General features: G+C 69.9%; 54 protein-coding genes (1 of these 54 running past the window's edge). 31 read left to right on the forward strand and 23 right to left on the reverse strand.

Going from position 1 to position 56104, the window contains the following annotated elements; translation table 11 throughout:
- On the reverse strand, nucleotides 1–369 hold the 5' portion of the coding sequence (locus MBA17_RS35470) for a TetR family transcriptional regulator (protein ID WP_238501813.1). 210 nt of this gene lie to the left of the window's left edge; the window shows 369 of its 579 coding nt (coding positions 1–369); it begins with the start codon at nucleotides 367–369; the stop codon falls past the left edge of the window.
- 80 nt (nucleotides 370–449) lie between these two features.
- On the opposite strand from MBA17_RS35470, the gene MBA17_RS35475 reads away from it, so the two are divergent.
- The 3 genes from MBA17_RS35475 to MBA17_RS35485 are packed head-to-tail and all read left to right on the forward strand — an operon-like array spanning nucleotide 450 to nucleotide 2048.
- A complete protein-coding gene (locus MBA17_RS35475; RefSeq protein ID WP_238501814.1) occupies nucleotides 450–608 on the forward strand; it encodes a hypothetical protein in 159 nt (52 codons plus the stop codon).
- 13 nt (nucleotides 609–621) lie between these two features.
- A complete protein-coding gene (locus MBA17_RS35480; RefSeq protein WP_238501815.1) occupies nucleotides 622–1851 on the forward strand; it encodes a cytochrome P450 in 1230 nt (409 codons plus the stop codon).
- Nucleotides 1848–2048 (forward strand): ferredoxin, encoded by a 201-nt coding sequence (locus tag MBA17_RS35485; protein WP_238501816.1) that lies wholly within the window; start codon nucleotides 1848–1850, stop codon nucleotides 2046–2048. Before MBA17_RS35480 ends, MBA17_RS35485 begins: the two co-directional genes overlap by 4 nt.
- 258 nt (nucleotides 2049–2306) lie before the next feature.
- On the opposite strand, the gene MBA17_RS35490 is transcribed toward MBA17_RS35485, so the two are convergent.
- Together MBA17_RS35490 and MBA17_RS35495 are read right to left on the reverse strand one after the other, a co-directional pair.
- Entirely contained in the window at nucleotides 2307–3155 is an 849-nt protein-coding gene (locus MBA17_RS35490) for a hypothetical protein (RefSeq protein ID WP_238501817.1), read from the reverse strand.
- A 299-nt stretch (nucleotides 3156–3454) separates the two neighbouring features.
- Entirely contained in the window at nucleotides 3455–4804 is a 1350-nt protein-coding gene (locus tag MBA17_RS35495; RefSeq protein ID WP_238501818.1) for an MBL fold metallo-hydrolase, read from the reverse strand.
- Between the two features lie 170 nt (nucleotides 4805–4974).
- Here MBA17_RS35495 and MBA17_RS35500 point away from each other — a divergent pair, with 170 nt between their 5' ends.
- Genes MBA17_RS35500 through MBA17_RS35515 form a run of 4 tightly spaced genes read left to right on the forward strand, consistent with a single transcriptional unit; the run spans nucleotide 4975 to nucleotide 9928 of the window.
- Complete coding sequence (locus MBA17_RS35500; RefSeq protein ID WP_238501819.1) at nucleotides 4975–5484, forward strand: (2Fe-2S)-binding protein; 510 nt, start codon at nucleotides 4975–4977, stop codon at nucleotides 5482–5484.
- Nucleotides 5481–6458: an FAD binding domain-containing protein gene (locus MBA17_RS35505; protein ID WP_238501820.1), complete on the forward strand. Its 978-nt coding sequence runs from the start codon at nucleotides 5481–5483 to the stop codon at nucleotides 6456–6458. Before MBA17_RS35500 ends, MBA17_RS35505 begins: the two co-directional genes overlap by 4 nt.
- Nucleotides 6455–8509, forward strand: coding sequence for a xanthine dehydrogenase family protein molybdopterin-binding subunit (locus MBA17_RS35510; RefSeq protein ID WP_238501821.1), 2055 nt, complete (start codon nucleotides 6455–6457; stop codon nucleotides 8507–8509). The genes MBA17_RS35505 and MBA17_RS35510 overlap by 4 nt, the downstream gene beginning before the upstream one ends.
- 6 nt (nucleotides 8510–8515) lie before the next feature.
- Nucleotides 8516–9928, forward strand: a complete 1413-nt coding sequence (locus MBA17_RS35515) for an MFS transporter (protein ID WP_238501822.1) — start codon at nucleotides 8516–8518, stop codon at nucleotides 9926–9928.
- A gap of 30 nt (nucleotides 9929–9958) precedes the next feature.
- On the opposite strand, the gene MBA17_RS35520 is transcribed toward MBA17_RS35515, so the two are convergent.
- Nucleotides 9959–10702, reverse strand: coding sequence for an ABC transporter permease (locus MBA17_RS35520; RefSeq protein ID WP_238501823.1), 744 nt, complete (start codon nucleotides 10700–10702; stop codon nucleotides 9959–9961).
- 369 nt (nucleotides 10703–11071) lie between these two features.
- On the opposite strand from MBA17_RS35520, the gene MBA17_RS35525 reads away from it, so the two are divergent.
- Nucleotides 11072–12163 carry a PP2C family protein-serine/threonine phosphatase gene (locus MBA17_RS35525; RefSeq protein ID WP_238501998.1) on the forward strand — a complete coding sequence of 364 codons (1092 nt, stop codon included), beginning with the start codon at nucleotides 11072–11074 and terminating at the stop codon, nucleotides 12161–12163.
- 271 nt (nucleotides 12164–12434) lie between these two features.
- On the opposite strand, the gene MBA17_RS35530 is transcribed toward MBA17_RS35525, so the two are convergent.
- The 4 genes from MBA17_RS35530 to fdh form a co-directional block, all read right to left on the reverse strand.
- Nucleotides 12435–14246 carry a SelB domain-containing protein gene (locus MBA17_RS35530; RefSeq protein WP_238501824.1) on the reverse strand — a complete coding sequence of 604 codons (1812 nt, stop codon included), beginning with the start codon at nucleotides 14244–14246 and terminating at the stop codon, nucleotides 12435–12437.
- Between the two features lie 331 nt (nucleotides 14247–14577).
- Complete coding sequence (gene nrfD / locus MBA17_RS35535; protein WP_238501825.1) at nucleotides 14578–15729, reverse strand: NrfD/PsrC family molybdoenzyme membrane anchor subunit; 1152 nt, start codon at nucleotides 15727–15729, stop codon at nucleotides 14578–14580.
- On the reverse strand, nucleotides 15726–16505 hold the full coding sequence (locus MBA17_RS35540) for a 4Fe-4S dicluster domain-containing protein (RefSeq protein WP_238501999.1): 780 nt from the start codon (nucleotides 16503–16505) through the stop codon (nucleotides 15726–15728). The genes nrfD and MBA17_RS35540 overlap by 4 nt, the downstream gene beginning before the upstream one ends.
- A 4-nt stretch (nucleotides 16506–16509) precedes the next feature.
- The gene (gene fdh / locus MBA17_RS35545) at nucleotides 16510–19740 is read right to left on the reverse strand and encodes a formate dehydrogenase (protein ID WP_274386462.1); all 3231 of its coding nucleotides are present in this window, start codon (nucleotides 19738–19740) and stop codon (nucleotides 16510–16512) included.
- 69 nt (nucleotides 19741–19809) lie between these two features.
- Here fdh and MBA17_RS35550 point away from each other — a divergent pair, with 69 nt between their 5' ends.
- Entirely contained in the window at nucleotides 19810–20640 is an 831-nt protein-coding gene (locus MBA17_RS35550) for a PhzF family phenazine biosynthesis protein (RefSeq protein ID WP_238501827.1), read from the forward strand.
- A gap of 57 nt (nucleotides 20641–20697) precedes the next feature.
- Here the strand turns inward: MBA17_RS35550 and MBA17_RS35555 are convergent, their stop codons facing one another.
- Nucleotides 20698–20952 carry a hypothetical protein gene (locus MBA17_RS35555; protein ID WP_238501828.1) on the reverse strand — a complete coding sequence of 85 codons (255 nt, stop codon included), beginning with the start codon at nucleotides 20950–20952 and terminating at the stop codon, nucleotides 20698–20700.
- 79 nt (nucleotides 20953–21031) lie between these two features.
- Nucleotides 21032–21715 carry a pentapeptide repeat-containing protein gene (locus tag MBA17_RS35560; protein ID WP_238501829.1) on the reverse strand — a complete coding sequence of 228 codons (684 nt, stop codon included), beginning with the start codon at nucleotides 21713–21715 and terminating at the stop codon, nucleotides 21032–21034.
- A gap of 193 nt (nucleotides 21716–21908) precedes the next feature.
- On the opposite strand from MBA17_RS35560, the gene MBA17_RS50680 reads away from it, so the two are divergent.
- From MBA17_RS50680 to MBA17_RS35575, 3 genes are all read left to right on the forward strand, one after another.
- The gene (locus tag MBA17_RS50680) at nucleotides 21909–22670 is read left to right on the forward strand and encodes a fasciclin domain-containing protein (protein ID WP_238501830.1); all 762 of its coding nucleotides are present in this window, start codon (nucleotides 21909–21911) and stop codon (nucleotides 22668–22670) included.
- Nucleotides 22671–23015: 345 nt separating this feature from the next.
- Entirely contained in the window at nucleotides 23016–23438 is a 423-nt protein-coding gene (locus MBA17_RS35570; protein ID WP_238501831.1) for a phage holin family protein, read from the forward strand.
- On the forward strand, nucleotides 23435–23884 hold the full coding sequence (locus tag MBA17_RS35575) for a DUF3618 domain-containing protein (protein WP_238501832.1): 450 nt from the start codon (nucleotides 23435–23437) through the stop codon (nucleotides 23882–23884). The genes MBA17_RS35570 and MBA17_RS35575 overlap by 4 nt, the downstream gene beginning before the upstream one ends.
- A 30-nt stretch (nucleotides 23885–23914) precedes the next feature.
- Here MBA17_RS35575 and MBA17_RS35580 read toward each other — a convergent pair whose 3' ends face one another.
- On the reverse strand, nucleotides 23915–25090 hold the full coding sequence (locus tag MBA17_RS35580; protein ID WP_238501833.1) for an MFS transporter: 1176 nt from the start codon (nucleotides 25088–25090) through the stop codon (nucleotides 23915–23917).
- Nucleotides 25091–25144: 54 nt separating this feature from the next.
- On the opposite strand from MBA17_RS35580, the gene MBA17_RS35585 reads away from it, so the two are divergent.
- From MBA17_RS35585 to MBA17_RS35625, 9 genes are all read left to right on the forward strand, one after another.
- Nucleotides 25145–25927, forward strand: a complete 783-nt coding sequence (locus MBA17_RS35585) for an AraC family transcriptional regulator (protein WP_238501834.1) — start codon at nucleotides 25145–25147, stop codon at nucleotides 25925–25927.
- A gap of 175 nt (nucleotides 25928–26102) precedes the next feature.
- Complete coding sequence (locus tag MBA17_RS35590) at nucleotides 26103–26381, forward strand: hypothetical protein (RefSeq protein ID WP_238501835.1); 279 nt, start codon at nucleotides 26103–26105, stop codon at nucleotides 26379–26381.
- 60 nt (nucleotides 26382–26441) lie between these two features.
- A complete protein-coding gene (locus tag MBA17_RS35595; protein WP_238501836.1) occupies nucleotides 26442–27770 on the forward strand; it encodes an NAD(P)/FAD-dependent oxidoreductase in 1329 nt (442 codons plus the stop codon).
- 164 nt (nucleotides 27771–27934) lie between these two features.
- On the forward strand, nucleotides 27935–28639 hold the full coding sequence (locus tag MBA17_RS35600) for a GntR family transcriptional regulator (protein ID WP_238501837.1): 705 nt from the start codon (nucleotides 27935–27937) through the stop codon (nucleotides 28637–28639).
- A 127-nt stretch (nucleotides 28640–28766) separates the two neighbouring features.
- Nucleotides 28767–29501: a sugar isomerase domain-containing protein gene (locus tag MBA17_RS35605; protein ID WP_238501838.1), complete on the forward strand. Its 735-nt coding sequence runs from the start codon at nucleotides 28767–28769 to the stop codon at nucleotides 29499–29501.
- A gap of 135 nt (nucleotides 29502–29636) precedes the next feature.
- Nucleotides 29637–30413 carry a beta-phosphoglucomutase family hydrolase gene (locus MBA17_RS35610; RefSeq protein WP_238501839.1) on the forward strand — a complete coding sequence of 259 codons (777 nt, stop codon included), beginning with the start codon at nucleotides 29637–29639 and terminating at the stop codon, nucleotides 30411–30413.
- Entirely contained in the window at nucleotides 30410–32788 is a 2379-nt protein-coding gene (locus tag MBA17_RS35615; protein ID WP_238501840.1) for a glycoside hydrolase family 65 protein, read from the forward strand. Before MBA17_RS35610 ends, MBA17_RS35615 begins: the two co-directional genes overlap by 4 nt.
- Nucleotides 32789–32800: 12 nt before the next feature.
- The gene (locus MBA17_RS35620; protein ID WP_238501841.1) at nucleotides 32801–33163 is read left to right on the forward strand and encodes a VOC family protein; all 363 of its coding nucleotides are present in this window, start codon (nucleotides 32801–32803) and stop codon (nucleotides 33161–33163) included.
- A gap of 77 nt (nucleotides 33164–33240) precedes the next feature.
- Nucleotides 33241–34581 (forward strand): APC family permease, encoded by a 1341-nt coding sequence (locus tag MBA17_RS35625; protein WP_238501842.1) that lies wholly within the window; start codon nucleotides 33241–33243, stop codon nucleotides 34579–34581.
- On the opposite strand, the gene MBA17_RS35630 is transcribed toward MBA17_RS35625, so the two are convergent.
- The 6 genes from MBA17_RS35630 to MBA17_RS35655 form a co-directional block, all read right to left on the reverse strand.
- On the reverse strand, nucleotides 34541–36823 hold the full coding sequence (locus tag MBA17_RS35630; RefSeq protein WP_238501843.1) for a terpene synthase family protein: 2283 nt from the start codon (nucleotides 36821–36823) through the stop codon (nucleotides 34541–34543). The genes MBA17_RS35625 and MBA17_RS35630 overlap by 41 nt on opposite strands.
- A 168-nt stretch (nucleotides 36824–36991) precedes the next feature.
- Nucleotides 36992–37885 (reverse strand): siderophore-interacting protein, encoded by an 894-nt coding sequence (locus tag MBA17_RS35635; protein WP_238501844.1) that lies wholly within the window; start codon nucleotides 37883–37885, stop codon nucleotides 36992–36994.
- Nucleotides 37882–38091, reverse strand: coding sequence for an MbtH family protein (locus MBA17_RS35640; RefSeq protein WP_238501846.1), 210 nt, complete (start codon nucleotides 38089–38091; stop codon nucleotides 37882–37884). Before MBA17_RS35640 ends, MBA17_RS35635 begins: the two co-directional genes overlap by 4 nt.
- Nucleotides 38088–39362: a lysine N(6)-hydroxylase/L-ornithine N(5)-oxygenase family protein gene (locus tag MBA17_RS35645; protein WP_238501848.1), complete on the reverse strand. Its 1275-nt coding sequence runs from the start codon at nucleotides 39360–39362 to the stop codon at nucleotides 38088–38090. Before MBA17_RS35645 ends, MBA17_RS35640 begins: the two co-directional genes overlap by 4 nt.
- Before the next feature lie 209 nt (nucleotides 39363–39571).
- Nucleotides 39572–39730: a hypothetical protein gene (locus MBA17_RS35650; RefSeq protein ID WP_238501850.1), complete on the reverse strand. Its 159-nt coding sequence runs from the start codon at nucleotides 39728–39730 to the stop codon at nucleotides 39572–39574.
- Between the two features lie 605 nt (nucleotides 39731–40335).
- Entirely contained in the window at nucleotides 40336–40887 is a 552-nt protein-coding gene (locus tag MBA17_RS35655; RefSeq protein WP_238501852.1) for a TetR/AcrR family transcriptional regulator, read from the reverse strand.
- Nucleotides 40888–41011: 124 nt separating this feature from the next.
- Here MBA17_RS35655 and MBA17_RS35660 point away from each other — a divergent pair, with 124 nt between their 5' ends.
- On the forward strand, nucleotides 41012–41887 hold the full coding sequence (locus MBA17_RS35660) for a cupin domain-containing protein (RefSeq protein WP_238501853.1): 876 nt from the start codon (nucleotides 41012–41014) through the stop codon (nucleotides 41885–41887).
- 258 nt (nucleotides 41888–42145) lie between these two features.
- On the opposite strand, the gene MBA17_RS35665 is transcribed toward MBA17_RS35660, so the two are convergent.
- The 3 genes from MBA17_RS35665 to MBA17_RS35675 all read right to left on the reverse strand — a co-directional run bounded on the left by MBA17_RS35665 (nucleotide 42146) and on the right by MBA17_RS35675 (nucleotide 43957).
- Nucleotides 42146–42724 carry a TetR/AcrR family transcriptional regulator gene (locus MBA17_RS35665; RefSeq protein WP_238501854.1) on the reverse strand — a complete coding sequence of 193 codons (579 nt, stop codon included), beginning with the start codon at nucleotides 42722–42724 and terminating at the stop codon, nucleotides 42146–42148.
- Between the two features lie 238 nt (nucleotides 42725–42962).
- A complete protein-coding gene (locus MBA17_RS35670; protein WP_238501855.1) occupies nucleotides 42963–43346 on the reverse strand; it encodes a VOC family protein in 384 nt (127 codons plus the stop codon).
- Nucleotides 43347–43735: 389 nt separating this feature from the next.
- Nucleotides 43736–43957 (reverse strand): integrase core domain-containing protein, encoded by a 222-nt coding sequence (locus MBA17_RS35675; RefSeq protein WP_238501856.1) that lies wholly within the window; start codon nucleotides 43955–43957, stop codon nucleotides 43736–43738.
- 114 nt (nucleotides 43958–44071) lie between these two features.
- On the opposite strand from MBA17_RS35675, the gene MBA17_RS35680 reads away from it, so the two are divergent.
- Complete coding sequence (locus tag MBA17_RS35680) at nucleotides 44072–44692, forward strand: SMI1/KNR4 family protein (RefSeq protein ID WP_238501857.1); 621 nt, start codon at nucleotides 44072–44074, stop codon at nucleotides 44690–44692.
- A gap of 994 nt (nucleotides 44693–45686) precedes the next feature.
- The gene (locus MBA17_RS35685; RefSeq protein WP_238501858.1) at nucleotides 45687–46058 is read left to right on the forward strand and encodes a hypothetical protein; all 372 of its coding nucleotides are present in this window, start codon (nucleotides 45687–45689) and stop codon (nucleotides 46056–46058) included.
- A 780-nt stretch (nucleotides 46059–46838) separates the two neighbouring features.
- Here MBA17_RS35685 and MBA17_RS35690 read toward each other — a convergent pair.
- The gene (locus tag MBA17_RS35690) at nucleotides 46839–50177 is read right to left on the reverse strand and encodes an NACHT domain-containing protein (RefSeq protein WP_238501859.1); all 3339 of its coding nucleotides are present in this window, start codon (nucleotides 50175–50177) and stop codon (nucleotides 46839–46841) included.
- 357 nt (nucleotides 50178–50534) lie between these two features.
- On the opposite strand from MBA17_RS35690, the gene MBA17_RS35695 reads away from it, so the two are divergent.
- The 6 genes from MBA17_RS35695 to MBA17_RS35720 all read left to right on the forward strand — a co-directional run bounded on the left by MBA17_RS35695 (nucleotide 50535) and on the right by MBA17_RS35720 (nucleotide 54063).
- Nucleotides 50535–51008, forward strand: coding sequence for a hypothetical protein (locus MBA17_RS35695; RefSeq protein WP_238501860.1), 474 nt, complete (start codon nucleotides 50535–50537; stop codon nucleotides 51006–51008).
- A 194-nt stretch (nucleotides 51009–51202) separates the two neighbouring features.
- Nucleotides 51203–51397: a hypothetical protein gene (locus MBA17_RS35700; protein ID WP_238501861.1), complete on the forward strand. Its 195-nt coding sequence runs from the start codon at nucleotides 51203–51205 to the stop codon at nucleotides 51395–51397.
- A gap of 48 nt (nucleotides 51398–51445) precedes the next feature.
- The gene (locus tag MBA17_RS35705; RefSeq protein ID WP_238501862.1) at nucleotides 51446–51841 is read left to right on the forward strand and encodes an ArsR/SmtB family transcription factor; all 396 of its coding nucleotides are present in this window, start codon (nucleotides 51446–51448) and stop codon (nucleotides 51839–51841) included.
- Entirely contained in the window at nucleotides 51774–52256 is a 483-nt protein-coding gene (locus MBA17_RS35710) for an SRPBCC domain-containing protein (RefSeq protein ID WP_238501863.1), read from the forward strand. The genes MBA17_RS35705 and MBA17_RS35710 overlap by 68 nt, the downstream gene beginning before the upstream one ends.
- Nucleotides 52243–52815: a TIGR03086 family metal-binding protein gene (locus MBA17_RS35715; RefSeq protein ID WP_238501864.1), complete on the forward strand. Its 573-nt coding sequence runs from the start codon at nucleotides 52243–52245 to the stop codon at nucleotides 52813–52815. Before MBA17_RS35710 ends, MBA17_RS35715 begins: the two co-directional genes overlap by 14 nt.
- Before the next feature lie 450 nt (nucleotides 52816–53265).
- Complete coding sequence (locus MBA17_RS35720) at nucleotides 53266–54063, forward strand: IS5 family transposase (protein WP_238501866.1); 798 nt, start codon at nucleotides 53266–53268, stop codon at nucleotides 54061–54063.
- A 54-nt stretch (nucleotides 54064–54117) separates the two neighbouring features.
- Here the strand turns inward: MBA17_RS35720 and MBA17_RS35725 are convergent, their stop codons facing one another.
- Nucleotides 54118–54897 (reverse strand): alpha/beta fold hydrolase, encoded by a 780-nt coding sequence (locus MBA17_RS35725; RefSeq protein WP_238501868.1) that lies wholly within the window; start codon nucleotides 54895–54897, stop codon nucleotides 54118–54120.
- Nucleotides 54898–55015: 118 nt separating this feature from the next.
- On the opposite strand from MBA17_RS35725, the gene MBA17_RS35730 reads away from it, so the two are divergent.
- On the forward strand, nucleotides 55016–55597 hold the full coding sequence (locus MBA17_RS35730; RefSeq protein ID WP_238501870.1) for a TetR/AcrR family transcriptional regulator: 582 nt from the start codon (nucleotides 55016–55018) through the stop codon (nucleotides 55595–55597).
- A gap of 82 nt (nucleotides 55598–55679) precedes the next feature.
- Here MBA17_RS35730 and MBA17_RS35735 read toward each other — a convergent pair whose 3' ends face one another.
- Nucleotides 55680–55832 (reverse strand): tripartite tricarboxylate transporter permease, encoded by a 153-nt coding sequence (locus MBA17_RS35735; protein WP_274386463.1) that lies wholly within the window; start codon nucleotides 55830–55832, stop codon nucleotides 55680–55682.
- Between the last annotated feature and the right edge of the window lie 272 nt (nucleotides 55833–56104).

Below are 56104 nucleotides of genomic sequence, written 5' to 3' on the forward strand. Positions count from 1 at the left end.
GCGCAGGTTGGCGGCAAGCAGTTCAGGGACGGTCGTTGCGAACACCTCCCGTGCGTACCCCGCAGCGATCTCGTCGGCGGTCAGGGAGGCGAACGCCGTACGGAATGCGCCGCGCAGGACGGCGACCGGTTCTCCCGGTGGCTGGACGTGGAGCGCTTCGATGAGCGGGGGGGAGTGATCGAGGGTGACCAGGTCCTCCTTCGTCGGAAAGTAGCGGAAGAAGGTGGCGGGGGAGATCTCGGCGGCCTCGGCTATCTGGTCGATGGTGGTGGCGTTGTAGCCGCGTTCGCGGAAGAGCCTGAACGCTTCGCGCAGGATCGTCTCCCTGGTCTTGGCCTTCTTACGTTCGCGTAGTCCACCGGTCGCCATGTCCTTATTCTACTAGACCACCAAATGATGGTGTACTCTCATAAAAGAGCCAACTGTCATAATCCTGGAACGGGAGAGCCATGCCAGTTCGCGGCACCCGCAGGTGGTGGGCACTGGGGGTCCTCGCTGTCGGCCTGCCGGCCACCATGCACTCCCACGCCGACGCCGCCGTGCTCGCAGCCTCGGCGAACTTCGAACGAGCCATGCTCTGGGCCCACCTGCGGCCCACCGACCTTTGAAGGAGCTGTCTCCATGCGCGATCAGAACCTCGAAACCCCCACGACCCTGCCCATCCGGCGCGATCCCGCCTGCCCGTTCGACCCGCCCCCGGAGCTGACGCGGCTGGGTGAATCCCAGCCGCTGACCCGACTCGCTTTCCCCGACGGCCACGTCGGCTGGCTGGTCACCGGCTACGACGCCGCCCGCGCCGTACTGTCCGACCCCCGCTTCACCGCCCGACCCGAACTCAAGCACTCGCCGCTCCCCCGGCCCAACGTCCGCCCCGGCGGCCACGACAAGCCACCCGCGCCAGGGTGGTTCGCCGGCATGGACCGGCCCGAGCACACCCGATACCGTCGGCTGCTCACCGGCCAGTTCACCGTCCGCAGGATGAAGGCCCTCGAACCGCACATCGCTCGAATCACCGCCGATCAGCTGGACGCCATGGCCGCGGCCGGCCCACCGGCCGACCTCGTGCAGGCGTTCGCGCTGCCCATCCCCTCCCTGGTGATCTGTGAGCTGCTCGGCGTCCCCTATGGCGACCACGCGTTCTTCGAGGAGCAGACGACCGTGGTAGTCAACATGGACAGCACAGAGGCGCAGGCGATGACCGCCACGGGCAACCTGTCCGGCTACCTGAACGATCTAGTACGGCAGAAGCGGGCCAGGCCCACCGACGACCTGCTGAGCAGCCTGATCACCGAGAGCGACCTGACCGACGAGGAACTCACCAACATCGCCCTTCTGCTGCTGGTGGCCGGACATGAGACCACCGCGAACATGCTCGCCCTGGGTGCTTTCGCCCTCCTGCAACATCCTCACCAGCTCGCCGCCTTCCGCGCCGACACCGCACTGACCGAAACCGCGGTCGAGGAGCTGATGCGCTACCTGACCATCGTCCACCTGGCCACACCCAACCGCGCCGCGTCGGCGGACGTCGAGGTCGGCGGTCAGATCATCCGCAAGGGCGAGACGGTGGTCATGGGGTTGCCCGCCGTCAACCGCGACCCCGGGCAGTTCGCGGATCCCGACGCGCTGCGCCTGGACCGTACCGACGCCAGACATCACCTGGCCTTCGGACACGGCGTGCACCAGTGTCTGGGCCAGCAGCTCGCCCGGATCGAGATGCGCATCGCCTATCGCGCCCTGTTCGACCGCTTCCCCACCCTGTGCCTCGCGGTGCCGGCCGCCGAGATCCCCATGCGCGAGGCCTCCTTCGTCTACGGTGTGTGGCAGCTCCCGGTCACCTGGGAGCAGGCATGAGAGTGATCGTCGATGAGGACCGCTGCGTGGCCAGTGGCCAGTGCGTCATGACCGCAGCGGACGTCTTCGATCAGCGCGAAGAGGATGGAATCGTCGTCCTCCTCGACCCCAAGCCACACCGCGGCCTGCACGACGAGGTCCACAACGCCGTCATGCTCTGCCCCGCCGGAGCCATCCGCGTCCAGGAGGAATCGTGACGGCGCCGACAGCAGCGACGGCGTGTCATGCTCCATCGCCCGGTCCAACGGAAACTGCGCTAGCTCCTTCAGCGACTCCCCCACCGGTCGGCACCGGCTTCCAATCCAGATACTTCAGCACCAGGTTCGTCGGATTCTCCGCAGTCGCTACGTGGACCCCGCTCGCAGCCGCACGTCCAGCACGACCTCGGGGTGGGGCAGGGTGGCCGGGCGCGAGGAGACCGCGCAATGGGGAGGCAGAGCCAGGTGCAGTCCTGGTCAATCGCGTGTGTCGGCGAGTCCGGCAGAGATGATCTGGATCGATCGGACCTGGTTTCTACCTGACAGGGTTCTGATTTCTTCCAGCTCTGCGGAGGCGATGAATCCGTACATCTTGCCGTTCTTCGCACGACTTCGGAGATCGACCAGGTCGAGCCCCAGTTTGGCGAGAAGCGGAGCATCGTCGTCGCGAAGAGCGGCAACCCAGAGTTGGAACCCCTCGGAAGCGCGCAGAAGCTCATCCGGCGGGCAGGGAAGGTTTCTGTCTCGGCAGAAATGCGTGTCCCAGGAGACCGGCCCGCCGGCTCTGCCCCGTTCGGTGAAGATGGCGACGTCGATGCCGTTGGGCAGCCAGAGGTCCACCGCATTTTCGGTCATCGGCTCGGAAAGCCAGACGACGAGGAGCGCGCGTAGCTGGTGCTGGGGATCGCTGAGGCTGAGGAAAGCGCGATCGTCGGGCAACAAGGGACTCGATACGGGCTCGCGAATGGCTCCCGTGAGTCTCCACGGCCTGAGAAGCGGTTGAGTCACTTCACCGGACGATAGAAGCTCGATGTTCTCCCGTCGCGTCGCCTCCGGTCCGCGAATAAGGGGGTAGGCGGGCCGGGGATCCAGCAGGACGGGGACGCTCACGTCCTGGAGACTCTGGTGCGCCTCGGAGGCGTCATCGATCCGTATGCGGTAGTCGGGATGGGATGCGGCCAGGCCGTTGGCCAAGACGAAGGCGGCTCGTTCGCTGGAGACGCCGGCCTGCGGGGATCGCATCCAGCCCACGCCCAGCGCGAGGACCGTTGTGACCACCAGGGCAATGGCTAAGGGCAGGCGGTGACGGCGCCCGACGGATAACATGGCTGTCTCCATTCCGAATGGTCGACGGGGGTGCCGGCCATCAAGATGACCGGCGCCCAGCCGCATGCTAGTTGTCGTTCGTCGGTGGCATAGGGGCTTGATCGACATTGGTGGCTCTGGTCGGGCAACGGCTGGGCGGTCGCGGAGCCGGGCGACATCGCCGACGGACCCGAGGCGCGGCCGGTCGGCGGGCTCGCCCGGCACCCAGGTGGTGACGATCCAGGGGCGCGCGAACAGCGCGGCGGGCTCGCCGAGGCGTTGTGGTGCGCCCGCCGCTTCAAGCCATGCTCAGGACACGCTCAGGCCAAGGGCACGCCTGCCGGGGCCGCCGCGTCGAAGATGTCGTCGATCAGCACGGCCGTACGGCCCGCGCGGGTGAGCAGCGAGGCTGCGGCGGCGGCACGGTAACCGCTGCCGCAGTGCGTCCACACCACCCCGGGCGGCACGTCCGCGAGGCGGTGGGGCAGCTCGGGCAGCGGGATGTGCACCGCGCCCGCGATGTGCGACGTCTTCCACTCGTTGCGCAGCCGCACGTCCAGCACGACCTCGGGGTGGGGCAGGGTGGCCGGGGGTGCGGCCAGGTCGGCGAACGTCGCGACGGGCAGGGCGGCGTCCCCCGCGAGGCCGGTGGCGAAGGCCGCGATCCGGTCGACACCGATCCGCGCCAGCTCGCGCCGGGCCTCGGCGATCTGGCCGGGCTGCTCGCCGATCAGCGTCAGCGGCGCGCCCCACTCCATCAGCCAGCCGAGCCAGGTGGCCATCGGACCGTCGAGGCCGAGGCTGATCGTGCCCGCCAGATGGGAGTCGGCGTAGGCCCTGCGGTCGCGCAGATCCACCACCCACTCCCCCGAGGCCAGACGGCGGCGTACCTCCTCGGGGTCGGCCGGGTCGGCCAGGTGCAGGTCGAGCGGCTCGGGCCCGGCCAGGTTGATCGCCCCCAGCCGGGCGTAGTAGGCCGGGTAGGCGTCCAGGCCGGCGAGGACCACGTCGACGAACTCCTCCGCCGCCAGCCGCAGCACCGGGTTGATCAGCCGCTCCCTGGCCAGGGTCGACTCGTCGCCGCCCGAGGTCGGGGAGGCGGCGCAGAAGCTGCCGAACCCGTGGGTCGGCCACACCCGCGTGCCGCCGGGCAGCGCGTCGACGAGCTTGCGCACCGACGCGTACTGCATCCTGGCGAGGTCGCGCGCGTGCTGCTCGCCGAGCAGGTCGGTACGGCCGGTCGTGCCGAACAGCAGGGACCCGCCGGTGAACACGCCCTCCACCCCGCCGCCGCGCTCCAGCACGTACGACAGATGGTGGAAGGTGTGTCCGGGCGTGGCGACCACCCGGAGCGACCTGGCCGGGCCGATCTCCAGCACGTCGCCGTCGGCGAGCGGGAGATGGTCGAAGGGCGCCTTGTCGGCGGCGGGCACGCCGTACACCGCGCCGGTCAGCCGGGACAGTTCCAGCCCGCCGGAGACATAGTCGTTGTGCATGTGGGTCTCCACCACATGCGTGATCCGCGAGCCCAGCCGACCGGCCATTGCGATGATCCGGTCGATGTCGCGTTGCGGGTCGACCACGAGCGCCGCCTCGCCGTCGGTGGCGAGGTAACCCCGGTCCCCGAGCCGTGAGGTCTCGATGACCTCGATCTCCCCGTGAGCAGCCATGCAATCATGCTCACACAGCCGACGGGGACGGCTCCGGGCGGGTTCCGCCTTACGCGTGACGCGGGTCACGACCCCGGCCGAGCCGCGCAGCCGTACATCGGCCCAGGTCGCGGTGGGATCGTTTGCCGCCGCTTGAGCATGGGTGCGAAGCGGTCGGGTAACGATGGCGCATGGAGGCCATCGAGATTGTGCTGACCGTCAACGGCGACGAGCGGCGTCTGGCCGTCGACACCCGCGCCTCGCTCCTGGACGTGCTGCGGGAACGACTCGGCCTGACCGGCGCCAAGAAGGGCTGCGACCACGGGCAGTGCGGGGCGTGCACGGTGCTCCTCGACGGCCGCCGGGTGAACTCCTGCCTGGCGCTGGCCGTGGCGCACCAGGGGGCCGAGGTCATCACGGTGGAGGGCCTCGCCGACGGGGACGACCTGCATCCCGTGCAGCGGGCCTTCATCGAGGAGGACGGCTTCCAGTGCGGCTACTGCACGCCGGGCCAGCTGTGCTCGGCGGTGGGCATGCTCGACGAGCTGAAACAGGGCTGGCCGAGCGCCGTGACCGGCGATGACGACGACCTCGGGGACGAGCCGTCGGATGACGAGATCCGGGAGCGGATGAACGGCAACCTGTGCCGCTGCGGAGCGTACGCCGGCATCCTCGCGGCGATCAAGGAGGCGTCGCGATGAGGCCGTTCGTCTACCGGCGCGCCACGGACGCCCAGGGCGCGGTGGCGACCTTCGAGGCGGCGCCGCACGCCATGTACCTGGGCGGCGGCACCAACCTGGTGGACCTGATGCGGCTGGGCGTGGCCAGCCCCGACCTGCTGGTGGACGTCACCGGCCTGCCGTACGACCAGGTGGAGGAGACGCCGGGCGGCGGCCTGCGGATCGGCGCGGCGGTGCGCAACAGCGACCTGGCGGCCGACGCGGCGGTACGGCGGAGCTATCCGGTGCTGTCGCAGGCGCTGCTCGCCGGGGCGTCCGGCCAGCTGCGCAACCTGGCCACCGTGGGCGGCAACCTGCTGCAACGCACCCGCTGCCCGTACTTCCAGGACGTGTCCAAACCGTGCAACAAGCGCGACCCCGGCTCCGGGTGCCCGGCGCGCGAGGGCGAGCACCACAACCTGGCGATCTTCGGGCACTCCGCCTCCTGCGTGGCCACCCACCCCTCCGACATGGCGGTGGCGATGGCGGCGCTCGGCGCGGTCGTGCACGTCGAGGGGCCCGGCGGGCCGAGGCGGATCGGCATGCCCGGACTGCACCGGCTGCCCGGCGACACCCCCGAACGGGACACGGTGCTGGAGCCGGGCGAGCTGATCGTCGCCGTGGAACTGCCCGCGTTGCCGTACGCCGCCCGTTCCCGGTACCGCAAGGTGCGCGAGCGGGCGTCGTTCGCGTTCGCGGTGGTCGCCGTGGCCGCCGCGCTCGACGTCGCCGACGGCGTGGTGCGCGACTGCCGGGTGGCGCTCGGCGGGGTCGCCCACGTGCCGTGGCGGGCGGAACTGCTGGAGACGACACTGCGCGGCGCGCCCGCCACCCGGGAGAGTTTCGTCGTGGCGGCCGAGGCGGAGTTCGCCCAGGCACGCCCGCTCCGGGACAACGCCTACAAGGTGCCGCTGGCCCGCAATGTGATCGTCGGCGTGCTGGAGGAGCTGCTGTGAACCGGGTCGAGGGCGTCGCGAAGGTCACCGGGCAGGCCAGATACGCCTACGAGTATCCGGTGGAGGGCGTCTGCCACGCGGTGGCCGTGCAGGCGGACATCCCACGCGGCGAGATCATCAGGGTGGACGCGCGCGAGGCGCTGGCCCTGCCCGGGGTGCTCGCCGTGCTGTCCTGCGAGGGCGCGCCCGAACTCGCCGACACCTCCGACTACGAACTGGCCCTGTTCCAGAGCCGTACGGTGGCCTACCGGGGGCAGATCGTGGCGGCGGTGGTGGCCGAGACGCTGGAGATCGCCCGGCAGGCGCAGCGCCTGATCAAGGTCACCTACCGGCCCGGCGAGTTCGACGTGCGGCTCACCGGCACCCATCCCGGCCTCTACCGGCCGGACAAGGTCAACCCGGCGTACCCGACCGACACCGGGCAGGGCGACGTCGAGGCGGCGATGGCCGCCGCGGACTCCAGCGTGGACGTGACCTACACGACCCCCGCGCTGCACAACAACCCGATGGAGCCACACGCGACCCTCGCGCTGTGGGAGGACGGCGACCTCACCCTGTACGACTCCATCCAGGGCGTCTCGACCGGCCGTGACAGCGTCGCCAAGGTCTTCGGGCTGCCGCCCGAGCAGGTCCGCGTCCACGCGCCACACGTGGGCGGCGGCTTCGGCGCCAAGGGCTCGCCCCGCCCGAACGCCATCCTCGCCGCGATGTGCGCGCGGGCGATCCGGCGGCCGGTCAAGCTGGCCGTCACCCGCCAGCAGATGTTCTCCTTCACCGGCTACCGCACCCCCACCATCCAGCGGGTCCGGCTCGCCGCCGACGCCGGAGGACTGCTCACCGCCGTCGCCCACGACGTCGTGGAGCAGACCTCGCGGGTCACGGAGTTCGCCGAGCAGACCGCGATCGCCACCCGCATCATGTACGGCGCGCCCAACCGGGGCACCTCTCACCGGCTGGCCAGGCTCGACGTGCCCACCCCCTCGTGGATGCGGGCCCCGGGCGAGTGCCCGGGGATGTACGCGCTGGAGTCCGCGATGGACGAGCTGGCCATCGAGTGCGGGCTCGACCCGATCGAGCTGCGGATCCGCAACGACCCCGCGACCGCGCCGGAGAGCGGCAAGCCGTTCAGCTCCCGCAACCTCGTCGCCTGCCTGCGCGCGGGCGCCGAGCGGTTCGGCTGGGACGGGCGCGACCCCCGGCCGGGGATCCGGCGCGAGGGACGCTGGCTCGTCGGCACCGGCGTCGCCGCGTCCACCTATCCGGTGTACCGCAGCCCCTGCCGGGCGACGGCACGGGTCGGCCCCGACGGCCGGTACACGGTCGCGGTCGCCGCGACCGACATCGGCACGGGCGCGCGCACCACGCTCACGCTGATCGCCGCGGCGGCGCTCGGCGTCCCGGTGGAGCGGGTGACCGCGGAGATCGGCGACAGCGCCCTGCCGCCCGCCCCGGTGGCGGGCGGTTCGATGGGCACCGGCTCGTGGGGCTCGGCCGTGGTGCTGGCCTGCCGGGCCCTCCGCCGCGCACTCGACGAACACGCCGGAGCCGTACCCGACACCGGCATCGAGGCGTACGGCGACACGGCCGAGGAGCTCGCAGGGCAGCAGGACTTCGCCCGGCACGCCTTCGGCGCCCAGTTCGCCGAGGTCAGGGTCGACACCGGCACCGGAGAGGTCCGGGTGTCCAGGCTGCTCGGCGTCTTCGCCGCGGGCCGGATCATCAACCCCAAGACCGCGCGGTCGCAGTTCATCGGCGGCATGACGATGGGGCTGGGCATGGCGCTGATGGAGGAGAGCGTCATGGACCACGAGTTCGGCGACTACCTCAACCATGACTTCGCCCAGTACCACGTGCCCACCATCGCCGACATCCGTGACATCGACGCGGTGTGGATCGAGGAGGACGACGCGCACCTCAACCCGATGGGCTCCAAGGGGATCGGCGAGATCGGCATCGTGGGCACCGCCGCCGCGATCGGCAACGCCGTCCACCATGCCACCGGCAGGCGGGTCCGCGACCTGCCGATCCGGATCGACCGCCTGGTCGGCTGACCCGCCGTGGACTCGGCCGCCGCCCCGGTCCGGCACGGCGATCCACGCCGGTGGAAGGCGCTGGTGGTGTGCCTGGTCGCGGCGTTCATGACGCTGCTCGACGTGAGCATCGTCAACGTCGCCCTGCCGTCGATCCGCGCAGGGCTGGACGCCTCGGAGGGCGAGCTGCAGTGGATCGTGTCGGGCTACGCGCTGCTGTTCGGGCTGGTCCTGGTGCCCGCCGGGCGGGTGGGCGACGCGAGGTCCCGCCGTACGCTGTTCATGGCAGGGCTCGTGTTGTTCGTGGCGGCGAGCGCCATGGCCGGTCTCGCCCAGAGCATCTGGCTGCTGATCCTGGCCAGGTTCGTCCAGGGAGCGGCGGGCGGTGTGATCAACCCGCAGATCGCCGGGCTGATCCAGCAGTTGTTCAGGGGCGCCGAGCGCGGCAAGGCGTTCGGCCTGCTGGGCGCCACGATCGGGCTGGCCACCGCTGCCGGGCCGATCCTCGGCGGCGTGCTCATCCAGCTGGGCGGCCCGGAGGAGGGCTGGCGGTGGGTGTTCTACGTCAACATCCCCGTCGGGCTGCTGGCCGTGTTCCTCGCCAGGCGGCTGCTCCCCGCCGGAGGCGGCGGCCGTCAGGAGAGCCTGGACCCGGTCGGCGTCGTCCTCCTCGGCACGGGTGTGATCGCGCTGCTGCTGCCCTTCGCGCAGGAACGGCAGTGGGAGGGACCGGCCAAGTGGCTGCTGCTGCCGTTCGCCGCCGCCACGCTGACCCTCTTCGTGGTGTGGGAGCTGAGGCACGGCAGGCACGCCGCTCCCCTGGTCGACCTGTCCCTCTTCCGCAGGCGCTCGTACACGCTGGGCGCCGGGCTCATCCTGCTGTACTTCGCGGGCTTCACCGCGATCTTCTTCATCTACACCCTCTTCCTGCAGAGCGGCCTCGGCTACAGCCCGCTGCAGGCCGGGCTGGCGATCACGCCGTTCGCCCTCGGGTCCGGCGCCGCCGCCATGGCGGGCGGCCGGGTCGTCCACCGCTACGGCCGCGCCCTGGTCACCGCCGGGCTGGTGCTGGTCCTCGCCGGCCTGCTCGCGACCCTCCTGTCCGTACGGCTCGCGGCCGGACACCAGGTGGCCCTCTTCACGACCCTCCCGCTGCTCCTCACCGGGGTCGGCAGCGGCCTGGTGATCTCACCGAACCAGACGATCACCCTCTCGGAGGTACCGCCCTCGGGCGGCGGCAGCGCGGCGGGCATGCTGCAGACCGGGCAGCGGATGGGCACCGCCGTGGGCATCGCCGCGGTCAGCTCGCTGTTCTTCGCCACCGTGGCCGAGACCTCCGGCGACTGGGCCCTGGCCTTCGAGCACGGGCTGCTCCTGGTGGGCGCGTTCGTCCTGGCGGCGCTCGCCCTGGCCGTGTTCGACCTGAGTTCCAGCCGCTGACCCGCGGCGGCCGCCCGGAGCGGACGCCGGTCAGCCGTGGAACCGGCCGCGGGCGACGAGTTCGGTCGTCACGACCACCGCGACGGCCTCGGCCGCGAGCAGGGCGACCAGCACGACGAGCTGCACCACACCGGCCTGGATCGGAGTCGCCCCGCCGAGCAGCATGCCCACGAACGCGCCGGGCAGCGTGACCAGGCCGACCGTCCTCGTCTGGTCCAGGCCGGGCACCAGCGCCTGGGCCGCCGCCGGGCGGCAGATCTCCATGGCCGCGTCGCGGGCGCCGAACCCCAGCGACAGTGCGGCCTCCACCTCTCCTCTGCGCTGGGCCAGCTCGTCCACCGCGCGCCGGCCCGCCAGCGCGGAGACCGTGAGGCAGCCGCCGAGCAGGATGCCGGTGATCGGGATGATCACGATCCCCTTCATGGCCACCGTTCCCGTGGCCGTCAGCAGCGCGAGGACCGGGAACGCGCCGGCCGCGATCGGCAGCGCCGCCCACCACGCCGCGCGCCCCCTGGTGATCCGCCGCCCGGCGGTGACGCTCGCCACGCCGTACATGAGCAGCAGGAACGCCGCCACGGCCGGGGGGCGGCCGATCACCCACGCGATCGCCAGCGAGACCACGCCGAGCTGGAGCGCGGCGCGCAGACAGGCCGTCAGGACGGCCCGCGCGTGCCCGAGGCGGCCCAGCCAGGCGACGGCGGCGCCCCCCACGGCGAGCAGGGCCAGAACGACGCCGAGAACCGGAGTGATCGAGATCATGGTCGAGGAGGTCACGGTCAAGATTCTGGGGCCCTGCGACGTCTCCGCCCGGCGCACCGCCGATGTCGTGCGGGACTTCCTGCGGCCGGCGGCCCCTGAGCGCCGGCCTGCGACGTCTCCGCTCGCCCTCCGCCGATGTCGTGCTCCCGGCAGGGCTCGCGCCGGCCGAGCCTCCCCGGACGCGGCGGACGGTCTGCTCCAGAACGGACCTCGCAGGTCGGCGGAATCCCATGGTCGGCGATTCCGCGGGCAAGGCGGGGCCTGCTTGGCGAAACCATGGGACGGGTGCGGCAGGGGGTTGGGGCGAAGTACGGGTAAGCAGCAAGGGTGCGACCGGGCCGGCCTGAGCAGCGCCGCCTGTGGCGGCCACGCCATGGGCTGGTGATGATTCCGCTCGCACTGATCCTGCTGATCATGGGCATCGACTACTTCGCGCCGAGTGAGATCCACCTCGGTCCGCTGCTGGTCGCCGCGCCGGCGATCACCGCCTCGTTCGCCGGGCCACGCCTGGCGGGGGCGATCGGGCTGCTGGCCGTGGCGGGGCAGTTCGTGCTCGGCTGGCACGACGGCACGCTGGGCACCTCGAACGTCCGGGTGCAGGTGATCGCGCTGGCCACGGTCACCGTCCTGGTCATGGGCTACGCCTACCTGAGGCAGCGGGACCGGTGGAAGCTGGGACAGATCCAGACGGTGGCGGAGGCGGCGCAGCGGGTCGTGCTGCGGCCCCTGCCCGAGCGGATCGGGCCGCTGCGCATCGCCACCGAATATCTGGCCGCGGAGGCGGAGGCGCAGATCGGCGGCGATCTCTACGGTGCCGTGCACACCCGGGGGAGCACCAAGCTGATCGTCGGCGACGTGCGCGGCAAGGGTCTTGAAGCGATCTCCGACGCCGGTCTGCTGCTCGGCGCGTTCCGTGAGGCCGCCCACCGGCAGACCATCCTGCCCCTGCTGGTGACGGACCTGGAACGGAGCCTCGCCTCCGACCGCAGGGACTTCCATCAGGCGGACGCCATCGAGCGCTTCATCACCGCCGCGATTCTCGAGGTCCCTGACGACGACTGGGCGCTCCATCTGGTCAACTGCGGGCACCCGGCGCCCCTGCTGCTCCGCGACGGTCAGGTCACGGCCCTCAACGTCGTCCAGCCGGCTCCCCCGATCGGCCTGGGCGATCTCGCCGGCACCCGGTACACCGTGCACACCTTCCCCTTCGAGGCGGGCGACGTCCTGCTCCTCTACACCGACGGCGTCCTCGAGGCCCGTGACGGCTCCGGCGCCTTCTATCCGCTGGCCGAGCGCCTCCCCCGATGGGCGGACCACGGACCGGCGGCCCTCTGCCGGTCCCTCCGCAAGGACCTCCTCGCCTACGCCGGCGGGCACCTCGGCGACGACGCGGCCATGATCGCGATCGAGCGCCTGCGCGTGGGCCCGCTCCCGGATGCCACCAAGGCGAGCAGGACCGGCCGCGCCCGGGAGTGAGTGAACGATCCCGGCCTGCGAAGACCCGCGGCATGCGGCACCGAACGACACACACCCACCGGACCCCTACCGAACCGGGCTCCCCCGGCAGCGCCATGACGGCGGTAGGACCCGCGTCCGAACAACTCGCCCGGCATCCCGCCCACGAACGACACGGACCCACATGGACCGGTTCCCCCCGGCAGCGCCAAGGCGGCGATAGGACCCGCATCCCGAACAACTCGCCCGGCACCGCCGCCCACGAACGACACGGGACCCAGGCGAACCGGGGTCAGCCGGAAGCGCGGTGGCGGCGATGGGAGTCGTCCGTCCGTTCGGTCACGCCCTGGCGGTCCAGGTGCTCCAGCAGGGGGACTGCGACCCGGCGGCTGGTGTTCAGCGCCTGCCTGGCCTGGCTGACCGTGAACGGCTGCGGGAGACGGGCGATAAGCTCGCCGGCCCGCGCGTCGGCTCCGGGCAGCAGGACGATCCCGTCGGCCACCCGGAGCAGCGCCCCGGCGCGGACCGCCGCCGCCACCTCCCGGGGCCCCAGCCCCAGCTCGGCCAGCCGTCCGGCCTCCGGCGCCGCGAAGGGGCGGTCCGACAGCTCCGCGACCAGCCGCCGGACCGCCCGGAGCACCGGTGCGGGGAGTACGGCCGGGCCGGGGACGATCCGCCCGTCCGCGACGGTGAGCGGCGACCGCACCAGTGCCGTGACCAGCCGCCGCTCCGGCAGGCCGAGCCGGTGCCGCGCGGCCTCGACCGGCAGGCCGGGCTCCAACGGGTGCTCCGCCGCGTGCCGACGCACCTCCTCCGGCAGCCGCCGGCCCAGCTCCGCCCAGTAGGCGGGATCGGCGTGCCAGTCGCCGAACACCGCGTCGCCGCCGGGCGGGCACCCCATGGCCAGCAGTTCTCCGCTCCGCAGCAGCCGGTGCACCCGCAGCAGGAACGCCGCGTCCGGGGACGCGACCGCCAGCTCGGCCGCCCGTTCCCGGGCCGCCCCTCGCCGGCGCAACACCGGCGGCCGCACGTCCAGCACCACCGCCGCGCCGAGCACCCACCGCCCGCCGGCCATCTCGTGCCCCGAACCGGACTCGGCACGGTCGTGGCCGTGGGGGTGACCGTGGGGATGGGCGGGGACGCGGCCGGGATCGCGCAGGAGCAGGAGGTCGCCCACGTGGAGCGGCAACGGCGTGGCCAGGCGCAGGCGCAGGTGCCGCCCGTCCAGCGGGCGTACGTCGCAGGCCACGGCGGCGGACCCGAGGTAGGCGGTCACCCGTGGCGGCGGGTCGCCACCGGCGGCGAGCCGTACGTCGAGGTGGCCCGTGTACGTCCAGCCGCCCGGCGTGACCAGGGCGCTTCCCCGGTCGGGCGGAGCCTGGCCGCGGAGGTTGAGCGCGACCCGTGCCACACCGGTCACCGAGGTCACCGGCTCGCCCAGGCATTCGAGTGCCCGGACCCGGACCGGACCGTCCGGCGACAGCAGCTCGTCGCCGACCGCGATCGTGCCGGCGGGCAGCGTGCCGGTCACCACGGTGCCGCTGCCCCGCACGGTGAACCTCCGGTCGGCCCACAGCCGGACGGGAGCCGCGGGATCGGGCACGGGCAGGGCGGCCACCAGCCGGTCCAGCGCCCGCCTCAGCTCACCGAGCCCCTGACCGGTCCGCCCGCTCACCACCGTCGTCTCGGCCCCGGCCAGACCGCTCGCGACCATCCGGTCCCGCGCCGCCTCGGCCGCCGGGCGTGGATCGGCGAGGTCGGCGCGGGTCACCACGAGCAGCGCGTGCCGTACGCCGAGGGCCGCGAGGGCCAGCAGGTGCTCCTCCGACTGCGGCATCCAGCCCTCGTCGGCGGCCACCACGAACATCACGGCGGGCACCGGGCCGACCCCGGCCAGCATGGTGCGCAGGAACCGTTCGTGTCCCGGCACGTCGACGAACGCCAGCCGTTCCCCCGACGGGAGGACCGTCCAGGCGTAGCCGAGCTCGATGGTCAGGCCGCGCCGCCGCTCCTCGGCCAGCCGGTCGGGCTCCATCCCGGTGAGCGCCCGCACCAGCGTCGACTTCCCGTGGTCGACGTGTCCCGCCGTGGCGACGACGTGCATCAGCGGCCGCCCCGGGGCATCGTCCCGGCGCGGCGCGGCGGCTTCTCCGGCTCACTCACCCGGCCCCCGGTCGCCCTCACGCGGGGAACGTAACACGCGGCCCGCGGCCCGGCACCGTAACCGGCCGCATGTCGCACCGGCGCACACCCAGGGACCGGCCGCCCCGGACGCACACCGTCTATTCGGCGGACTCCGGGGACGCACGCCACCTGTTCAGCAGACTCCAGGGACGCACGCCACCTGTTCACAGACTCCAGAATGCGCGCCACCTGTTCGGCGGGCTACCAGGGACGCGCGACACCGTACGCGCACCAGGTGTGCGGTGCGTCGGCTACGGCGTTTCCTCGGGTTCCTCCGCGAGCCGCCGCTGGGGCACGACCGTGTACTTGGGGTCCGCGGCCGAGGCCCGCCCGGCCGCCAGGACGCCGAAGCGGGTGCACAGGGCGCCCGCGGTGAGGGCGAGGCCGGACATGGCGGCCAGCGGCCGGCTGCGCCCGGCCACCGCGGCGAGCAGGCCGCCTCCCACCGTCAGGGCACGGGCGGCCCGGAGCAGCCGGCCCGCCCTGCCTTCGCCGTACGGCTCGCCGACCAGCCCGAGGCGGCGTTCCAGGACCGCGCCCGCGACCGTCTCGACGGCGGCCCCGAGGACGGCGGTGGCACGGGCCGGTCCCGCCTGCGCGGCGGGAGTGCCCAGCATGCCCGCCGCGCCCGCGCTGGCCAGCGCGCTCCCGGCGAAGAGGAACGGCAGCTCGCGGTGGGCCGCGTGCCAGGCGGGCACGGCCGTGTCGGCGAGCAGCACCGCGGTGTACGTGGCCATCAGCGGCCCCGTCAGCGCGCTGACGACGACCGCGGCGTCACCGGCGACGGGCAGCCCGGCCACGAGAGCGCCCACGGCGCCTTCCCCGGAAAGCGCACCATGGAACCCACCGGACCACCGGGACCCGCGAGCGGGCCGGAAGGCAGGCGGCGTGACGGCGGCCCGGATGGCGAATGCAGGCGGCGTGACGGCGACCCGGGTGGCGAATCCGGAGGTGGACCGCCGCGAGACGGCGGACCTGGAGGCGGCGGACCTGGAGGCGGAGCGGGCGGCGACGGAGCCCAGGGCGCCGGTGATCGTGGGGGCGAGGGCGAGGGAGGTGAGGGCGCTGTGCGCGGCGAGGGTCCAGGAGCCCATGCTCATCGGCGAGGTGGGTTTGAACACGCGCAGCATGTTGAAGAACCGTTCGGGCCTGCCGAGTTCGGCGACCAGGCAACCGGCGCCCGCGACGGCGCCGAGGACGGCGGTGACCCTGGCGGTGCGCCCGAGGCGGTCGTGCCCGGAGAGCAGGGCGGCGGCGGCCATCGTGGACGCGGCCCCGGACAGCCCGCCGAGGTACAGGTAGACGGGCATGTGAGGTTCGTGCCAGATCGGGGCCTTGATCACAGGCTGGCCGTAGTAGGAGCGGAACTCCGCCTCCGGCACCATCGCCTGCTCGCGCGTCATCCCCGCCTCCGGGACGGCACGCCGAAGCAGAGGGCCAGGGCCCCGGCCAGGGTGAGGGCCGCGCCACCGGCCCAGCGCCACATCTGAGGGAGGTCGCGGGTGGTGACGACGGGGGCGGGCGGCAGGCCGTACACCTCCGGGTCGTCGAGGAGCAGGAAGAACGCGCCGGCGCCCCCCACGCCGTCGTCGGGGCTCTCGCCGTACAGGCGGGCCTCGGGCCGGCCGGCCTCGTGCAGGGCCGTGACCCGCTCCTCGGCGCGGGCCCGCAGTTCGTCGAGCGGCCCGAACTGGATGGAGTCCGTGGGGCACGCCTTGGCGCAGGCGGGTTCGAGGCCGCCGAGCTGGCGGTCGTAGCACATGGTGCACTTCCAGGCGCGGCCGTCGCGTTCCCTGCGGTCGATGACGCCGTAGGGACAGGCCGGCACGCAGTAGCCGCAGCCGTTGCAGATATCCGCCTGGACCACCACGGTGCCGAACTCGGTGCGGAAGAGCGCTCCCGTCGGGCACACGTCCAGGCAGGCGGCGTGCGTGCAGTGCTTGCACACGTCGGAGGACATCAGCCAGCGGTCGATGCCCTCGCCGCCGTCACCGCCGGCCGGGGCCCGCTGCTCGATGAAGGCCACGTGCCGCCAGGTGTCCGCGCCGAGGCTCCCGGTGTTGTCGTAGGAGGTGGCCCGGAAGACGAATCCGTCGTCGGGGACGTCGTTCCACTCCTTGCAGGCCACCTCGCACGCCTTGCACCCGATGCAGATGCTCGTGTCGGTGAAGAACCCCATCCGCTCAGCCACGGCGATACTCCTCCATCAGGTCCAGCAGCGCGGTCCCCCGGGGACACCTGCCGGGCCGTACGTCACACGTCACCGCTTTGCCCTCCTGGATGTAGACGTTCGGGTCGAGGACCACGGGCATCAGGTCGTTGACGACGCCGCCGGTGACCAGTCCGCCGCCGCCCCAGCCCCAGTGGTACGGCAGGCCGACCTGGTGGACGGTCCGCCCCTGGACGCGCAGCGGGCGGACCCGCTCGGTGACCATCACCCGGGCCTCGACGGCGGAACGGCTGGTCACGATCGTCGCCCAGCCCCCGTGGTCCAGCCCCAGCTCGGCGGCGAGCAGGGGCGACACCTCGCAGAACAGCTCGGGCTGCAGCTCCGCGAGGTACGCCAGGGGGCGGCTCATCCCGCCCGCCGTGTGGTGCTCGGTCAGCCGGTAGGTGGTGAGGATGTGCGGGAACCGGGGCGACATCGGCGGGTTGTAGGGCAGTTCCGGGCGGTCGTAGATCCGGCGTGCGGGGTTGGCCTGCGTGCCGTACAGCGTGTTGGGCACCGGCGACTCGTGCGACTCGTAGTGCGTGGGGAGCGGCCCGTCGGCCAGGCCGGCGGGGGCGAACAGCCAGCCCTTGCCGTCTACCTGCATGATGAACGGGTCGGTGCCCGCCAGCGCGGCCTCGGCGAGCGCCCCCTCCGGGGGCCGGTAGCCAGGCGGTTTGCCCGCTTCGAAGTCCGGCACGTCGTGCCCGGTCCACTCGCGCCGCTCCGCGTCCCACCACACGTACGCCTTGCGCTCGCTCCAGGCGCGGCCCTCGGGGTCGGCGGAGGCGCGGTTGTAGAGGATCCGCCGGTTGGCGGGCCACGCCCAGCCCCACTCCGGCGCGACCGGGCTCTGCTCGTGCCCCGGCCTGCGCCGCGCCGCCTGGTTGGTCTCGTCCGCGTAGACGCCGCAGTAGATCCAGCAGCCGCACCGGGTGGACCCGTCGGGCTGGAGCTGCACGTAGCCCGACAGCGTGCGCCCGTCGGGGCCGGTGCCGTTGATCTCCCGCAGTACGGCCTGCGCGGACGGGTCCCGGTACTCGCCCTCCTCGGGATAGTCCCAGGTCAGCTCGCGGACCGGCCGGTCGATCTCGTCGTCTTCGAGCCGCTGCCTGATCCGCTTGCCGAGGTGGTAGTAGAACCACAGGTCGCTGCGGCAGTCGCCGGGCGGGTCGAGGGCCTTCTCCCGCCACTGGAGCAGCCGCTGGGTGTTGGTGAAGGTGCCGTCCTTCTCCACGTGGCTCGCGGCGGGCAGGAAGAACACCTCGGTCGCGATGTCCTCGGTGCGCAGCTCACCCGTCTCCAGCTCCGGGCAGTCCTGCCAGAAGGTGGCTGTCTCCACCAGCGTCAGGTCGCGCACCACCAGCCAGTCGAGGTTGGCCAGTCCGAGGCGTTGCGCCTTGCCGCCCGCCGACCCGACCGCCGGGTTCTCCCCCACCACGAAGTAGCCCTTCACGGTGCCGTCGATCTGGCCGAGCACCGTGGTGTAGTGGCCGTGGTCGCCGGTGATCCGTGGCAGGTAGTCGAAGCAGAAGTCGTTCGCCTCGGTGGCCGCGTCGCCCCACCACGCCTTCAGCAGACTCACCACGTAGGAGCGTTTCCTGCCCCAGAAGCCGGTGTCGCCGCCCGCGTGTGTCAGATACTCCGCCAGGTCCTCGTGCTCGTGCGCGTGGGGCATCGGCAGGTAGCCGGGCAGCAGGTTGAACAGCGTCGGGATGTCGCTGGAGCCCTGGATGCTGGCGTGGCCGCGCAGCGCCAGGATGCCACCGCCCGGACGCCCGATGTTGCCGAGCAGCAGTTGCAGGATCGCGGCGGTGCGGATGTACTGCGCGCCCACCGTGTGCTGCGTCCAGCCGACGGAGTACACCCAGGCGGTGGTCCGCTCCCTGCCGGAGTTGGCGGTGATCGTCCCGGCCAGCTCGGCGAAGTCCTCCTCGGAGATGCCGCACAGGTCCGCCACCACCTCGGGGGTGTAGCGGGCGAAGTGCCGTTTGAGTATCTGGTAGACGCAGCGGGGATGGCGGAGTTCCGGGTCCGCCGGGGGGCGCGCGGTCGCCGCCGCGCCGCCCGAGCCGTACTGCTCGGCCCCGGCCGCCTCCGCGTGGCGGCGTCCGCCCTCCAGTTGCTCGCCGCGCAGTCCGGCCGCCGGCTCCTCACCGGTCCCCTCGTAGGACCAGCTCGACGGGTCGTAGGTGCGCGTCTCCTCGTCGAAGCCGGAGAACAGGCCGTCGAGGTCCTCGGTGTCGGCGAACCGGCCGGAGATGATCGACGAGGCGTTGGTGTAGGCCAGCACGTACTCGCGGAAGTCCAGCTCGTTGCGGAGCACATGGTTGATCAGCGCGCCGAGCAGGACGATGTCGCTGCCCGCGCGGATCGGCAGGTGCCGGTCGGCGAGCGCGCTGGTCCGGGTGAAGCGCGGATCGACGTGGAACACCTTCGCCCCGCGCGCCTGGGCCTCCACCACCCACTGGAACCCCACCGGATGGCACTCGGCCATGTTGGAGCCCTGGATGACGATGCAGTCGGCGCGGGCCAGATCCTGCTGGAAGGTAGTCGCGCCGCCGCGCCCGAAGCTGGTCCCCAGACCGGGGATGGTGGAGGAGTGTCAAATACGCGCCTGGTTCTCCACCTGCACCGCGCCCAGAGCGGTGTAGAGCTTCTTCATCAGGTAGTTCTCTTCGTTGTCGAGCGTCGCCCCGCCGAGGCCGGCGATGCCCATGGTGCGCCGGACGATCTTGCCGTCGCACTCCTGCTGCCACGTCTCCCGCCGGGTCCGCAGCACCCGGTCGGCGATCATGTCCATCGCGGTCTCGAGGTCGAGCCGCTGCCACTCGGCGCCACCGGGCGGCCGGTAGAGGACCTGTTTCTGTCTGCCGGGATGGGTGACGAGCTGCTTGCTCGCCGACCCCTTGGGACAGAGCCTGCCGCGCGAGACGGGTGAGTCGGGGTCGCCCTCGATCTGGGTGACGGCCCCGTCCTTGACGTACACGAGCTGGCCGCAGCCGACGGCGCAGTAGGGGCAGACCGAGCGGGCGACGCCGTCGGCCTCCTCGACCCGTGGCCTGAGCGCGTCCGTGCGCGCGGAACGGGCCGCGTCGCCCCTGCCGTCGTCTCCCCTGAGCTGCCGGAACACCGGCCAGCGGGAGATCCAGCCCACACCTGTCACATTGCGGATACTGCCCGTATTCGTCCGGTTCAACCGCATAGGAACGGGAGCCGGGCGGGGGGCCTCCCCGACGTCCGGCGGGCGGCTCTCCGTGGCATACTCGGCGCCATGAAGCGCCCGTTCTGCCAGGTCGACGTCTTCACCGGAACGCCGTACCGGGGAAACCCGCTCGCCGTCGTGCTCGACGGGGAGGGGCTCGGCACCGAGGAGATGCAGCGGTTCGCGAACTGGACGAACCTCTCCGAGACCACCTTCCTGCTGCCGCCGAGCGTGCCCGACGCCGACTACCGGGTACGGATCTTCACGCCCGCCTCCGAGCTGCCCTTCGCGGGGCATCCGACGCTGGGCACCTGCCACGCCTGGCTCGCGGCCGGAGGGACGCCCGCCGGGGGCGATGTGATCGTGCAGGAGTGCGGGGCGGGTCTGGTGCCGGTGCGCAGGACGGGCGACGGGCTCGCGTTCGCCGCGCCTCCGCTGATCCGGTCGGGGGCGGTCGAGGAGTCGCTGGTCGAGCACATCGCCTCGGCGTTGGGCGTGGACCGCGCCGAGATCGTGGACGCCGAGTGGGCCGACAACGGTCCCGGCTGGGTGGCGGTCCTGCTGGCGAACGCCGACGCGGTGCTGGCGCTGCGGCCGGGGCTGGTCGATCTAGACGTGGGCGTCGCCGGCCCGTACCCGGCGGGCTCGCCGTACGCGTTCGAGGTCAGGGCGTTCTTCCCCAAGGACGGCGCGACGGCGGAGGACCCGGTGACCGGGAGCCTGAACGCCTCGCTGGCGCAGTGGCTGCTGCGCACCGACCGGGCGAGCGCGCCGTACGTGGCGAGCCAGGGGACCGCGCTGGGACGCGCGGGCCGGGTGCACGTCTCGGCGGATCCCGGCGGCACGGTCTGGATCGGCGGCGAGACGGTCACCTGTGTGACCGGTCAGGTCGAGCTCTGACCGGTCACGGGCACTTCCATCGCCGTGGCGCGTGGGTGTCGGCCAGGACCGCCACCCTCACGCCGCCGCTTGAGATTCCTGCTCGTCGTCGGCCGGGGGCCGGGGGGCCGGATGCTCGACGAGCGCGAGGATCCGGCTGGACATGAAGCGGGCGGTCCTGACGGGCGTTCCGCTGCGCGTGACCTCGGTAACCTCGACCACTCCCCGGCCGATCGTCACCTCGACGCGCCTGCCCGCCCGAGTCGCCGTGACCTCGTAGGTGCGGGTGGTGTCGTGGGCATCGACGACGATCTCTACTCTGTCGCCTTTCATGGCCCTCCTCACCCTGAGGAATACCCATTGACGACCTTGGTGTAACGCGATTCGCCCGGGTGGAGCCCTGTGTAGGCGATCAGTCCTCGATGGTGATGCCCATGGCCGCCGCGAGGGCGTAAACAAGCCCCTGGGCGTCCTGGCTCTTGATGGTCACGCCCCGGAGGCTGGTCACGCTGGCGATGCCCAGCAGCACGCAGTCGGCGAAGCGGGCGCCGTCCATCTTGGCGTTGGAGAACTGGGCGCCCGATAGGTCGCAGCGCTCGAACCTGACCCCTCGCAGGTCGGCGTTCTGGAAGTTGGCCTCGGTGAGGTTGCAGTCGCGGAAGACGACGTCCTTGAAGTCGGAGAACCTGAACCCCGTCAGGTCGGCCCGGCAGGAGTCGAACGTGACGTCGCGGAATCCGCACTCCGACCAGGCCATGCCGGTCAACCGGCTCGACGACACCCGGCTCCGGTGCATCGTGGACGACCTGGCCGCCATGTTCGACATATCGCAGCGTTCCAGCTCGGCTCCGGTGAAGCCCGCCCGGCGCAGCGTCGTCCCGGTGAAGCTCGTGTCGACGAACCGGCAGCCCTCGAAGTCGGGACCGTCGGCCCGGCGGTTCGACAGGTCGGCGCTCCTGAACTCCAGCGACCGGTAGGAGCCGTCGTCGTCGAGATCGTGCTCGGGGAACGTCGCGGGGGCGAGCGTGGCAGCCAGTTTCGGCGCGATCGGCTCCTTCTGTCGCTGCGGCCGGGACGGCGAGGTGCGGGAAGGCATGGGGGCGAGCCTAGCGCCGAAGCGCCTCTTCCAAATCCACCCGACCACGCGTCCACTGCAGGGCATACATATAGCCAAAGATGCACATCTGGGGGGATTTGTGTATTTCTTTCGGGAATATCGCTAAGCGGATGGATCGCACGAGTGCCCGCCGCCCGAACAGGACGGCGGGCACCGGTCAAGGAGAATCAACGTGAAGAAGAGCAGGACAGCACTTCTCGCCTCGAGCCTCGCCGCGCTGGCCCTGGCTCCGCTCTCCCCCCTCGCCCAGGCATCCGCCGCAGATCTGTCTCCGCCGACAGGCGTCACCACGCCCACGCCCCCGGAGGACATGACCACACCCGGCGGGACGGACGCGCCCGCCGAGACACCGACCGACGAGATGTCGCCGACCGAGTCGCCCACCGATGAGATGTCCCCCACCGAATCCCCCACCGACGGGACGGCCACGCCGACCGGTTCGCCGACGGACGGCACGGGCGCGGTGCCGTTCGGTCCGGGCTGCGGCGGCCTGCCCGCCACGGGCAAGGGCAGCCTGGAGAGCATGGCCAAGCTCCCGGCCGCCGCCGCGGTGGCCGACAATCCCGAGCTGTCCACCCTGTCCAAGGCGCTCACGGCGGCAGGGCTGAACGAGAAGCTCGACAAGGCCACGGACGTCACGCTGTTCGCGCCCACCGACGAAGCCTTCTCGCAGGTCCCGAAGGAGGACCTCGACAAGCTGATGGCCGACAAGGAACAGCTCACCAAGGCCCTCTCCTACCACGTGGTGGAGAAGAAGGTGACCAAGGCCGACCTCTCCGACGCGACCTTGAAGACCATGGAAGGCGCCGACCTCACCGTCAAGGGTTCCGGGGATGAGTTCACCGTCAACGACGAAGCAAAGATCACCTGCGGTGAGATCCCCACGGCGAACGGCACCGTCTACATCGTCGACAAGGTCCTCATGCCCGAGTGACCGGCCGCCGGGCCACCTCGTACGAGAGATCTCGCCACACCTGCGTCCACGGGCGGAGGTGGGCGAGATCCTCGTGTTCCGGACCGCCCGGCTCCGGGCGGTCCTTGAACAGGGTGGCGGCGCAGTGCGGCACTTCGTTCCCGCTCGTAGGTGACCTTCCCCGGCATCGGCGGCTCGTTCGCGGTGCCGGTGGCCGATGCGGGTCCTGAGCTCCCGACCTCCGCCGGTCCGCCCGTGCGCGACTGACAGCGGCGGCGTGGCCGGGGTGCGGAGGGCCGTTGTTTAGCCCCTGAGCAGGGGGAAAGGGAAATCTCGAGGTTTCGCCGGAAGGCAAGGAGCCGAACGATGACTGCGGTGCAGCCACCCAGGGTCCCGGTAGACGGGGCCGAGCGAGGGGTCAGGGAGCTGGTCACTCAAGCGTCCCAGCAGGTCTCCGACCTGGTCCGTCAGGAGCTGCGGCTGGCCGTGGCCGAACTGAGGGACAAGGGCAGACACGCGGGGATGGGCGCGGGACTGGTCGGCGGCGCGGGACTGATCGCCCTGTACGGCGCCGGTGCCCTGCTGGCCGCCGTGATCGCGGCGTTGGCGCTGGTGCTGCCGGTGTGGGCGTCCGCGCTCATCGTCGGAGTTGTGCTGCTCGTCGTGGCGGCCGTACTCGGGCTGGCGGGCCGCAAGCAGGTGACCCAGGTCGGGCCGCCCATCCCGAAGCAGGCGCTGGGCAGCGCCAGGCGGGACGTCACCGAGATCAGAGAAAGGGCACGCCGTTGAACTCACATCGGGCACGCGTCACGACGGACCACCGCGAGGATCCCGAGGCGCTCCGCGAGCAGATCGCGCACACCCGCGAGGAACTGGGCGCCACGGTGGCGGCCCTGGCGGCCAAGGCCGACGTGAAGGCCCGCGCCAGGCTCAAGGCCGACCAGATGCGGGAAGACCTGTCCAACCGGGCCCGGCTCGGATTGCGCGGCACCCGCCGCCGGGCGGACGTCACCGGCACCCGGGCACGGCGGGTCACCACCAAGATCAGGAGCGTGCCGGCGCCGGCCCGCTGGGGAACCCTGGTCGCGGTCGCGGTCGCCGCCGTCCTCGCCGCCACGGCCGTACGGCGGCGCGACGAGCTGGACCGCCGGCTTCGGCGCCTTCGGGCCCGGAGGCGATGGCCGCGGAACACCGGCGCCCGGAGGCGCCTGGCGGCCTGGCCCTGGGACTGCTGACCGGCGAGGCGGGGCCGGCGGCACGACCGGTCATCCCCGCTCCACCACCGCCATCGCGTCGGCCCACTCCGGCACCGCCGGCTCGGGGAGCGCACGGCTGAGCAGCCAGGCCAGGACGGGGACCGCGATCAGCGGGATGAGGGCGGTCCGCAGGGAGGTGGCGTCCGCCACGGCGCCGAGCAGGGGCGCGGCGAGGCCGCCGACGCTGACGGTGAGGCCGAGCGTGACCCCGCCGGCGGTGCCGACGCGGGTGGGCAGATAGTCCTGGCCGAGCGTGACCTGCAGCGAGAACGGGACATAGAGCGCGGCCGAGGCCAGGGCCGCGAACACGTAGAAGGAGGGGCCGGGAACCAGGACGACGCCCGCGACGGCAGGCACCGCCGCGGCATACGCCCAGCGTACGCAGCGAACCCGCCCCCAGCGCGCGGCGAGCCGGCCGCCCAGAACCGTGCCACCCGCGCCGCCGGCGAACAGCACGAACAAGGCCGCCGCACCCGCTGACTCGCCGCCGCCGGTTCGCTGCTGGGCATAGAGGGCGATGAACGAGCTCAGCCCGACGAACACGATGGAGCGGCACACGACGACCAGCGACAGCCGTACGAAGGCGGCGAGGTCGTCGGCGCCCCGCGCGGCGGCCGTCGGCGCGGGGACCGGGCTGGGCGACCTGCGTGCCCGGAGGAAGAACACGTACAGCAGGGAGCCCAGCACGGCGGGGACGACCAACACCGGGGACGCGTTCAGACCGCCGGCGGCGATGACGGGGGTGACCACGAGCGGCGCGACGGCGAAGCCCACGTTGCCGCCGAGCGAGAACCAGCTCATCGCGGTGTGGCTGCCCCCGCCGGCGGCACGTGCGACCCGGGCCGACTCCGGGTGATAGGCGGCGACGCCCACCCCGGACAGCGCGACGGCGGCCAACGTCAGCGGGTAGGAGTCGCTCACCCCGCTCACCGCGATCCCGACTCCGGCCACGACCGTGCTCACCGGCAGCAGCCACGGCATGGCCCACCGGTCGGTGAGCATGCCGAAGAGCGGCTGGACCAGCGACGACAGCAGGGAGGCGGCGAGGATGATCCCCGACGCCGCGGCGTAACCGTAGGCCCGTTCGGCCACCAGGAACGGCACCAGGGCAGGCACCGCGCCCTGGTAGACGTCCACGCAGGCGTGGCCCAGGGACAGCAGGATGATGGGCTTTTTCGTTGACACGATTCAATCGTCGTCAACGTCACCCGTTGCCCGCTTCCACTATATTGCCACTCTATGCCGATTTCCCGCCATCAGCCCCGTGCGCCCACGCGGGCCCAGCCGCTGCCCGCCGGCGCGAGCATCGACGACCACCGGCACGACGACCACCAGATCGTGTACGCGGCCCGCGGCGTGCTCGCCGTCACCACGGACGCGGGCACCTGGGTGGCTCCGGCGACGCGCGCCATCTGGATCCCCGCCGGGACGGTGCACCGGCATCACGCGCACGGCGAGATCGACCTGCACCTGGTGGGCCTCCCCACCGACCAGAACCCGCTGGGCCTGAACGCCCCCACGGTGCTGATCATCGTCCCGCTGCTGCGCGAACTGATCCTCGCCTACACCCGCGCACCACACGACGAGACCCCCGAACGCGGCCGCCTGCGAGCCGTACTGCTCGACCAGCTCCGGCTCTCTCCGCAACAGCCGATACACCTCCCGGCCCCCGCCGATCCCCGGCTGGCGGTCGTGTGCGCGATCCTGCGCCGCGACCCCGCCGACGACCGCACGCTCGCCGCCCTGGGCGCCGAGGCCGGCGTGAGCGAACGCACCCTGACCCGCCTGTTCGGCTCCGACCTGGGCATGACCTTCCCCCAGTGGCGGACGCAGCTGCGGCTCTACCACGCCCTGTGCCTCCTCGCGGAAGGCGCCGCGGTGACCGTCGTGGCCCACCGCTGCGGGTGGTCCTCGACCAGCGCGTTCATCGACGTCTTCCGCCGCGCCTTCGGCCACACCCCCGGCGCCCACCGCGCCACGATCCTGACGACCGGTGACGGCGGCCACGGTCACTCCAGCTGAGGCCCGGCCAGGCCAGGTGACGAGCCGGTCCCCTGCGGCGCGGGCCCTGCCCGTCGAGCCGACGCACCGGCCGACGCGGGCACGGAAACCGGGCACGGAAGCGGCCGCCGGCGCCGGGCCGTTGCGCCGGGGCGAGCGTGGGTAGGGGGAGGGAGGAGCGAAGGAGGGGATGAGGATGTCCGACCACGCAGCGGTCGAGGAGATGCAGCGGGTGCTGGACGAGGTGTTCCGCGATCACGACCGGGTGACCCGCCGGGAGGTCTACTCGTGCGCGTCGGCGCACACGCTCCTGCCCGCCGACATGCTGACCCACCTGAACGAGCTGCCCCTGGGCCCCTACGACCGGGCCCAGATGGTGGAGGCCATCAACGGGGTCATCCGGAGCCGCGGCGAAGAGGAGCGGCTCGGCCTGCTGGACAGCGTTCCCCCTGCCGAGGATCGTCCCGGCGGCTGAGCCGGGCAGCCGAGTAGTCACATCCGGCGGCGGACGCCGCCTGGCAGAGAGGGGATCGCCGTGGGCGCGGCTCGCCGGCAACGGATCATCATCGTCGGGGCAGGCTTCGCCGGCTTCCAGGCCGCGCGCAGCCTCACGCGCATCGCCAATGGCGCGGCCGAGGTCGTGGTCATCAGCCCGACCGACTACTTCCTCTACCTTCCGCTGTTGCCCGAGGTGGCCGCGGGGATCCTCGACCCGCGCCGGGTCGCGGTGCCGCTGGCGGACCACGGCAGCGCGCGGCACGTGCTGGGCGAGGTGGACAAGGTCGACGTCGCCTCCCGGCGGGTGACCTACACGAATCCGGAGGGCGGCCGGGCGCACATGGGCTACGACCGGCTGGTGATCGCCGTGGGCAGCGTCAACAAGCTCCTGCCCGTGCCGGGGGTCGCCGAGCACGCGCACGGTTTCCGCAGCATCGGCGAAGCCCTCTACCTCCGCGACCACCTGCTGCGGCAGCTGGAGCTGGCCGACGCCACGAACGACCCCGCCGAGCGGGCGGCCAGACTCTCGTTCGTGGTGGTCGGCGCCGGGTACACGGGCACCGAGGTCGCCGCGCAGGGCCAGCTGTTCACGAAGGACGCGGCGCGCCGCCGTCCCGGGCTCCGGTCGCAGCCGATCAGGTGGCTGCTGGCCGACCTCGCTCCCCGCGTGCTGCCGGAGCTGGACGAACGGCTGGCCCGTGAGGCGCATCGCGTGCTCGCCGAACGGGGCGTCGAGGTGCGGACCGAGACGACGGTCGAGGTGGCCACCAAGGAGGGCGTCAAACTCTCCAACGGGGAGTTCGTGCCCACCCGGTCGCTGATCTGGTGCGTCGGCGTGCGCCCCGATCCACTGATCGACGGGCTCGACCTGCCGACTATCAAGGGCCGCCTGGTCGTGGACGAGTACCTCAGGGTGCCCGGGCATCCGGAGATCTTCGGCTGCGGAGACGCCGCCGCCGTACCCGACCTGACCCGTCCGGGGCAGCTGACCCCGATGACCGCGCAGCACGCCCACCGGCAGGGCCGGGTCGCCGCCAACAATGTGGCCGCGTCGTACGGCAAGCGCCGGCTCGTGCCGTACAAGCATCATGATCTGGGGTTCGTCGTCGATCTCGGCGGGGCGAAGGCGGCGGCCAACCCGCTGGGCGTTCCGTTGACGGGAGTCACCGCCAAGGCGGTCACCCGTGGCTACCATCTGCTGGCGACGCCGGCCAACCGGTTGCGGATCGCGGCCGACTGGCTGCTCGACGCGGTGCTGCCCCGCCAGATCGTGCAGCTCGGGCTCGTCCGCGCCTCAGCCGTGCCGCTGGCGGAGGAGACGCCCGAACAGCCGGACGCGGACCTGAGGGCGACCCAGCGGGGATAGCCCCGGTCCTCACCTGAGGCCGGGAGAACGCGTGATCTCGCGCTGTCATGACCGGCCTGCCGAGCAAAGTGGTATTGACCAATTCGAGATCGCGGCCCTATTTTGGATCGCGACGGTGCCGGCGGGACAGGGGGTGAGCGGTGCGAGCCGCGGATGGACCGCCCGTGCGGACCAAGCGCAAGACGGTGCGCCGCGAGCTCCAGGCGATGCTCGCCCACCTGGACGTCGGCGACGTGCTGCCACCCGAGCGGCGGCTGGCCGAGGAGTTCGGCGTTTCCCGGCCTACCCTCCGAGCTGCGATCGAGCAGCTCGTGGCCGAGGGAAGGCTGGACCGGCGGCAGGGCAGCGGCACCTACGTGACCAAACCGAAGATCGCGGTGCCACTGACCATGAGCTCGTTCACGGAGGACATGATCCGCCGGGGTATGCGGCCCGACAGCCGGTCGCTGTCCTTCGGACGCGGACCCGCCGGTGCGAGGATCGGAGAGCGGCTGTCCGTGTCCCCGCTGCAAGAGGTATTTACCATTCGTCGGCTACGGCTGGCCGACGGCTCTCCGATGGCGATCGAGACGATGTACGTGCCGCAGGATCTGCTGCCCGGCCTGCGCCGCGACGACCTCGAAGGGCGGTCGTTCTACGAGTTGCTGCGCGAGCACGGCATCGTGATCGCCTCCGGCGCCGAGACCATCGAACCGACCGTCACCACCACGGAGGAGGCCGGGCACCTGCAGGTTCCGGTGCACGCCCCGGCCTTCCTGTTCAAACGGCTCTCCCGCAGCGAGGACGGCAGAGCCGTGGAGTACGTCCGATCCCTCTATCGCGGCGATCGCTACCGCATCGAGCTGGATCTCCGGCCGGCGCCGCAGTGATCTCCGACCGATCGCGCGACGTCACGGGCACCGCTCCCTGACCGCAGCTGCGGACTCAGACCTCATGAACCCCACCGTCACCACCGGCTGCGACGGCGGACCAGACAACGACGAAAGGACTGGCCAGATGCCCGAGATCACCGGCAAGCGGCACGCGGATCGGGTGCGCGCGCTCTTGGACGAATTCGACGACCACTCCGCCACCGCGATCCGTGCGGCCGCCGCACTCCTGCTGAAGTCCATCGACGCGGGCGGCATCGTCCACGTGGCGGGTGCCGGCCATTCGCTGGCGATGGTCTGCGAGACCTTCTACCGCGCCGGCGGGCTGGCTCCGGTGCGCCCGCTGTGGGATCTCTCCGTGCTGCCACTGGCCGGGGCGTTGACCAGTACCGCCGCCGAGCGGCGACCCGGCCTGGGCCGCACGGTCTTCCAGAAGGCGGAACTCCGCTCCACCGACGTGGTGGTGGTCTTCTCCACCAGCGGCTGCAACCCCTATCCGGTGGAGATCGCCCAGGAGGCCATGGCGTCCGGCGTGCCGGTCATCGCGGTGACCTCCTCGGCCGCGGCGGCGGCTGCGGCGGCGCGCGCCGGCACCAAACTCGCCGAGCACGCCTCGATAGTCATCGACACCATGATCCCGGCGGGTGACGTCACCTACCCGCCGGAGGCGCCGCACACCGCCGCGCTGTCCACCGTCCTGGCCTCCTATGTCTGGTCGCACCTGCTGGCGGAGCTGGACGACCTCGCCCGGGCGCAGGGCAGCGAGCTGCCGCTGTGGGTGAGCGCGAACGTGCCCGGCGGCGACGAGACCAACGAAGGGCTGCTCGAACGCTACCGCGAACGGATCCCCGAGCTGGCTTGAGACGGCAGCCGCACCCCCGCTCGGTCACCTCTCCGTCACGGGGCGTATCGTCGATGACGGGCAGCCATGTCGGCGCTGCCGGGCACGTGGCGGGGGTGGGGCCCCGCTCGCGACGTCTGGGGAGGCTCTGCCGCGATGACCAGTGGCCGTGAACCGACCGGCTCCCGGCTCGTCCCGGGCGACGCCGGGCTGGGGCTTCCCGCGGGCGCACGGGCCTGCCTGTTCGACCTCGACGGGGTGATCACCCAGACGGCGACGCTGCACGCCGCCGCCTGGCAGGAGATGTTCGACGACTACCTTCGCGGACGGGGCGAGCGGCCGTTCGATCCGGTGGCCGACTACGACGCCTACGTGGACGGCAGGCCCAGAGCCGAGGGCACCCGCTGTTTCCTCGCCTCCCGTGGCATCGTGTTGCCGGAGGGCGGGCCCGGTGATCCGCCGGACGCCGAGACGGTGCGCGGGCTGAGCGACCGCAAGAACGAGATCGTGCTGGGCATGATCCGCCGGCACGGCGTGCGGGTGTACGACGGGTCGATCCGCTACATCCGGGCCGTGCGGGACGCCGGAGTGCGCCGGGCGGTGGTCTCCTCCAGTGCGAACTGCAAGGAGGTGCTCGCGGGGGCCGGCATCGAGGACCTGTTCGAGGAGCGCGTCGACGGCCTCACCGCGGCGCGGGATCACCTGGCCGGGAAGCCCGCGCCGGACATGTTCCTCGCCGCCGCCCGCCTTCTCGGGGTGAGCGCGGCGGAGTCCGTGGTGTTCGAGGACGCCCTCGCCGGAGTCGCGGCGGGCCGGGCCGGCGGGTTCGGCCTGGTGATCGGGGTCGACCGGGCGTCACAGGCCGACGCGTTGCTGGCGCACGGCGCCGACGTGGTGGTGCGGGATCTGGCCGAACTGCTGGATCACCCGTGATCGGCCACCCGGCGTTCTTCTGCGAGCCGTGGCGGCTGCGGGTCAGCGGCGTCGACATGGACCTGCTCGCGCAGACGGAGTCGGTGTTCGCGCTGTCCAACGGGAATCTCGGCTGGCGGGGCAACCTCGACGAGGGGGAGCCGCACGGCCTGCCCGGCTCCTACCTCAACGGGGTCTACGAACTGCGCCCGCTCCCCTACGCGGAGGCCGGGTACGGCTACCCGGAGTCCGGCCAGACGGTGATCAACGTGACCAACGGCAAGCTGATCCGCCTCCTCGTCGACGACGAGCCGTTCGACATCCGATACGGCGAGCTGCGCTCACACGAGCAGTCGCTCGACTTCCGCGCCGGGGTGCTGCGCCGCGACGTCGAGTGGGTCTCCCCCGCCGGCTGCCCGGTGCGGATCTCCTCGACCCGGCTGGTCTCCTTCACCCAGCGCTCCATCGCGGCGATCTGCTACGAGGTCGAGCCGCTGAACGGCTCGACGCGGGTGGTGGTGCAGTCCGAACTCGTGGCGAACGAGCAGCTTCCACCGCCCGGCGGCGACCCCAGGGTCACCGCGGTGCTCCAGGCCCCGCTGGTCGAGCGGGAGAACTGGGCGAAGGACACCCGCGCCGGGCTGGTGCACGCCACACGGCACAGCGGCCTGTGCGTCGCCACGGTGATGGACCATCTCGTCGGCGGGCCGCCGGGGACCAAGGTGCGGTCGGAGAGCTCTCCCCACCTCGGGCGGGTGACGGTGACCGCGCCGATCGAGGCGGGAGGCAGGCTGCGGCTGGTCAAGTTCGTGGCGTACGGCTGGTCGGCGTCGCGTTCGCTGCCCGCCGTACGGGATCAGTCGGACGCGGCGCTCGCCGGGGCGGTGCAGTCCGGGTGGGAAGGGCTCGCCGCGGAGCAGCGGTCCTACCTCGACGCGTTCTGGGGGCACGCCGACGTGCAGGTCGACGGGGATGCCGAGATCCAGCAGGCGGTGCGGTTCTCGCTGTTCCACGTGTTGCAGGCCGGGGCGCGGGCGGAGGGGCGGGCGATCCCCGCCAAAGGGCTGACCGGGCCCGGTTACGACGGGCACTGCTTCTGGGACGCCGAGTCGTACGTGCTGCCCGTGCTCACCAACATCGCGCCCGGCGCGACGGCCAACGCGTTGCGCTGGCGGCACTCCACGCTGCCGATGGCCACCGAACGGGCGGCCCAGCTCGGGTTCCGCGGGGCGACGTTCCCGTGGCGGACGATCCGCGGCGAGGAGTGCTCCAGTTACTGGCCGGCGGGCACGGCCGCGTTCCACGTCAACGCGGACATCGCCGACGCGGTCGCGCACTACGTCGACATGAGCGGGGACGAGGCGTTCGAGCGTACGGCCGGCCTGGAACTGCTGGCGCAGACCGCCCGGCTGTGGCGGTCGCTGGGCCGGCACGACACCCGAGGCCGGTTCCACATCGACGGGGTCACCGGGCCCGACGAGTACAGCGCCATCGGCGACGACAACGTCTACACCAACCTGATGGCCCAGCGAAACCTGGTCGCCGCAGCCGACGCGGCCGGCCGGCATCCCGCCGCCGCGCGCGAGCTGGGCATCGACCGGGAGGAGATGGCGGCCTGGCGCGACACGGCGGCGGCGATGTACATCCCGTATGACGACGTGCTGGGCGTCCACCCGCAGGCGGAGGGGTTCACCGGGCACCAGGTCTGGGACTTCGCCGCCACCGCCCCCGAGCGGTATCCCCTGTTGCTCCACTTCCCCTACTTCGACCTGTACCGCAAGCAGGTGGTCAAGCAGGCGGACCTCGTGCTGGCCATGTACCTGCGCGGCGACGCGTTCACCGCCGAGCAGAAGGCCCGCAACTTCGCCTTCTACGAACGGCTCACCGTCCGCGACTCCTCGTTGTCCGCCAGCGCCCAGTCGGTGATCGCCGCCGAGGTCGGGCACCTGCAACTGGCCTACGACTACCTCGCCGAGGCCGCCCTGATGGATCTGGAGGACCTGGAGCGCAACACCCGCGACGGGCTGCACATCGCGGCACTCGCCGGAAGCTGGATCGCCCTGCTCGCCGGTCTGGCCGGGATGCGGACCCGGAACGGCATCCTGTCCTTCGCCCCGCGGCTTCCCGCCGGGCTGACCCGGCTCGCCTTCACGATCGTCCGGCGGCGGCAGCGGCTGGCGGTCAACGTGGCGGTGGACACGGTCGACTACACCCTGCTCGACGGCGACCCGCTGCCGATCCTCCACCACGGTGACCCGGTCACCGTCCCCGTCGGCGATCCGGTCACCCGCCCGATCCCGCCGGCGGTCGCGACCACACCGCCGCCCACGCAGCCTCCGGGCCGGGTGCCGGCCAGGAGGCATCCCACCCCGGTAGGCGACGCCTCCCGTCTCTGAGATGCTGCGTGCATGTATGTCGGCCTGCACCACATGCAGCTGGCCATGCCTCCCGGCGAGGAGGCCGCGGCTCGGGGTTTCTTCGCGGGTGTCCTCGGCATGCGGGAGATCGACAAGCCGGCCGCGCTCGCCACCCGGGGTGGCGCCTGGTTCCGCGCCGGGGGCCTGGAACTCCACCTGGGGGTTCAGGACGACTTCCGGCCCGCGACGAAGGGCCATCCCGGCATCCTCGTGGACGACCTCGACGCCGTCGTCTCGCGTCTCGCGGCCGCCGGGCAGCAGGTGCGCTGGGACACCGGCTTCCCGGGGTTCCGGCGGGTCTACGCCCACGACCCGTTCGGCAACCGCCTGGAGTTCCTGCAGGCCCTGAGCTGACCCGCGGATCATTACAGACCGGGCACGAGATTCCCGCGCTCCGTGTCAAGGCCGACGGCGTGGGAACGGAAGCACACATGACACCCCCCACTCCACAGGCGGAGCAGGTCTCCCTCAAAAGGGCGATCGGCCCGAAACTCCTCATCCTCTTCATCGTCGGCGACATCCTCGGCACGGGCGTCTACGCGCTCACCGGCAAGGTCGCGGGCAAGGTGGGCGGTGCGCTGTGGCTGCCGTTCCTGATCGGGTTCGTCATCGCCATGCTGACGGCCATGTCCTACGTCGAGCTGGTGACGAAGTATCCGCGGGCCGCCGGCGCCGCCCTCTACACCCAGCGGGCGTTCCGCGTGCCGTTCCTGACGTTCATGGTGGCGTTCACGGTCATGTGCTCCGGGCTGACCTCGGCCAGCGCGGCGGCCCGCGCCATCGGCGGCGACTACCTGGAGCAGTTCGTCACCCTGCCCAGCGTCGTCGTCGGCGTGATCTTCATCATCGGGGTGGCCCTGCTGAACTACCGGGGCGTCTCCGAGTCGGTGAAGACCAACATCGTCTTCACCATCATCGAGCTCGCCGGGCTCCTGGTGATCGTCGTCATCGGCGTCTACGCCGTCACCCAGGGCGCCGGGGACCCGTCCCGGCTGACCGAGATCCGCACCGACCAGTCGGGCGGCCTGCTGCTCGCCCTGATGGGCAGCACGGCCCTGGCCTTCTTCGCGTTCGTCGGCTTCGAGGACTCGGTCAACATGGCCGAGGAGACCAAGGATCCCTCCCGCAACTTCCCCCGGGCGATCTTCCTCGGCGTGGCGATCACCAGCGCGGTCTACATCCTGGTCGCCCTCACCTCCTCTCTGCTGGTCGACTACCGGATTCTGGAGCAGTCGTCGGGGCCGCTGCTGGAGGTGGTCAAGGCGGGCGGGCTCAACTTCCCGCCGCAGCTCTTCGCCGCGATCGCCATCTTCGCGGTGGCGAACTCCGCCCTGATCAACATGATGATGGCCTCCCGGCTGGTGTACGGCCTGGCCAACGAGCGGGTGGTGCCGCGCGGCCTGGGCTGGGTCGATCCGCGCCGCCGTACGCCGGTGATCGGCATCATCTTCACCACCGCCCTGGCCATCGCGCTGATCTCGACCGGTGAGATCAGCGGGCTCGGTGACACGACCGCCTTCCTGTTGCTGTGCGTCTTCACGGTGGTGAACGTCGCCGTGCTGGTGCTGCGCAAGGACACCGTGGAGCACGCGCACTACCGGGCGCCGACGATCCTGCCGGTGCTCGGCGCGGTGCTGGCCTTCGTGCTGGCCAGCCCGCTGACCGGCAGGCCCGCCGAGGTCTACATCAGGGCGGGCCTGCTGCTCGCGCTCGGCCTCTTCCTGTGGGTGATCAACTGGGCGGTGCTCCGCCGCCAGGAACGCGCCCACTGACCGGCCAGCCGCCGAACGACCGTGTTCCTGCCCCGGTGCGGACGCGCGCCGCCGAGGTGCCCAGCCCCGTGGGCGGGAACACGATTCCCGGGGCCGCCGCCCGCCTGTCCGCCCGGAGCGCGGCCTCGGTGTAGCGGACGCATCTGCGGTGCCATTCGAGGATGCCGGACATCCACTCCTTGAGGTCGTCGGCCTGCCGGGTGAGGATCACGCGGATCGGCTCCGCGAGCGCCAGATCCTCGAACATCGCGGGCAGGTCGTTGGCGACGATGTGCTCGAACTGCCGCATCCGCGCGGTCATCAGGTCGTTCACGATGTCACGGGCCTGCCAGCGGTCGACGTCGAGGAACTTCTCGACGACCAGGACGATGTTGTGGATCTCGCCCTCGTACTCGATCTCCTTCTGGTAGGAGAACAGGTCGTTGAGGAAGCAGGCGTAGTCCTGCGCGGCGGTCTCGAGCTCACGCATGACCCTCGTCTGATGGATCTCCGGCGGGATCTCCTCGAAGTGCGCGAGTTTCGCCAGGTCGATCGTCAGGTCGGAGCCGAAGGTCTTGCGGCGCATCTCGACGTAGTCGATCGGGTCGGGGATGCGGTGCTGGATGTCGTTGAACAGCTCCCACAGCCAGCTCTCCGTCATGTCCTCCACCGCGGTGCGGAACTGCCTGCGGGCGGACGGCGTCATCGGCCCGGCGGTCCGCCGCCACAGGTCGTCGAGGCCGCGCTCCACCGGGTTGGTCGGCTCCGGCACGGGCTCGCCGTCCAGGGGCATGAACATGGACAGCCGCTCGTTGCAGAGCTTCGCCGCCGCGAGGTCGCGGGCCCTGCCGAACACCAGGGGGAAGTAGTCGTCGCCGTAGGTGCCCCAGGCCAGCCAGTCGGCGGACAGGTCGAGTTCCTCGGCGGTGGCGTCGGCGTGGATCATCGCGGCGCAGTGGGCCAGGTCGTAGCCGAGGAAGCGGCGCTCGTCCCACACCCCGCCGGTCTCCACCCCGGGGACCGAGTCGAACAGGCCCATCCGCCGCGCCCAGCCGACCGCGTTACGGCGTGCGGCGTCGAGGTGCGGGCTGGTCCTGATCGGGAAGGGCATGTAGATGTCAGGCAGCGGCAGGTGCCCGACCGGCTTGAACAGCGTGTGGGAGAACTGCCTGGCCCTGCGCCCGTGGCCCAGCCGCGCCGGAATCGCGGTGGCCGTGCCCAGCCCGGTCGGGCCCCCCAGCACACCGGGAGGGCCGGCGACGGCGCCCTCGTTCATGTAGCGGCTGGATCGCGCGTGCCACTCGTGCCCGCCGGACTGCCAGTCCTGGAGGCCCTTGGCGTAGGCGGCCACCGCGACCTGCTCGGACGGGGACGCGGCCTGGTCGGCCAGCAGGCCGGGGATCTCGGTCAGCGCGGTGCTCTCGAACTGCTGCAACCTGGAGGTCAGCAGGTCGTTGACCAGGTCGGCGGCCTCCTGGGTGGAGCAGTCGAAGAACCGCTCGAAGACCAGCACGGCGTTGGAGTTCTCCCCCTCCTCCTGGACCTCGCGCTGGTAGGAGAAGAGGTCGTTGCGCAGGTGCACGGCGTCGGAGAAGGTGTCGGACAGCACCTTCAGCGGCCGGGTGGCCGCCAGCCGGTCGGGGAGCTCGGCGCCCGCCGCGCACTCCACCAGGTTGGCCGACCAGGGGGCGCCGCCGACCCGCCGGCGCATCTGCACGTATTCGATCGGGTTGGCGATCCTGCCCCGGTCGATGTTGTCGAGTTCCCACATCGACTCCACCATCAGATTGCGGGTGCTGATGGTGAAACGCCGCCGCCATCCCTCCGACATCGCCGGGACGGTTCGCTCCCACAGGTCCGCCAGCCCGGCCTCCGCCTCGTTCTCCGGCTGCGGCGACGTCTCGCCGGGCGCGGTCATGAACAGTTCGAGACGATCGATGTACGCCTTCGCGGCGGGCAGGTCGCGGGAGTATTTGAACAGCTCCAGGAACTGGTCGTCGAAGAAGAAGACCCAGACGTACCAGTCGGTGATCAGATCCAGCATGGGACCGTCGCAGTCGGGATGGGTGTACGCGCACATCAGCGCGTAATCCATCCGGTCAAGCTCGGCTTCGTCCCAGATCACGCCACCGCCGGGCTTGGGCGCGTCGAGCATGCCCATCCGGCGCGCCCAGGCCATGCTGTGTGCGCGGGAACGCTCCAGATTCGGATTGATCCTGGCGGGATATGGCATGTAGAAGTCGGGCAGCTCAAAAGGTCGCATGACCACCTGCCTACCCATCATGGCCAGAAAGTAAAGCACGATCAAAGGAATTAAATTATCGGCCCATTTTTATCAGAAAAACTCCTTGAATAAGCTCGCAAATCAATTCATGAGGACCCTCGGAGAGCAATAGTCGCATTTATCCGTATAGAGTGCCCTCCGGGCCTTCTAGCACTCGGCGCGACCCTGCCGCCAGTAGCCCTTGAACGCCACCGACCGCCGGTCCATCCCGCGTTCGGCGACCAAATGGCGGCGCAGCGTCCTGATCGTGGCCGCCTCGCCCGCCAGCCACGCGTACAGCGACCTGCTGGACGGCGCGTCCGGCACCTCCCACAACTCCTCCGCGTCGACGTCGACGTCCTCGAAGTCCCCCGCCGCCACGGCGGCGGGGAGCAGCCGTTCGGCGGCGGTCCTGACGGCGGGGACCAGCCGGGTCCCGTGCTCCGCGCCCGCGCGGGGCAGCCATCTGACGGCCAGCCCGGCCGGCGCGGCCACGGGAAGGACGTCGTCCTCGTGCGGCACCTCCAGCAACGCCTCCCCCGAGCAGCGGGCGGGCAGGCGTTCCAGGATGGCGGTGATCGCGGGCACGGCGGTCTCGTCGCCGGCGAGCAGCACGGTCTCCGTCTCCTCCGGCAGGTGGAACTCCTTCCCGCCGTGCCGCCCCTCGTGCCGGGCGTCGGGACCGAGCAGGGCGGCCACGTCGCCCGGCCGTACGGTGCGGGACCAGCGGGCGACCGGGCCCGCGTCGCCGTGCGGGTCGTGCAGCACGATGTCGACGTCCACCTCGCGCTGGTGCGGGCGGACCGCCCGCACGGTGTAGGTGCGCAGAGGGTTGCGCAGCTCGTCGGGCAGGCTCCGCCAGCGCGGGTACCAGTCGGGCCCGGTCGGCAGGTGTGCCAGCCCGTGCTCGGGCAGCGGCAGGATCAGCTTGATCCGCTGGTCGAAGCCGTTGTCGGCGAAGAGGTCGAGGTCGTCGCCGGTGAAGGTGACCCGCAGGAACGAGGGGGTGAGCCGCCTGAGCCCGCCCACCTTGACGAAGAAGAAGCGGTAGGGCTCGGTCATCGTACGGCCCGCCCGGCCAGACCGCGCGGCCGCAGATCCGTCCAGTGCGCCGTGACGTAGTCCAGGCAGGCGGCGCGCCCGGCCGGCCCGAACGCGATGATCCAGCCGGCGGGGACCGCGGCGAACTCCGGCCACAGCGAGTGCTGGCCCTCGTCGTTGACCAGGACGAGGAAGATGGCGTCGGAATCGTCGAACGGGTTGGTCATGGCTGCGCTCCCTCTGGCACCCGGGCGGAACGCCGGGCGATCGACTGGACGATCTCTCCGGTACGGACGGCGGTCATGGACAGCAGCGACGAGGCGATCCCGTGCGTGTCCTCGGTGGCTCCCTGGAGGTAGACCCCCCAGGTCTGCTCGGGCTCGGTGGCGATCCGGTAGTCGCGTTCCACCAGCGGCCCGCCCCCCACCCGGGTACGGCACAGCTCGCGCACCTCGCCGAGCAGGTCGAACGGGTCGCGCTCGCGGTAGCCGGTCGCGAAGACGGCCGCGTCGGCCTCGATCGTGCTCACCTCCCCCGTGGGCAGGAAGCGCACCTGGGCGCGCACGGCGTCCTCGTCGGCCCGCACGTCGAGCAGGCGGGACGCGTTCAGGATGCGCAGCCGTTCGACGCCCGCGACCTTCTCGGCGTAGGAGCGCCGGTAGAGCTCGTCGATGAGTTCGAGGTCCACCACCGAGTAGTTGGTGGCGCGGGAGTAGGCGAACAGCATCCGTTTCACCTCCTCGGGAGCGGCGAAGTAGTGGTCGACCGCCTGGGGGTCGAAGATCCGGTTGGCGAAGGAGCTGTCGTCGGCCGGCGCGTAGCCGTACCTGGTGAAGACCGCGCAGACCTCCGCGGCGGGGTAGGTCCGGTGCAGGTGCTCGACGGCCTCGGCGGCGCTCTGCCCCGCGCCGACGACCACGAACCGGCCGGGCCTTTCGTCGCCGAAGGCATCGAGCCTGCCGAGCAGTTCCTCGGTGTGCCAGATCCGCTCACCCTGCCGCACGCCGTCGGGCAGCACCGGGTCCAGACCGGCCGCGATCACGATGTTGCGGGTCAGGCAGGTGTGCAGCTCGTCGCCGCGCCGTACGACGATCTCCAGGGTGTCCCGGTCGGCCGGCCGTACCGCGACGACCTCCGAGCTGTAGGTCACCAGGCCGGCGAAGGCGGCGGCGACCCATTCCAGGTAGTCGTGGAACTCCAGGCGGCTGGGGAACATGGTCTTGTGATTGATGAAGTCGATCAGCCTGTCCTTGTCCTGGAGGTAGCACAGGAAGGAGTACGGGCTGGTGGGGTTGCGCAGGGTCACCAGGTCCTTGAGGAAGTGCACCTGCATGGTCGCGCCGTCGATGAGCATGTTGCGGTGCCACCCGAACCTCGGCTGCTTCTCGAAGAAGACCGCGTTCACGGTGGAGCCGTACTCCTCCTCCAGCGCCACCGCGAGGGCGAGGTTGGAGGGGCCGAAGCCGATGCCCACGACGTCATAGACCGGGGTCGCCATGTTCGCCTCTCTGTTGGTAGATCCGCGGCCTGGCGGCGGCGGGGTATGCGGGTCATGCCGCCTTCGCGGCCTTCACGATCTGCGGCACGACCTGGTCGATCACGTACGGCACGGCCGGCGGTGTCGGCGTGCGCAGCGGCCGGAACGCCTTGAGGCCCAGCCGCATGGCGAGCAGCGAGTGGCCGCCCAGGTCGAAGAAGAAGTCGACGTCAGGGGCCCACCTCGTCCACGCCCAAGGCCTCGGCCTCGGCCTCGGCGAAGCTGCGGCGGAGCGCCGCTTCCCGGTCGCCGGCCCGTCTGGGGGCCGTCGCCGTCGCCGCTCCGGTGACCGTCCGCGCCGTCAGGGCGACGGGCAGGGCTGCGGGCATCCGCGTCCCGGGATCGGCCGTGACGGCTCGCCTCGGCCATCATCCGCCGCATCAGTTCACGTCGCCGTGCGTCCGTCTGCTCCTGCACGCTCAACTCTTCCGTTGTCGCCTCGGCCCGGGGCAGCCAGCCCGGATCATGACTTAGGTTAGCCTTGCCTATTAATTCCGCACAAGGTTAGCCTTACCTAAATTGATCGACTTTCGCGGTCTTGTAAAGGAGACGGGTCCCCTTGCCGCTCGGTGTCCGCCGGATGAAGCCCGCACGGACGAGGTCCGTACCGAGGTGGTGGGACATCGGCCGGGCCGGCAAGCGCACCCGCCGGCCTCGCCTGACCTCCTACGGCGATGTCGAACTGTGCGCCTGCCGCTGCCGACTCGTCACGACGGTCAGCGTCCAGACCTGGCGCGCCCCGTCGAGCCGCCCGACTCCCGGGACGCATGACCTACCGGCAGATCACCCTGAACGTTGAGACCGACCTCGCGCCTCGGCTCCTTCTGAAGACGATCACGCCGTTCGCCCTCGGGTCCGGCGCCGCCGCCTTGGCGGGCGACCGGGTCGTGACTCGGCCCGGAAGCCTGGCACAGCGAACCTCGATCTGGACGGCTCAGCCAGGCCGCATCCCCGCCAGGGCGATTTCGATGAACCGGCGCCAGTCGCCGATCGCATTGCGGCTGAGGATCGCCACGGCACCGACGATCATGTAGAGGTCCCTCACCGTGATGCCCGGAGCGAGCGTTCCCGTGTCCTGCCCATGGCGTACCAGGGCGGCACCCACGGCGAGGAGTTCGGCTTCCGCCTTTCCACGGGGTGCCGTAGACCCGAGTGTCGCCTCGATGGCCCCGGTGAGTCCTCGCCCCTGCTCGTGGATCTCGGCGACATGGGTCAGGAAGCGCGTCAGCGCGAGGTGGGCATCCGGTTCGGGCAGGCAACGGTCTCTGGCGAAGTCCAGGATCTCCGCGAACCGTCGTCCGGCGATGGCCTCGATCAGGGCCTGCCGGGTGGGGAAGTGACGGTAGAGGGTTCCGATGCCGACTCCGGCCTCGGCTGCCACCTCCGACATGTGGACCCCGTCTCCTCGCTCGACGAACAACCGCTGAGCCACCACGAGCACCCGCCGGCGATTGCGTTCCGCGTCGGCCCGCGGCCGCTTTGACATCTCTTCGCACCCTCTGCTAAATCTCTAAACGGAATCGGATTCCGACTCCTTTTCGGAAAGGATACTCCCATGTCCAAGGAACCGCTTCTTCCTGCTGGACGCCGGCGCCTCCCGCCCCACCCGCGTGCCTCTGCCGCCGTGGACGACCGTCAAGGCCGGGGTCGAGGACACCCAGGGGCGCTTCTCCCTCATGGAGAACCGCGGCGACGGCAGCATCCCCGCCCACGTGCACGACACCTTCGACGAGTTCGTCTACGTCATCGAGGGAGACCTCGGCGTCGACTTCGACGGCAAGACCCACCGCCTGACCAGCGGCATGTGCATCCTGGTGCCCCGCGGTGTCACCCACGCCATGCGCAACCTCGGCGAGGACGGCTCCGCCGTACACGCGCTGCAGCTGTCGGCGCCGGGCGGCTGGGAACGTTACATGGAGGACGTCGCAGAGGCGGGCCTGCAAGGCGACTGGACGAAGGCCAACGAGGTGGGCAAGCCGTACGGCATGCGGTACCACCTCGGGGAGGGCGAGCCCGACGAATGGGGCGACAAGGAGCGCTTCTACCTGCTGGACAAGGGTGAGGCACGCCCGGGTCGGATCGTGGTGCCGCCCGCGTTCAGCGTCAAGGCGCGCACCACCGACACCGATGGGCTGTTCTCACTGCTGGAGGTCACGGTGGCGCAACCGGTCCCGCGGCACACCCACCACGTCGCCGACGAGTGCATCCATGTGCTCGACGGCGAGTTGGAGATCGAGTTCGACGGCGGGATCCGTACCGCGGGCAAGGGACAGTTCGTCCTGCTGCCCCATGGGGTGCCGCATGCGATCCGTCCCGGCTCCACCCCGCCGCCGCGGGTGGTCCAGATTTCCTCGCCCGGGGGCTGGGAGTGCGTGGTGGAGGCCCTGATCGAGCACAGGTCCGAGGTGAGCAAGGCAGGCCGCTTCGATCCGGCCGCCCTCAACCGGTACACACGCAGGTACCACGTCACCTACGAGGAGAACTAGGGAGCGTGGATCTTGATGGTTATGGGTGTAGATCATCCGTGCGGATGAGTAGCGTCACGGTCTGACGGACGAGGAGTGGAACGGCTGGCGTCGCTGCTGCCGGTCTCCACAGGACACGCCCCAGGAGGTTCCATGTCCTCGCTGCCGCACATGGATTGCAGCTCCCAACGGCCCCTCGTCGATCTCCCGTCGATCTCCCGTCGCCGACCGCCGGCGCGAGTCGCCTGTGCTCGACGTCAGTGCTCGACGTCAGTGCCGCTATGGCGTCGGCGGTCTGGGCACCGAACGCAAGCCGTCAAGCGCAAGCCGGATGAAACGCCGCCAATCTCCGCTGCCTGTCCGGATCACCGCCGCCAGCCCACAGACGATCATGTAGACGTCGTTCACCGTGGCATCGTCTCGGATCGCTCTCGCTGCCTGGCCGCGCTCGATCAACGTGCCCGCGAGCTTCTCCAACGCGATCCTGCTCTCGCCGGACGGCTCGTTCGAGCCCATGGCCGACTCGATCGCGCCGGACAGGCCTCGATCCCTGGCGAGCACTTCTCCGATGTGCCCCAGCAGGAGATCCAGCCCTTCACCGGAGTCGGGCGCGGCGAGGCACTGCTCCTGGGCGAAGGCGAGGATCTCCGCGAACCGGTGCTGCGCGGCCGCCTCGAGCAGAGCCCGCCGGGTGGGAAAGTGGCGGTAGACGGTGCCGATGCCCACCTCGGCGGCCCTGGCCACGTCTGCCATCTGCACCTCGTCGCCACGCTCGGCGAACAGGTCGCGTGCCACCTCGAGCACGCGCGCCCGATTCCGCTCGGCATCGGTCCGCGACCTGCCCCGACTAGACGACACGTTCGAAGGCTACCAGCGCGCCCCAGAGCCGGATTCGGCCTGGCCGGGCCCCTCCAGCCCCGCCCTCGGCCGACTCCGTCTCCGTGATCATCCGAGGCGCACTGGTCCAGCTTGAGGCCCCTCGACCACTACCGCGGGAGTGTCTCCTCGGCCTCGCGGTCCTGATGCACCGGACCCTGAGCGGTGTGTCAGCGAAGCTTGCGCGACCACACCGCCCAGTCGACCGGAAGAAGGCAGGTCAGGAAGCCATCCCAGCGCGATCGGATTCGCTACGCAGGACGCAGAACTCGTTACCTTCAGGGTCGGCGAGGATGGCCCAGCCCGTGCCGTCGGAGTTCCGGTGGTCAGCGACCAAAGTGGCGCCCATGCCCAGCAGTCGCTTGACCTCCTCCTCGCGCGAGGACTCCGGTCGAAGGCAGACGTGGATCCGGTTCTTGACCGTCTTGGGCTCAGGCACCTGGTTGAAGTGCAGCACCGGGCCCTGCGGCAACATCACCTGGGTTTCCTCGTCCCCCGGCCTATCCTCTGGATGCAGCGGACAGCCGGTCACCCCGCTCCAGAACTGAGCCAGCGAATAGGCATCCGAACAGTCGATCGCCACGTTCTGCAATACCGAAACCATGCGTGCGATTCTGTCTGACCACCAACCCCACCTGCGACCGAAATACGGCCCGCACCGCAGAGGCACGCTCAAGCATCGGCGTCACAGGACGCCGAACCCGTCAACGACGTCGCCGGGCTCATAGGCCATGAGCAGATCTCCGCAACGCTCAATCGCTACACGCACGCATCTCGAGACCGCAATAGCAAGGCCTGCGGTGTATTCGCAGACTTCTCCATAGCGACGTCCTCGAAGCACCATCCTGAAGACCAGCCAATCCAGGTCTCTCCGCGAGAGCCCTTCCCCATCTCTCCGGCCGATGCCCCACGCCTCCCGCAGCTTGCCGCAGACGGCATCGAACCCATCCTGTGGTTGGACAATGGCAATCCCCTCAAACCGTGGAGACGTCGTTATGCGGCGATGGCTTCGCCGGGCCTTGCTCTGGTCGCAGCTCGGGCGGTCATGATGCGCTGTTCGTAGTCGATCGGCGGTAGCCCGTCGGCGGCGGTGTGCCTGCGGCGGGTGTTGTAGAAATCGGCGATCCAGGTGGCGATCTTCACCCGGGCCTCGTCACGGCCGGCGAAGCGGTGCCGATGCACGAACTCGACGATTTGGAGCCGGACCTTAGTCATTGGTGGAGATACCTTCCTCGATTCTGCGAATACGAGGAGCAACCGACCCTCCCATCGGATTCTTTCGCATTCTAGAACTGCTACCATTCCGTCCCACAACCGCTGGGGGACATCATGCGATCAGAGATCAGCTTGGTCGAGTTAGGCGAAGAGCTGACTCGGATCGCCGCCCCCTCCGCCATCGCACCCCTTCCGGTAATCGAGGTAGAAGCTCTGGGGGAAGTGATCGGCGCGCCGCTCCCCGATGAGTTCCGCTCGTTTCTCCTTGAGTTCGGCGTCGGTGTCCGCCCCGGACCGCTGCTCGATCTCGAGTGGATCATCGATGAGACACAGCGAGAACAGCAACGCTTCCTGGAAGACCCGGACGTTGCAGTCTCTCCGCGAGAGCCCTTCCCCATCTCACCGGCCGATGCCCAACGCCTCCCGCAACTCGCCGCAGACGGCATCGAACCCATCCTGTGGTTGGACAAGCCGATGCCCGGCACCATGTTCCTTTGCGGCCACGGCTGCACATGGATCAGCATGCTTGCGCTGAATGGCGAGCTCGCCGGCACCGTGTGGATGACGGAGATGGGATGGGCCGAGGACATGTACTGGTGGCCATCCGCGCCTTGGAACGAGGACAAACGCTGGGGATATCCTTACAGCGGCTGGACCCAGCCGGTGCCCTTCCTCGACTGGTACATCCGCTGGACGAGACGAAACGTCGCCTGGCTCCAGAGCCGCTCGCAGTAGCCCATCAGCAACGGTGTCAGCAAGATCTCGGCATCGTCCGGGCAACCAGAAGCTCCTGACGGCGCAATTCCTCTTTCAGGGGCTTCCACGTTGCAGAGCCGACGAGGGGAATCGACCCCTGACCTGCTGTTTACCAGCGACATTAGGCGCAGCTCGAAGGCCTCAACCCATAGGTCATCTTCTGTCGGTGTCCATGGGTATCAATGGACAGTGTCAGCCCTTCCTTTAGCAAGATCAAGCGCAATATGGAGGCGTTCTCGCATAAACGGCCGCTCTCTTGCCTATCCCATACTCGATGACGCCAGAGGGATTGTTCTCAATGCCGAGAGTTCCTACCTTGAGACTCATGAGGTCGACGCCTGTAGAGATCCTGCCCCCACAGCCTCCTAGCTGGTACAAGAACCAGAACAGTACGGCCGCCAAAGGTGGTTGCAGTCAGCACGGAACTCCTCCGTGTCACGATGCCGTCGTCGCGAGCGTCGTTCTCGCCAATGCTGGAAGCGAGAACATTCAGTGGGCAGTCTGCCAACGAGGCCTCGACAAGCTTACGAGCGATCAGAACAAAGCGAACACTTGATCCGTAGGGAAGGGCAGACGCCTTGCCAACGGCATATCGCCCTGGTCGGGCGATTGATGCGGACCGGCGGAGTGATCGTGTAAGGCGGTGTTGCTGTACGGCTGTGGCCGCCAAGGACTACCAGCACTTCAGCAAGGGCGGCGGCTGAGACCTGGGCCGGTATCCCGAGGTGGCGCCTGACCTGCGATCCGGCCTCTCACCACTTCTCGATGTCTCCGGCCGTCTCACACCCTCGTGTGCCCTCGTTGTGCCCTGCCTTCGTAGATCTGGGTGATCTCCGATGCACTACGCAGCAACCTGCGGAAAACCTGTCGATCAGGAGCATGACCAGGGGTTACTGTTGCGACTGGCACTCGTCGTTCTCGCTGCTCCCGGCCATCCCACGGAACAGTGACGGAACAGGGCAGGAGGTTGCTCATGGCGATCCCCAAGAAGGGTTCGCGGCTCATCACCGTCGACGGCGCCGGATTCCGCTGGCGCGTTCGTCGCAAGCCCACGTACTGCCAGGGGAACAGTTGGGGCCCTATGACGTTCGCGGTGGAACTGGCCGACGCATCGGGTCGCGTGCTCCTGGTGTCGCTTCCTTGTTCACGGCCGGACGCGTGGCAGGGAGAGCGGACGACCGCCATACAGCCGGCACTCGTGACGGCGACCGTACGCCTAGCGCTCAAACGCGGCTGGGATCCACAGCAAGCAGGCGGCGCCTTCAACCTCAAACTCACCGATGGCGACCTGACTGACGTGATGAACGGCCCGCCTGCGTACGACGTCCCCTTCATGCGGAGATAGCTTCCTCCGCGACCAGCACGACCAGCACGACCGTCCGCTTTTCAGGCGGACCGATCACCCTGCCCGGCTACCCGTGCGCCCTGGTCAGAAGGTGGTGGACGGTCGTCGCCGTGCACGTGCGGTGCCCGATGTTGTCGTCAGATCCCTTGCCCTCATCGGCCCCACTGACCTGCTATTTACAAGCCAGTTCAAGTTCATCCATGGGATGCCTGCCATTGTCGAACGTGCCTGCTCGGCGGCCTCTATGGCTTGATCAGCTTCCATAGGTGTCTAAGGACGTCGTTAGCACAAGCGTTGGCAAGATCGGTTGAGCCGATTCCCATCTGAGCACGGGATGCCGACTGCCCCAGGGCTACTCAAACCTGGCCGAGGTTCTACAGCCGCCGCTTCTCCTCAGGCCACCACAGAGCCCTGACACGTGAGGTATGGACGCTCCTGCTCCAGCCACTCCAGGCTCAATCTGGCTCCCGTGGTCAGCTCGATTCGCCAGCGCTGCCGCTCGCCAGTTCTTGTCCCTCCTCCACCTGAAGTATGGGCCATGGCCGTCAGCTCTGGCCAACGCATGTGATTCAACTCGTGTACCCACGTCTCTGGTACATGGCATCGACCACGAGGAGCACTTCTCCGTCGGCGGCGAAGCCGATGCGGTTGTTTGGCGTTCACGTTCCAGTAGACGCTGAAGGCGCGGGCGCCGGCGCTGATATCCGCGATCGTTTGCGCGCTGTCACTCAGGGCGGGTGGCCCGCAGCGCTCTCACCTACAGGCCACCCGACCTCCGAGTCACGCGCGCACCAGGACGACGCTCGGCGGCGGCGGCACGGATGAATGCGGCTGGTCCTCAGGGGTGACCAGGGCGATCAGGGAAGCTAAAACTCCGCCCAGCTCGCGAGCCAGGGGCGTGTCCCCTCCAATACGAGCGATCGCGGCCAGAATGCATGCTGACGCATAGCAATAATCACGCTCGAGGGTGTCCGGGTGGTGCCGCGCACGCTCCATCAGACGGGCAGCTGTTGTGATCTGTATGACGGTGATGAAGTCGTGGAGTAGATCGGGAGCCTTACGCGCAAGCCGGGACAGTACCGCTGACGCGTCGTCGGCTGGGTTGCCGATACCCACAGCGCCTGCTACGTCCATTAGGAGACGGCGAGAAAAGCCCTCAACAGAGGGCGCACGCGCCCTCCAGGACGAAGCGCCATAAACCTTCATATAACGGCGGAGTAGTTCACGGCTTGCGAGCACCAAGCCAAGTCTGGTCAAGGTGTCCATTTCTGCCCAGCCATGCTGGTCGAGCAACGCGTCCAGAGTCTTTGTAGAAGCGATGTCCAGCTGTCGGCCAGCAGAGAAGTCCATCGTTCGGGCCAGGTCACGGACCATGTCCAGGGCCCGGTCGAGGCTGCGATCGCGGGCGAGAGCACGCGCGATGTCGCGAGCAAGGGTGCGCGGCAGGACGAGGTTGTGCTCTTGGATGCGCGTGAGGATGAGGTTGAGGTCATGGTCGAGGTCGCGGGCGAGGTCGCGGTCGAGGTCGCGGGCTAGAACGAGGGCTAGGTCGAGGGCACGATCGATGTTGATGTCGAGGCTTCGGGCCTGATCATCGGCAAGATCACGAGCGAGATCACGAGCGCGGTCAAGATCGAGCTGAGAAAGGTCGCGGTCGCGGTCGAGTACACGGTCGCGGTCGAGTGCACGGGCAGTGTCGAGGTCGCTGACGAGGTCGCTGACGAGGTCGCGAACCAGGGCACGAATCAGGTCGGTACGGCCAGGGGCTTGAGCCAGATTGAGAAGGAGGACAAGGCCGACGGCTTTGCGAAAGGAACCTTCGACAGGGGTGGGGTTGGCGGGTGGTGGATGGCCGAGGAGTTTGCGGAGGGGAATCGCATTGGGGAAGGAGATAAGGAAGAGGATGGGCCCGATGTGACTGGTGATGTGATACGAGCTCCTGGCGGTCTGTTGGGCGCTCGGAAGGTACGGGTGGGGGTGCCCTGGCCGGGTGGTGAGAGCGGGCAGGTCGCCGGCCGCCGCGGCGCTTGTCCAAAAGGCTGAGTGCTGGAGGTGGAAGGTGGTGAGGGCGTGACGGGCCTCATCGGGGGTGGGGAGGCGGTAAGGGGTGTCGGGGAGGACCTCGCCGAGCCAAGCGAAAAGACCGGCGATGTCGTCAGTACGTGGACCGAGATTGCGATCGCCGGGGTGGATGGGTGGAACGTCGCGGGCGGTGGTGTAGCGGTTCCAGAGGTCTGCGGGGATGGGCAGGGCGCAGATGCGGGTGCCGGTGGGGAGCGGCAGGGTGTCGTGGAGAGCGCGGGCCGCAGCGACGCCGTCCAAGAGCCGGGCTTCCTCAGGGTCGACGGGAATGGTGGCCAGAAGCTGGTTAAGGTGTGCTCGGAGGTCTGGGTCGAGGGTACTGGGGGGCTCGGCGCAGGCGAAGGCGAGGCTGAGGGCGTGAACGGTGCGGGCGCGCAGGCAGGCTTGGACGACCTCAGTGGCGTCGACGCCAACGGTCCACAGGAGGATGGTCTCGCGCCACCAGGGGTTGCTGACACTTCCGTGCAGGTACCGGCGCCGCTCGTCGGAGCGAACCGAGGCTGCGGCGAGATATTCCTGCAAAGTGAGGTGAACGAACCCGTAGTGGCCATGGCGATGCTCAACGATGAGCCCGGAGCGCCGCACATGCTCCAGAAACTCCTCGGGGGCCAGGTCGGGGGCGGCGCGATGCAGCGTGTCGCGGACGACGTCGCACGCCTCGCTGCTGGAGATGTCACGTAGGTGGCCGCACATCATGTGCCAGGCGAGCTCCTGGATGATGTGCTCTTTCTGACTTCCGCTCAGGACCGTGTCGATCGGTTGGGTAACGCCCTTGTCCTCTTGGCGACGATGCAGGAGGACCTGGCACATCTCGGCGTAGAGAGCGGCGCGGCTGGCGGGCAGCTGGCCTCGGTAGCGGTGCACGGTGGCGCTCATGGTCAGCAGCAACGGGTTGGCTGCTAAGTCGTAGAGAGCGGGTAGCTCACTGATACGGGAGAACAGCGTGTCGGCGAACTCAGCAGCAATCCGGTTGATCTCGGTCCTATCGCCCCGTCGGGCACGCCGTTCGACCGCCTGGTACCAGGCGTGCAGGAACTGCTTGATCTGATCGGCGGTGAACTGCTGAACCTGGAGGACCTCGGCGCTGGACAGCCGGTTGTCGTCGTAGCCGCGAGGGCGCGAGGTGATTACGAAAGCGTTGTCGGGGTAACGGGCGATCTGTTCCTCGACCCATCGCACGACACGCTTGCGCTTGTCGTGGTCGGCGACCTCGTCCAGTCCGTCCAGCAGAACTACGCACCGACCTTTGTCCAGTTGCCGGCCCATCCACACGGCGGTGACCACGCCTCGCAGGAACCGTGCCGTTGCTGCTGCGTGCTCCAGTCCGGACGTCGAGCCCTCGGGAGTGCCGTGGAGGATCACCTCGGCGTGGTCGCGCAGGTACAGCAGGACCGGTAAGGGCCGCCTGCGCCAGAAACGGCGTCGCCACGGCCGCCACTCACGCTCAGCCAACTCCAGAGCGGTGTAGCGGGCGAGGGTGGTCTTGCCTGAGCCTGCAGCACCCAGCACCGCCAGCACACGGCGCTTGGCGAGCAGCGGCCCCAGCTGGGTCCGTTGCCCCACGGCCCGTTCCTCATTGACAGATGATTCGCCGGTCGGCGCGCTTAGCACACTGGTCGGGACAGCTCCGCTATCGGCATCGCCGACGCCGCGGTCAGTAGTGGTCTCGACGACCGGCGTGGGTTGCAGAATGACGTCCACGTAGACCTGGCGGGTACGCAGCACGTATTCGGCTTGCGTGACCAGCCCGAGCGTCTCCATCTGCTCCGCCGATGCCCGTACGCGCCGTCGGTACCGACGGCGCGACATACGCCAGGGCATACCGGACCTGCCCTCTGTGTTCTGTTCGCCAGCAGCCTGGTTGTGCTCCCATGCCTTCGTCAACAGCAGCCCGAGCAGGGTGAGGCCGAACGCCCACGCTGCCCAGGCCAGCACCCACTTGTCGTCGTTGAGAATCTGGTTGGACGCCACCGCGGCGGCCATGAGTGCGGACGCGACCCCGAGCGCAGCGCAGATGTATTTGACGATTCTCGCCATCCGTCGCACACCGGCCTCCGTAGCACGTCTCGACCCGGTAAGTGACCACCCAACACCCTTCGCGCATAGTCGTTGAGGCAAAGCTGCCTATTCGATGCAAAGCGTGTCGAGCCATCGACTGATGGCCAGCGGGGGGTGTAGGAACAACGGCTCTGTCTCTCCTACGACTCTGTCTCTAACCGGACACTCCCCCACGCCCGCCTGCATGACCTCCGCCATATCCAGACCACGACCCTGCTCCTGGCCGGCGTCCCCGTTCACGTCGTCGCGGGCCCAAGACCGCCGCGTCGCCGACCTCGAAGCCCGCATCGCAGGCCCTGCCGCCGCCGAGAGGGACACCCGTGACACGATGCGCGCATGCATTTCGAGCTCGCCCCACCCACAGGCATCGGTCCACTGAAGATCGGCATGTCGCGCCAGGCCGCCAATCACGCGCTGGAATCGCTGCGGGAGCCCACGGTGATCTCCGCGTCCGACCGGGCGGGGCAGCACATCTTCCGGCCGAGCGGCCTGATGATCAGCATCGGATGCGCGCGTGACCTCCTGGAATCCGTCGAGCTCGGCCGACCATCCGAGCTATCGGACGTCGTTCTCTTCCGCGGCATCGACGTCTTCGGACTGCCGGCCCGTCAGGTGGTGACGCGCATGTCCGAGATCACCACGATCGTCGCCGATGACGACGATCCCGCGTCTTTCGTCGCGCCAAACCTACTGCTCAGCTTCTGGCGTCCGTTCGAGGGCGACGACGAGCCGGAAGACGAACAGGGCTACTACTTCAACTCAGTCTTGCTGGCCCGGCCGGGCTATTACGACGGCCCAGGCCAACCATGAACTCCAGGCCACACATCTGATCTCGCCTCACGAGCGAGTCCACGGCCCGGTGGACGGGCCGCCTACGAGACCACCCAGACGAGCTACAGGAACAGCCCTGATTGGCCGTCACGGACACGTAGTCTATGAATCGTCGCAGTTCAGAGCCGGTATCCGGGCTCCTGCGGTCGGTAAAGCTGCCCGCGGATACGGTCGTGGAGATCGATCGGCTGGTCAATTGCGCCGGCTGCGTGGGCGTGGCCGGCAGGTTGATCAGCGTCGGTCTGCCGCTGGCCGGCAAGCGGGTCACCTTGCGCATCGACGGAAAGCATCAGCCGACAACGATCAGACAAGCATCAACTGAAGGTTCACAAGCAGCACTTTCAACCACTGGGTTGACGCATGGGTGACCTACGGCCTACGGTCCTTTCAACCATTGAGTTGAAAACTGGGGGAGAATGACCACGGACGCGCTGTCCCGAGTCTTCGCCGCTCTTGCGGATCCGACCCGGCGCGACATGGTGGCCCGGCTCTCGGAAGGCGACGCGACCGTGAGCCAGCTGGCCGAGCCGTACCGGATGACGCTGCAGGCCGTCTACAAGCACCTGCGGGTGCTCGAGGACGCCGGGCTCGTCAGCCGGCCGCGAGGGCCGCAGCCCCGGCCGGTACGCCTGGACGTCCAGGCCTTCGACCTGATGGACACCTGGATCGAGCGCCACCGGGGCCGCGTCGAGCAGCGCTACCGCCGCCTTGACGCCACCCTGGCGGAGATGAACGGAGACGAGCATGAACAGGATCAGGGAGACAGCCATCGAAGCCGACCCGAGGCTGCCGGTCATCCGGACGATTCGTGACTTCGCGGCAACGCCCGAGCAACTGTTGCGCGCCCACACCGATCCCGCGTTGTTCGCCCAGTGGGTGGGTCCCGACGCCATGGCCACCCGGATCGAGCACTGGGACGCGTGTACCGGCGGCAGCTGGCGGTACGTCTCGGTGCGCGACGGCACGGAGTACAGGTTCCACGGCTGCTTCCACGAGGTACGGCCGGACCGTATCGTGCAGACCTTCACGTTCGAGGGCGATCCCGACGGAGTCGCGCTGGAGACGTTGTGGTTCGAGGACCTGGGCGACGGCCGTACGCGGCTGCGGACGCAGTCGCTGGTCGACAGCTTCGAAGGCCGCGACGCGTTGCTGCGCAGCGGCATGGAGGTCGGTGTCGACGAGGGTTACACGAAGCTGGAGAGGATGCTCATCGATGGCGCTGTCTGACCGCCCAGCCGAGCGACACCGGCAGGTTGCCGAACTGTTCACGGACCGGGTCCGCGGTACCCGGTCCTGGGACGCGCCGTCCCCCGTCGCCGACTGGGCCGCCCGCGACGTCGTGCGTCACCTGACCGATTGGTTCCCCGGGTTCCTTGCCTCCGGTGCCGGCATCGAACTGCCCCGCGGACCGTCGGTGGACAAGAACCCGGTCGCTGCGTGGCAGGTTCACTGCGACGGTGTCCAGGCGGTGCTGGACGATCCGGAGACGACGCACCGGGAACTCACCAACCCGCACATCGGCCGCCTGCCTCTGGCGACCGCGATCGACCAGTTCTACACCACTGACGTGTTCATGCACACCTGGGATCTCTCCAGGGCTACCGGCCAGGACGACCGTCTTGACCCCGACTCCTGTGCCCGGCTCCTCGGTGAGATGGAGCAGATGGAGCAGGTTCTCCGCTCCTCCGGCCAGTTCGGCGCCCGGGTCGAGGTACCCGGCGGCGCGGATACCCAGACCAAACTGCTGGGTTTCATCGGCCGGGACCCGTTCTGGTCGGGGCAGTGAGACGGACGCCCTTTTGGGCTGGACGCTGATTGCGGCATGTCGGAACCCAAGAATGAGCGAGGTCTCCGGTAGATGGTTCATCAGGCCCTCCAGGAAACGGCAACGGAAATTGCCATTGGAAACGATCACAGGGCGCTCTCCTGGTGGAGAACGCCCTAGTGAGGTGGAGGCGCCTAAGTGCCCGTATACAAACTGATCCCTGCGCTTGCTGCGTGGGGCCGATATCGGGCGAACCTGTGACATATAGCGACTCTTCTGCGACATAAAGTGACCTTCCGGTAGCAACGGTGGTTATCCCAGCCCCGTCACCAACCGGAAGGTCTGCCGCCGTTGTATGCCACCGCTCCCATCGCTGTCTCCCGTAACGAAGAAACTGCCTGCTCATGCGTGGCCTGCCGGTACGGCCGCGGAGCCGATCACCCGATCCGGGTGCCCCGCTACACCACCGACATGAGTGACGAAGAATGGCAGGTCATCAAGCCCTTGATGCCCTGGCCAGCCTGGTTACACGGCAACGGCGGACGACCCGAGAAGTACTGCCGTCGCCTGATCATGGATGCCATCCGATACGTCGTCGACAACGGCTGCAAGTGGCGCAACCTACCCGCTGACTTCCTGGTGCCGTGGCGAACCATCCATGCAATCTTCACCCGCTGGTGGCAGAACGGTGATCTCTATGCTCTCCACAACGACCTGCGCGAACACGTTCGCCTGGCCGAGGGACGCGAGCCGGAGCCCAGCGCGGGGATCATCGATTCGCAGTCGCTGCGGGCCGCCGAGACCGTCGCCACCGGCTCGCGCGGATATGACGCGGCCAAGAAGGTGCAGGGCACCAAGCGGCACGTCATCGTGGACACCCTGGGCCTGCTGCTGGTCGTCATCGTCACCGCTGCGAGCGTCCAGGATCGCGACGGCGCCAGGCCCGCGCTGGAGCGCCTGTGCGACTGGTACGAGAGGATCACGCTGATCTGGGCCGACAGCGCCTACGGAGGCAAGCTCGTAACCTGGGCCCAAAAGCACCTCCGGCTGACCTTGGAGATCGTCAGGCGCAGCGACGACGTCAGCGGATTCGTCGTCCTGCCCCGCAGGTGGGTGGTAGAGAGGACGCTGTCGTGGATCTGTCAGCGCAGGCGGTGCGTGCGGGACTATGAGCGGTTATCCGAGCACCACGAGGCCATGGTCTTGTGGGCGATGATCATCATCATGGGACGACGGCTCGCACGATCCGCCTCCCCCAAGTCGACCTGACGATCAGTTTGGCACTCAAGGAGCTCTGGCGTTCAGCGGTGGACGGGCGTCGGCCTAGAGTTCAGTGAGGAACTCGTTGACGGCCTTGGCAAAGCCGTTGGGGTCGTTGGCGTATACGAAGTGGTCAGTGTTCAGTTCGAACATACGGGTGTTGGGGCGGCGGTCGACCATGGCCTGGGCCTGGTCGGCGGGGACGACGCCCTGGGTGGGGTGGATCAGGAGGGCGGGGCAGGTGCTGGCCAGCCAGTCGGCCCAGTGGTCGCCGTGGACGAGGTCCTCCGAGTCGACGATGTCTTGCGGGTGGAAGGGCAGGCTCCAGGTGCCGTCGGGGCGTTCGCGAGGGAGCTTGCCGAAGAAGGAGGCCATCGGGCCCATGCCGTCGATCAGCGCCTTGCGGCTGGGGGCCTCGTAGGGCAGGCCCAGGACGAAGGCCAGCGGGTTGTGGCCGTCGAGGCCCAGGGAGGCTGCGCCGTCGGCGTTGATGAAAGCGCTGACCCGCTCGGGGTGACGGGCGGCGAGTTGGTAGGCGTTGATGCCGCCGAGCGAATGGCCGAGAACGACGACCTGGTCGAGGCCCAGGTGGTCCAGGAGGGTTGCGGCGTCGGCGACGTACCCAGCCCGGGAGTAGTCGGCGGCGCGGTCGGAGTGGCCGTGTCCGCGCTGGTCGAGGGCGATGAGACGCCACTCGGGGGACAGTTCGGCGGCCAGGTCGGCGAAGCTCGCCGCCTCCGACATGTGACCGTGGAGGGCCAGCAGGGGGCGGCCGGTGCCGCCGAAGTCGAGGTAGGAAAGCCGGCGGCCGTCGATGACGAGTTCGGCCCGGGTGGCGGTCATCTTCTTCTCCGTTCTTGGGGTGGGATGACCATAGACGAAATTTGGGCATTTGCGCAAGGCGTACGCCTAATGCTTTCGCCTAAGGCGTTTGCCTGACGCATCCGCTACCATCCGTGGCATGGGAAATCGCGAGGATCTCGTCGCCGGTGCCCGACGTTGTCTGGAGGAGAAGGGGTGGGCACGAACCACGGTCCGCGACATCGCCGCGGCCTCCGGCGGGGTCAGCATGGCGGCCATCGGCTACCACTTCGGATCGCGGGAGGCGCTGCTGAACGCGGCGCTCATCGAGGCGATCGACGAATGGGGCTCGGAGACAGGGCGCACGCTTGCCAACTACGCCGGGGACACCTCCGGGGAACAGTACGAGGCCATGTGGACGGGGATCACCGAGTCGTTCGGTACCCACCGGAATCTGTGGATCGCCACAATCGAGGCGCTACTCCAGTCTGAGCACTCGCCTGAGCTGCGTCGATATCTGGCCGGGGCCCAGGCTGAAGGTCGTCGCGGGCTGGCGGCAATCCTGCTGGGGGTCGAGGAGAGCGCTCTAGCGGAGGGTTCCGTACGATCGCTGGGAGCGGTGCAGATGGCTCTGCTCTCGGGAGTGATGGTGCAGTGGCTCACCGACCCCGAGCAGGCTCCCTCCGCGTCCGAGGTGGTGGCGGGGCTACGGGCCATCGCAGCTATCGCCGACAAGCATTGACACCGATCCGCGCTCACCATCCTCGGCGGTGGCTACTTGATGTGGCATGGCGCACGGACACCCGCCTCACCTTCCGCGCTGGCTACCACGACAACACCGTGCCCGCGATGAAGGACCCGATCGCGGCGGCGCGGCCAGCGCCGCGCCGGGCCATCTCGTGCCCGTCCAGCGCGGTGACCACCGCCGACGACTCACCGGGCGGGTTGATCAGAATGGCGGCCGTCGAGCGCTGCATTGTCTGCCGCCACTGACAACTCGCTGATCAGTTTGTACACGGGCACTAAGGAAATCGAACCCTCGACCACGCACTACGAGGGCCTGGGCTAGGTGAACCTGGAGGCCTGATGCGGGGCTCGTAGCGGCGGCGTTACCGTGGAAGTCACGGGGGATTTCGGACCGTTGCCGCCAAGGGTGTGGCGGGCCCGGAGGGTTGAGACGAGCGCCGTAGCGTACGTCTCGGCCAGGATGCCCCAGCGCGAGGAGAGGTCAACTCAGGGACCACGCACC

The sequence above is a fragment of the Dolomitihabitans soli genome, from assembly GCF_022213955.1.
Taxonomy (GTDB): domain Bacteria; phylum Actinomycetota; class Actinomycetes; order Streptosporangiales; family Streptosporangiaceae; genus Streptosporangium_A; species Streptosporangium_A soli.

Bases quoted from the DNA above. Each gene is read 5' to 3' on its own strand.
- MBA17_RS35585 (WP_238501834.1), top strand. From the start codon at position 25,145: ATGCCGATTTCCCGCCATCAGCCCCGTGCGCCCACGCGGGCCCAGCCG.
- MBA17_RS35475 (WP_238501814.1), top strand. From the start codon at position 450: ATGCCAGTTCGCGGCACCCGCAGGTGGTGGGCACTGGGGGTCCTCGCT.
- MBA17_RS35670 (WP_238501855.1), bottom strand. From the start codon at position 43,346: ATGGTTTCGGTATTGCAGAACGTGGCGATCGACTGTTCGGATGCCTAT.
- MBA17_RS35720 (WP_238501866.1), top strand. From the start codon at position 53,266: ATGAGTGACGAAGAATGGCAGGTCATCAAGCCCTTGATGCCCTGGCCA.
- MBA17_RS35735 (WP_274386463.1), bottom strand. From the start codon at position 55,832: ATGCAGCGCTCGACGGCCGCCATTCTGATCAACCCGCCCGGTGAGTCG.
- MBA17_RS35560 (WP_238501829.1), bottom strand. From the start codon at position 21,715: ATGCCTTCCCGCACCTCGCCGTCCCGGCCGCAGCGACAGAAGGAGCCG.
- MBA17_RS35490 (WP_238501817.1), bottom strand. From the start codon at position 3,155: ATGTTATCCGTCGGGCGCCGTCACCGCCTGCCCTTAGCCATTGCCCTG.
- MBA17_RS35695 (WP_238501860.1), top strand. From the start codon at position 50,535: ATGCATTTCGAGCTCGCCCCACCCACAGGCATCGGTCCACTGAAGATC.
- MBA17_RS35590 (WP_238501835.1), top strand. From the start codon at position 26,103: ATGTCCGACCACGCAGCGGTCGAGGAGATGCAGCGGGTGCTGGACGAG.
- MBA17_RS35540 (WP_238501999.1), bottom strand. From the start codon at position 16,505: ATGGGGTTCTTCACCGACACGAGCATCTGCATCGGGTGCAAGGCGTGC.
- MBA17_RS35605 (WP_238501838.1), top strand. From the start codon at position 28,767: ATGCCCGAGATCACCGGCAAGCGGCACGCGGATCGGGTGCGCGCGCTC.
- MBA17_RS35505 (WP_238501820.1), top strand. From the start codon at position 5,481: ATGAGGCCGTTCGTCTACCGGCGCGCCACGGACGCCCAGGGCGCGGTG.
- MBA17_RS35645 (WP_238501848.1), bottom strand. From the start codon at position 39,362: ATGGCGACCCCGGTCTATGACGTCGTGGGCATCGGCTTCGGCCCCTCC.
- MBA17_RS35705 (WP_238501862.1), top strand. From the start codon at position 51,446: ATGACCACGGACGCGCTGTCCCGAGTCTTCGCCGCTCTTGCGGATCCG.
- MBA17_RS35650 (WP_238501850.1), bottom strand. From the start codon at position 39,730: ATGCCCGCAGCCCTGCCCGTCGCCCTGACGGCGCGGACGGTCACCGGA.
- MBA17_RS35675 (WP_238501856.1), bottom strand. From the start codon at position 43,957: ATGACTAAGGTCCGGCTCCAAATCGTCGAGTTCGTGCATCGGCACCGC.
- MBA17_RS35610 (WP_238501839.1), top strand. From the start codon at position 29,637: ATGACCAGTGGCCGTGAACCGACCGGCTCCCGGCTCGTCCCGGGCGAC.
- MBA17_RS35710 (WP_238501863.1), top strand. From the start codon at position 51,774: ATGAACAGGATCAGGGAGACAGCCATCGAAGCCGACCCGAGGCTGCCG.
- nrfD (WP_238501825.1), bottom strand. From the start codon at position 15,729: ATGACGCGCGAGCAGGCGATGGTGCCGGAGGCGGAGTTCCGCTCCTAC.
- MBA17_RS35690 (WP_238501859.1), bottom strand. From the start codon at position 50,177: ATGGCGAGAATCGTCAAATACATCTGCGCTGCGCTCGGGGTCGCGTCC.
- MBA17_RS35725 (WP_238501868.1), bottom strand. From the start codon at position 54,897: ATGACCGCCACCCGGGCCGAACTCGTCATCGACGGCCGCCGGCTTTCC.
- MBA17_RS35485 (WP_238501816.1), top strand. From the start codon at position 1,848: ATGAGAGTGATCGTCGATGAGGACCGCTGCGTGGCCAGTGGCCAGTGC.
- MBA17_RS35625 (WP_238501842.1), top strand. From the start codon at position 33,241: ATGACACCCCCCACTCCACAGGCGGAGCAGGTCTCCCTCAAAAGGGCG.
- MBA17_RS35500 (WP_238501819.1), top strand. From the start codon at position 4,975: ATGGAGGCCATCGAGATTGTGCTGACCGTCAACGGCGACGAGCGGCGT.
- MBA17_RS35620 (WP_238501841.1), top strand. From the start codon at position 32,801: ATGTATGTCGGCCTGCACCACATGCAGCTGGCCATGCCTCCCGGCGAG.
- MBA17_RS35630 (WP_238501843.1), bottom strand. From the start codon at position 36,823: ATGCGACCTTTTGAGCTGCCCGACTTCTACATGCCATATCCCGCCAGG.
- MBA17_RS35525 (WP_238501998.1), top strand. From the start codon at position 11,072: ATGATTCCGCTCGCACTGATCCTGCTGATCATGGGCATCGACTACTTC.
- MBA17_RS35555 (WP_238501828.1), bottom strand. From the start codon at position 20,952: ATGAAAGGCGACAGAGTAGAGATCGTCGTCGATGCCCACGACACCACC.
- MBA17_RS35730 (WP_238501870.1), top strand. From the start codon at position 55,016: ATGGGAAATCGCGAGGATCTCGTCGCCGGTGCCCGACGTTGTCTGGAG.
- MBA17_RS35480 (WP_238501815.1), top strand. From the start codon at position 622: ATGCGCGATCAGAACCTCGAAACCCCCACGACCCTGCCCATCCGGCGC.
- MBA17_RS35685 (WP_238501858.1), top strand. From the start codon at position 45,687: ATGGCGATCCCCAAGAAGGGTTCGCGGCTCATCACCGTCGACGGCGCC.
- MBA17_RS35530 (WP_238501824.1), bottom strand. From the start codon at position 14,246: ATGCACGTCGTCGCCACGGCGGGACACGTCGACCACGGGAAGTCGACG.
- MBA17_RS35550 (WP_238501827.1), top strand. From the start codon at position 19,810: ATGAAGCGCCCGTTCTGCCAGGTCGACGTCTTCACCGGAACGCCGTAC.
- MBA17_RS35655 (WP_238501852.1), bottom strand. From the start codon at position 40,887: ATGTCAAAGCGGCCGCGGGCCGACGCGGAACGCAATCGCCGGCGGGTG.
- MBA17_RS35570 (WP_238501831.1), top strand. From the start codon at position 23,016: ATGACTGCGGTGCAGCCACCCAGGGTCCCGGTAGACGGGGCCGAGCGA.
- MBA17_RS35640 (WP_238501846.1), bottom strand. From the start codon at position 38,091: ATGACCAACCCGTTCGACGATTCCGACGCCATCTTCCTCGTCCTGGTC.
- MBA17_RS35715 (WP_238501864.1), top strand. From the start codon at position 52,243: ATGGCGCTGTCTGACCGCCCAGCCGAGCGACACCGGCAGGTTGCCGAA.
- MBA17_RS35680 (WP_238501857.1), top strand. From the start codon at position 44,072: ATGCGATCAGAGATCAGCTTGGTCGAGTTAGGCGAAGAGCTGACTCGG.
- MBA17_RS35495 (WP_238501818.1), bottom strand. From the start codon at position 4,804: ATGGCTGCTCACGGGGAGATCGAGGTCATCGAGACCTCACGGCTCGGG.
- MBA17_RS35635 (WP_238501844.1), bottom strand. From the start codon at position 37,885: ATGACCGAGCCCTACCGCTTCTTCTTCGTCAAGGTGGGCGGGCTCAGG.